This window comes from Paenibacillus sp. S150, from assembly GCF_019352175.1.
Taxonomy (GTDB): Bacteria; Bacillota; Bacilli; order Paenibacillales; family Paenibacillaceae; genus Paenibacillus_AQ.
Map to the genome: position 1 here is coordinate 57,672 of NZ_JACBYI010000004.1, position 57,671 is coordinate 115,342.

Consider the following 57,671-nt stretch of genomic DNA (forward strand, 5'->3'; position numbering starts at 1 on the left):
TGTGATCGATTATGAGCTGGAGCAGGCTCTGGCTGAGGTCGCGACGGTCAAGCAGCCCGGCATGCATGAAACCGGGGAACCGGCTATCGGCTACAGTGATATTATTCTGCGGTTTCCGCGTGAATCCGTTAACCGGGTCCATGTTGAGAAGCTGCGCTTTGACCATACCCAGATGGGGATGATCAATTATGTGGCCCACAAATATGAGCTGGGCCCACAGGATCTGTCCCGCCTGCTGGATGAGGACGGGGTATTCACGCCGGATGGCGAAGTGATTATGGACGCGCTCCAGTACAAGGCGAGCCAGCATTTCCGCCAGGACATGAAACGCCAGGAGAAGCGGGAGATTGCCGCAGCCAAAGTGGTGGCCCTGCGTTCAGCGTCCGCTGCGGAAGGCGATGATGCGAGCCCTCCGCTGGAGCAGCCGGTTGAAATGGAATATTATGTGGAGGTGCCTCCGCAATTTTTATCCAAATGCGATATTCACCAATATAATATGATGCTGCGCAACGAGCCTTATACACGGCTGCTGCAGACTTTTTTTCCGGGCGCGGTGCCTACGCAGCTGATGGATACCTTTGAGAAGATTGATCTCAATTATAAGCTGGGCGGCGAAGTCATCAATGTGCTGATTCATTATCTGATGACGATGGTGGCTTCCGGAGGCGACCAGCGGATGAACCGCAACTTTGTGGAGGCGATTGCCTCGAACATGCTGGTGAAGCAGGTGAACACGTACGAGAAGGCGGTGCGCTATATCCGTGACCAGACCAAGGTCAAAGGCAAGGGTGCGGCAGCGGGAACTTCAGGCCCGGCCGGTACCCGCCAGCGGAGTTACAGCAAACCCGGCGGGCGTTCCGGGAAGCCGGAGATCCCGATTGTGCTGGATGACGGCAGCGCCGGAACCGTGTCAGAAGAAGAGTTCGCAGCGCTCATGAAGAAAGCGGCTGAAATCAAGGCCAGCAAGAAAAAAGGCGTATCCAAGACGCCGTAAAGAAAGCGAGGTGCGGCTATGGAGTCTATGGGCGAAGTGCTGCGTTCAATGAACAATTCCGCGCTGCGCCAGCGCTCCCGCGATCTTGAGCAGAACCTGCTGAACCATCCCTTGGTGAAGCAGCTTCAGGATGAGCATCCCGAGCTGGACGAATCGCGGCTGAGGCTTCACCTGAGCCGCCTGTATCAATATGTGGAGGAAAGCCGCCACTGCGCAAATTGCCCGGGCCTGGAGAACTGTCCGAACGACTTCCAGGGGCACTACAGCAAGCTTACCGTAGAGACAGTCGGCGGCACGGCAGATCTGTATGAGCGCAAGACGGCCTGTGAGCTTAAGGTTGCCCAGGATAATCAGGACAGCATCCGCAAGCGTATCCGCAGCTTTTATGTGGATGAGCGTGTGCTGAACGGCGGTTACGACGAGATCGATATCTCAGGCAAGGACCCCCGCCGGGTATCGGCAGTGAACAAATTATTCGATTATATTGCCAGTGCCAGGGACAATGGCCTGACATCGCGGGGGATTTATTTGCATGGAGGCTTTGGAACAGGGAAAACCTTCTTGATGTGTTATCTGCTTCATGAGCTTGCAGTTACCGGATACAGCGGAGTTATTGTGTACATGCCCGATTTTATTGAGGAGCTGAAGTCGATTATGCTGGACGGTCAGCAGCTCAAGGAAACTGTCGATACAATGAAAAATTGTGATCTGCTGATCTTTGATGATATCGGGGCGGAGAATCTGAATCCATGGGCCCGCGATCATGTGCTTGGTGCGATTTTGAATTACCGCATGGACCGCAAGCCGACCTTCTACACCTCCAACTATCCGCTGGAGGGTCTGGAGAAGCATCTGAGCTTCACCAGCAAGGACGGCGAAGAAATTTACAAAGGCCAGCGGCTGATGGACCGGATTGCCCCGTTCGTAGATGTGATTCCGCTGCACGGGGAGAATCAGCGGGGAACGAACAGATAGAATATTGCGGCCGGGGGTTATTCATTCGGACAAAAACTTGATAATCACCATGCCAAAGAAAACAACGGTCATAAATCCCGTCATTCCAAAAAAACCGGCCATCAAATCGCCGAGGTCATTGCGGGGCTCCTCGTTGACATGCTCCCGCGGGTCGCGTGCTTGCACGTTGACATCCATCTTTTTTCCTCCTTGCAGTTGCATGACTGCAATTAGTGGGTTACAGTTAGACATGTGAGAGAAGTCATTGACAATTAATGCGCTTTCCTCAAGTATACGAAGTCCCTGGAACGTTGTAAAGAAGATTGCGCGGCGGAATATTATATTTTATACAATTAAATTTTATGAAATCTTACACAAACTCATTGTAAATATGTTATACTGGGGATGTGTCGGTAAATGGTAATCTGGTTATCATATTACATGAAACAATCCATCCCGTTATAAATTCGGAGTAAACCCGCCACACTAGGCTTAAGGTTATAGAAGCGGATATTGCTTCGTACAACTTAAAGGAGGAACAATATCATGGCTATCGTTAACGTGTCTGACCAATCCTTTGTAGGTGAAGTTGAAGGTCAAGGTACTGTAGTAGTAGATTTTTGGGCACCTTGGTGCGGCCCCTGCAAAATGCTTGCCCCTATTCTGGAAGAACTGTCCACCGAACTGGGAGACGATGTCAAAATTGCGAAGCTGAACGTCGATGAAAATCCGGAAACGGCTTCCCGTTTTGGAGTCATGAGCATTCCAACCCTGATCTTCTTCAAAGACGGTCAGCCTGTTGATAAAGTAGTAGGACTGAACTCCAAGGATTCCCTTAAAAATATCGTTGCCAAACATCAATAAGCATTGCTGATGCTGTTGTGCGGGGCGTTCACGCCCCACCGCCAAAGCGCCTCCGGTTCATCCGGAGGCGCTTTGTGTGTCGAATTGAAGGAGCTGCGCCGTATGGGGTTGAACCCATCCAGACTTTTATTTTAAACTTAACTTATTACGGTGCAGTATAGGTGGGGGAGAAATCATGGATTATATGGATAATATCCGCAACAAGCTGGCGCTGCTGCCCGATCTGCCCGGGTGCTATCTGATGAAGAATGATGAGGGCACCATTATTTATGTGGGCAAGGCCAAGGTCTTGAAGAATCGGGTCCGCTCGTATTTTACGGGCAGCCACAACGGCAAAACCCAGCGGCTTGTCGCCAATATTGCCGATTTTGAGTATATCGTTACGTCCAGCAATATGGAAGCGCTCATTCTGGAGTGCAACCTGATCAAGAAGCATATGCCGCGTTATAATGTGCTTTTGAAGGATGATAAGACCTTTCCTTATTTGAAAATCACGAATGAAGCTCATCCGCGCCTGGAGGTTACGCGCCGGGTGATTAAAGATAAAGCCAAATATTTCGGTCCGTATCCGAATGCATACGCGGCCCATCAGACCAAGAAGCTGCTCGACCGGATGTATCCGCTGCGCAAATGCGGCGTGATGCCCAAGGAGGTCTGCCTGTATTATCACATGGGCCAGTGTCTGGCGCCCTGCGAGAAGGAGGTGCAGAGGTCCGCTTACGAGGAAATTACGCAGAGCATCGCCGGTTTTCTCGGAGGCGGCCATGAGGCGGTCAAGAAGGATCTGCAGAAGAAAATGCAGGAGGCCGCAGAGGAGCTGTATTTCGAGCGGGCGAAGGAGCTGCGGGACCAGATCATCCACATCGATGCGGTGATGGAGAAGCAGAAGATCAACACGGCCGATACGAAAGACCGCGATGTATTCGGCTATGCCGTGGACAAAGGCTGGATGTGCGTGCAGATTCTGTATATGCGCCAGGGGAAAATGATTCAGCGGCACTCCTCCGTGTTCCCGTTCTACGGGGAGGCATACAGCGATTTCATCTCCTATGTGACGCAATATTACAGCGACAATCCGGCGCTTCCGCAGGAAATCCTGCTGCCGGATACGGTGCTTGAGGGCACGGACAAATCCGGCAGGCCGCAACTGGCCGCTTACGGCGAAGCTGAGGGGGCCGGTGCGGAAGGGGCGCCGGATGCTGCTCCGGAGAACGCCGGGGCAGCGGATGGGGCGAATGCACCGTTATTGGCCCCTGTAGAGCAGGCGGATGCAACATTGAATGCTGCAGCGCGTGAAGCTGCGGAGGCTGAGGCTGCCGCAGAAGGGACCGTGGACGCGGCCGGCGGCGCGGCTGCCCTGCAGGAATGGCTGGGCGTCAAGGTGCTGGTGCCGCAGCGCGGGCTGAAGAAGCAGATGGTCGGGATGGCCTGCCAGAACGGCCGGGTTGCACTGGACGAGAAGTTCCGCCTCATTGAGCGGGACGAGGAACGCACCTCCGGCGCAGCCGCCAGCCTGGGCCAGAGCCTGGGCCTGGAGTCGGTTAGCCGGATTGAGGCTTTTGACAACTCGAATATCCAGGGGACGAATCCGGTATCCGCGATGGTTGTCTTCATAGACGGCAAACCGGCGCGGAAGGAATACCGCAAATACAAGGTCCGCTCCGTACAGGGGCCGGATGATTACGAAACGATGCGCGAGGTGATCCGCCGCCGTTATGAGCGCGTGCTGAAGGAGAACCTGCCGCAGCCGGATCTGATTGTGGTCGATGGAGGGAAGGGGCAGATCTCTTCCGCCATTGATATTCTGCAGAATGAGCTGGGGCTGTACATCCCGGTCTGCGGTCTGGTGAAGGACGATAAGCACAGGACGGCGCAGCTGCTGGTGGGCGATTCCGCCGAGCCGGTGCGCCTGGAGCGGGACAGCCAGGAATTCTACCTGCTGCAGCGCATCCAGGATGAGGTTCACCGGTTTGCGGTTACATTCCACCGCGAGCAGCGCGGCAAATCGATGGTGGCCTCGAAGCTCGACTCCATTCCGGGCATCGGCGAGAAACGCCGGAAGCTGCTCTTGAAGCATTTTGGCTCGCTCAAAAAAATTAAGGAAGCCGCCATCGAGGATTTCCGTCCGCTGTCCATCGGCGACAAGCTGGCTGCACAGATTCTGGAAGCCTTGAAGGACGAGGAGCCGTCATTATAAAGAATAATATGCTGATCCCGGCTGTTTTTGTCAGGCGAAAAAAGAGTTGAAAATTGCGTGTTGACCGTGCCTGCACCGGATAAGTACGATAAGGACACTTCAGAGAAGCCGGAATCCGATTCCGTCAGTGGACGCTCTGGGGATTATCCGGATGCATAAGGAGAGGCGCAATGAACATTTCCGATTGGAGTTTGGAAAAAAAGGTTGGACAGCTTGTGGTGGGCGGCTTCAGCGGCCGGGAGATTACTGAAGAGGTTCGCTCTCTGGTACAGGAGCATCACGCCGGAGGTGTTATTTTATTCAGCCGCAGCATCGGTTCTCTGGAGCAATTATCCGGGCTGACGACGGAGCTTCAGGAGCTGGCCGGTGCCGGCGGCGGCGCCCCCCTCTTGATCGCCATTGACCAGGAGGGCGGCCAAAATATCCATGTGCGTGAAGGGGTGACATTGACGCCGGGAAACATGGCGCTTGGTGCTGCCGGAGACGAAGAAGGCGTCTATCAAGCGGCCCGGATCAGCGGGCAGGAGCTGCGCGCCTTGGGCATCAATGTAAACTATGCACCGGATGTGGATGTGAATAATAATCCGCTTAATCCTGTTATTGGTATCCGTTCTTACGGTGAAGACCCGCAGCTGGTCGGGCGGTTTGGCGCCGCGGCTGTCCGCGGCTTTCAGGATGAGGGAATTACGGCGACCGCCAAGCATTTTCCGGGGCACGGGGATACAAGCATGGATTCCCATATCGACCTGCCTACAATCCGCCACTCCATGGAGCGCCTGGAATCGCTTGAGCTGGTGCCGTTTCAACGGGCGATTGAAGCCGGAGTCGATATGATTATGACGGCGCATATTGTATTCTCCGAGCTTGAACCTGAAGGGGTTCCCGCGACGCTGTCCCATCGGGTGGTGACCGGGCTGTTGAGGGAACGCCTGCAATTTGCCGGGGTGATTACAACCGACTGTCTGGAAATGAAGGCGATAGCCGACAGGTACGGTCCGGCGGAAGGGGCGGTCAGGGCGCTGGAGGCCGGTGTGGACCTCGTGCTGGTCAGCCATACCTATGCCGAGCAGGTCAATGTGATCACCGCCATTCTGGAAGCTCTGAAGACCGGACGTCTTACTGAAGAGCGCATCGAGCTTTCGGTCCGCCGGATACTGGCAATGAAGGAGCGGCGGCGGATGGGAGAACCGCAGGGGGGCTGGCCGCAGATTGCCGGCTCTATAGGCCTTCCCGCCTCCCGGGCCGTGGTCCGTGAGCTTGCAGAGCGCAGTGTGACGCTGGTCAAGGATGAAGGGGTTCTGCCGCTTGATCCGGGTTTGCCGACGCTGGTCGTCCGTGTGCGGCACAGGCTGCATATGGGGAGCGATGACACGGCTGAGCCGGCGGTGACGCTGGCCTCTGAGCTTGCAGCGAGCTTCCCTGATGTTCAAGAGGTGGTTGTCGGAGCAGCGTCGGATGCCGAAGAGCGCAGCGCTGTGACGGCGAGGGCCGGAGCAGCCGGACAAGTCGTGGTTCTGACCTCGAATGCATTGTACTTTCCGGAGCAGGCTGAGCTGGTTGCACAGCTCGGATCACTTCCTGCTGTACTAGTGGCAGCTTCAATGCGCAGCCCGTACGATCTGGCCGCTTTTCCCGATGTGCCCGCGTATCTGGCCTGCTATGAGGATCTCCCGAATACACTGCGGGCCTTGGCGGGTATCCTGGCCGGGCGGACGACAGCAAGGGGCAGGCTGCCGGTTACTCTGTGAGCAGGCCGGGAATAGATGGAAAGAAGGCAAAAAGCAGCAGGCCGGGAATTTTCCCTGGCCTGCTGCTTTTTTAAAAGCGTGGTGAAAAAGTGGCCGGAGAGCCGGTAGGGAGCTGGAACAGCGATAGCGGTCGCCTTTGTAGCGGGATTTCCCCCTATGGGGGGGCAAAATCCAAATAATCTGGCTACAACAGCGACACCCCGTCCTTATAAGGACGGCGTAGCCGTTTCCACTTGTTGTTTAGGAAATTATGAATTACTTTTTTTGCTGGGGATAAGGTGTACATAAAGTTGGGGATATGTTGGAGTATATGGGCATCGTGCTGAATCTGCGGGTTGCGCTTTGCAGGAGGAACAGCGGAATTTGAGGGGCTAACCGGAGTTGCGGGGTGGGGAAGTGAAGTCCAATGAAGTGAAGTGGAATTAGTGAACTTAAATGGACAGAAAAGCTGGCGGCAGAGGGAATAGCGGGAAAAAGTAAAATTAATTTCAGTGTATTTCCTTGAAAAGGGGAGAATCGGATGAATCAGGTATCCTTTTTCCCACTAATGCATGCGAAAAAGGGGATGTGTGGAGAATTAAGTTCACTTTTTCCACTTGGGCTAGCCGCCGGCCGCTCCCGGCAGCCAGCCTTAAATTTGAAATCTCAAACGGCTACGCTGTCCGGTGAAGGACGGCATAGCCGTTTTGTTCAGAAATAGCTGTGCAGGAGCCGGGCTAAGCCATTGCCCGCTTAATCTTGAAGGAAGGGGCGAAGACCGCTTCTTCCCCGCGGGGCAGCTCAATTACCGCGCCTTCATTGGAACGGCTCCATGTGAGAGGCTGCCCGGACCCGAGCAGTTCCACGGACTCGATCTGATGCGGAAACAGGTTGTTGTCTTCCGCAAGGGCGGTGAGAACGGCTCTCCCGTTCTCTGCGCGGCCGAGAAGCGTAGCATAGAGGATGTCTCCGCGTGTGGTATAGCGGATATCCCGGCCGGTAAAGGGAGGGCGCTTCGTATCGTTGAAGGTTCCGGTGACGATCCGGGTGGGACCTTCCCCATACAGCGTCCAGGGCCGTGTGCCATAAACGGCTTCTCCGTTACGCTTGAGCCAGGCGCCTATCTCCAGCAGGAGGCGCTGCTCCTCGTCCGGAATGGTTCCATCCGGCTTCGGTCCGATATTCAGCAGCATAATTCCGTTCTTGCTGACAATATCGACCAGGTCGCCGATCAGAGTCTCGGAGGTCTTATAGGTGTGGTCCTTAATATAGCACCAGGCGGTTTCGGCTACGGAGGTGCAGGTCTGCCACAGCTGGGGGTGAATATGATCCAGTTGGCCGCGTTCCATATCATAGACGGCGCTTCCCTCTGCAAAAGCGTCGAATTTATAATTGATGGCCACGCCCTGATCCCACTCTGCGGCTTTATTGTAATAATAAGCCGCGAGCCGCTGCAGGTAAGGCTTGAAGGCGGGCTGCTCGATCCACCAGTCAAAGTACAGCAGCTGCGGCCCGTAACGGTCGATCAGGTCACAGGTCCGCACCAGCCAGTCATCCAGAAATTCTTGATTGGGCTGGAGATAAGGCAGGGGGTAGGCCAGATCGCCGTAACAGGGCTGGGCTGCCCCATACAGCCCGGCATAGGCCGGATCGGACACATCGGAATCAATTTCACGCCCGCCATTATAGAACCACCAATTCTCCGCACGGTGGCTGGATACGCCAAAGGTCAAATATTGCCTTCTCACCGCATCGGCGAGTTCTCCGATAATATCGCGTTTGGGTCCCATCTTGAGGGAGTTCCACCCGGTATAGGGACAATCGTACATCGGGAAGCCGTCATGATGCTCGGCCACCGGCACAACGAAGCCTGCTCCCGATTTGCGGAACAGTGCGGCCCACTCCTCCGCGTCAAAATGCTCCGCCGTGAACATCGGAATGAAATCCTTATATCCGAAGCTGCCTTGCGGCCCATAGGTTTCGAGATGATGCTGATAAGCTTTGGAGCCTTTGATATACATATTGCGGGCGTACCATTCGCTGTCATAACCGGGAACGGAATAGACGCCCCAATGAATGAAAATTCCGAGCTTGGCATCCTGATACCAGGCGGGTGCCTTATAGCGCTGCAATGAGCTCCAGTCAGCCGAGAACGGTCCGGCGGCGACCGCCTCCCTGATCTCCCTTTTTTTTGCAGCGCGTCCTTGCAATATTGTTGACATTCCAGCACCCCATTCAATTAGTTTTAAGACCGCAGCATGGCCATCCGGGCGGCTCCGGTCACACCGGCATTATTGCCGAGCGCGGCCGGCAGAAGCGGAGGAGAAGCGGGCATGGCCTGTGAGAGGAAATTCAGCATTTCCTCCCACCACTGCCCGCGGGAGTCGGCCAGACCTCCCCCGATCAGCACAGCCTCGGGATCGAACATCTGGACCACGTTGATAATTGCGGTTGCCAGATCATTTGCGAATTGAGTAATGACGGGAGCTGCCCGCTTATCCCGCGCTGCGTGCGCGTTCATAAGAAGGCGGCTGTCCCATTCCGGTGTGACGGCCCGGGCACTGCGGGTAAGCGCCGTTCCCGATACATATTGCTCCAGACAGCCCTGCCGCCCGCAGTTGCAGGGGCGTCCGCCCGGATGAAGGATCATATGTCCGAACTCCGCGGCACCGCCTGAAGCTCCGCCGAGAATCTGGTGATTATGCACAAGGGCCCCTCCGACGCCTGTACCCAGTGCCAGCAGTGCGAATGAAGGGATGTCCGCAGCGGCTCCGACCCAGCCTTCACCGACAGCGGCGGCGTTCACGTCGTTGTCCGCACAGACCGGGAGCTGGAGCGCTTCCTCAAAAGCCCCGGCAAGCTTAACGCCTGTCCAGCCCGGCAAGTTCTCCGTCGCATACCGTACGGTGCCGTTTATGGAATCAATCCGTCCGGCAGAACCGATTCCGACCCCGGCAACGAGCGGCTCGGCTGCAAGCAGCTCCCTGGCCAGTGCGAGTGCCGCGTCCAGAATGGCCTGGCGGCCCAGAGCCGCAGGAGTCGGCTGTGAAGCGTGTCTCAGCAGGGAGCCGCCTTCATCGACAATACCGGCCTTGATCGCAGTGCCGCCAATATCGATGCCAAGCCAGCGCTTCATTTCCCTGCCCCGTTGATGGCCCGGACATAGTCTGCAGCGATCTGCTGCGGGCGGGTGATCGCCCCGCCTACGACTACAAAGCTTGCGCCGCGCCGCAGCGCCTCGGCCGCCTGCTCCGGATGCTTAATGCCTCCTTCGGCGACCACAGGCAGCTCCAGGTCAACAGACAAGCGGCCCAGCAGCTCCAGATCCGGCAGCATTCTGGAGGAGGTTGCTTCGGTATATCCGCACAGAGTGGTTGAAATATAATCCGCGCCAAGCGCCGCGGCCCGGACACCCTCCTCATAGGTGGAGATATCGGCCATCACCGGGATGCCCTCCTTGTTGAGGGCGGAAATGACCTCGCCCAGGGTTCGGCCATCCGGCCTTTTGCGGTCCGTAGCATCTATCGCTACGATATCCGCGCCTGCCCGGCGGATGGCCAGCGCATCCTCAAGGGTCGGTGTGATGTATACGTCATATCCGGGATGCGTTATTTTGACCAGCCCGATAACCGGCAGGGGCACCGCCCGTTTGATGGCGGCGATATCCGCTGCTCCGCCCGCGCGTATTCCGCCCGCGCCCGCCATATAAGCTGCGCGGGCCATGGCCGCCATGATGGCACTGCCGTACAACGGCTCGTCCTCCAGTGCCTGGCAGGATACAACAAGGCTGTGCAATGGAATCAACATGAGTACCTACAGCTCCTTTTTGCGACAGATTTTTGAAAAGATAAGAATTATATGCCCCGCGCAATAAATGAACCTTTTCTTTCTCGCTGAAACGGATACCTGAAAGCGATGCGCAGTATCGCTGCTTCGGAAGCCTCTGCTCCCTTAGGACGGCGTAGCCGTTTCTGCCTGCCTTCATAATCGTATAGTCAGGAAAGCCGCAGCGACAACAGGCCTTTTTCGACGCTATCCAATTTTCGTATCCGCATTATTATCGCGGTAAAAGATGCTATTCTAACAAGAACAACAGATGTGAGGATAGCTGCTCAGGAAATGCTGATTATATGGTAATCAAATGAAAATGTTTCAAATTTGTTTATCATAAACCGCATCAATGTTATTATTAATGACATGAATAAAAGCTTGCGGGTGATATAGGGGGGATTCTATGGGCTACAACTGGTTTCGCAGAATGCTGTTGGCCTATACGCCGGTGTTCTTTGTTGTAGTGTCTTTTTTGGTGTTTGCATTCTATCAGACCATGAGCGAGCAGAGCCGCCGGGAGGCGTTGAAAAGCAACCAATCCCTGGCGGGACAGGCATTAAGATATACTGAACAAACGCTCCGGGATATCGACCGCCGGGTGCTGCGGGAATCCATGGTGAATGAAAACCTGCAGGTATTTCTTAATGAAGGGGATTCCTCCAATGTTTATGTGAATGTGGAGGCAATCAAAGTGCTGCAGGATTTGAAGATCAATTTTCCGGTGATAGATTCCATTTATCTCGTAAGGGCGAGTGACAGCTTTGTGCTCAGCCTAAGAACATCGGGAAGCCTGGAGAATTATAATGACAAGGAATTTATTGATAATTATATCGAGAACGGCCGGTCTGCCTCGTGGTCGGACACCCGGCCATTCGGTGAATTTGCCTCGCAGGCGGTCAAAAACGTGGTTACACTTGCCAGGCCTATGCCGTTTTATTACGGGAGCAAGGGGATTATCGTAGTCAACGTCGATACGGGCAAGCTCGCGCAGGCGGTGCAGGAGATGTATGATCCCGAAGTAAGCTTCATCCGTCTTTTGGACAACAGCGGGGCGTCTCTATTGCAGTCCGGCGGAGAACGGAGCGGGGAGGCTGCCGGGAGCGATGTCCTGTCCCGTTACACTTCCGGTTATACCGGCTGGACCATAGAAAGCGGTCTGCTGCTGAGCGGCGCTTCCTTGCTGCTTCAGTCGATAAACAGTGTCTGGCTTGCACTCGGCATCGTCTCCATTGCAGGAGGGGTGCTGTGGATTGTGCTGGTAACCCGGAGAGCTTATAAGCCGCTTGAACAGCTGGTAAGCCAGATTCAGGTCTATGCCAGCAAGCAGGAGCCGGAGGATTCGCCAAGACCCTACAAGAATGAGTTCAGCTTCATCGGCCAAACCTTTGAGCATATGATCGAGCAGAGCGATCTGCACCGCCAGGAGCGGAAAAAGTATCTCGCTGTCCAGAAAAAATATGTGTTTGAGAAGCTGCTTAAAGGAACTGGCGCACTTCCCGTATGGGAGCAGGAAATGCTGCGGACGGGGATGCCGGCCGCTTTCAAGCCTGCGCTTGTCCTGCTGCTGGAGATTGACGGCTACAGCGATGCTGTCCGTGAAGCGGAGCAGGGGGAGGTTGTTGCAATCAAGGCGTCGCTGGAGGCGGCTGTGCAGGAAATGGCCTCGCGGGAGGGCTGCCAGCTGTGGTGCGGATGGCTGCAGGACAGGCAGCTTGGCGGGATTCTGCACGTTCCCGAGGGGCTGCTGACCTCCAGCCAGGCATATTTTGTCTTTTTTGACCGCTGGCGGGAGGAGATTTCCGAACGCTTCACATTAACGGTCACCATAGCCCTGAGTGAGCCGGTGGCTATTCCGGAGGAGCTCCGGCGGGCTTTTCGGGAAGCGGAGGATGCCCTGCAGTATAAAGCATCCACAGGCGCCAACCGCGTGATCCGCTACGGGGAGACCGCCGGGAGCGAATCGGAGGTGTACGGCCATCTCAAAAATATCCGCCAAATTGTCGGGGCCTTCCGCCTGGCCGACGCCTCCTGGCAAGAGCATTACCGGGGGTTGTTCGAGCAGATCCGGATGACAATGCTGCGCAAGGATGAACTGACGAGTCTGGTGTATTTTCTGATCTATCAGCTTGACAAGGAGACGGAGATGCTGCCGCAGGATATCCGGAAATGGTGGCAGGAGCATACGCTGCCTTTAATGCATGAGGCGCTGGCCGACTATGATACGATCGACACGATTGAACGGGACTTTCTTATACTGCTGGGCAGTCTCTCCGAACGGATGTCGGCGGTCCGCGATTCCCGCAACTATCACAGCCTGATGCTGGAGGTCCGTGCTTATATCGAAGCGCATTATGCCAACCCGAACCTTTCGCTGGATCATTTGAGTGATCTGTTTGAGCTTAACGGCAAGTATCTGAGCAAGCTTTTTAAAGAGGAGTTCGGCGAGAAATTTGTCGATTTTCTGATCGGTTTAAGAATGGCTGCGGCCAAATCGGCATTGGAGAATTCGGACTGGCCCATCATTGAAATCAGCGAACGCGTCGGGTATACAAGCGCCAATTCTTTTACACGCGTATTCCGCAAGGTCTACGGAATCTCTCCGGGCGAATACCGTAAAGAGGAGCGAAAAAAGGCGTAACGCGAAAATTGAATAGTCTGGGGCGGGGCATGGCATGAATATTTTGGATTTCTCAAAATATTTCATGTTGTGTCCTTTTATTTTACTTCAAGTGTCAGATGCATACCGGGAACGTCCCGGGCGAAAAGGGGTAAGGAGTGGAATTGTGGCGATTGAAGAAGGGATGTGAGTAAAAGTATCATGTGAATATCGTTAGCAGCGGTTTTGTACCGCAAGCGGAAAGACGCTGGACATACAAGTATACAGAAAGGTGGCAATATCATGGCATCAGGCAAGGCGACTTTGGGGTCCGGCATCCATGCACCCGGTGGAAGGAGAGCGGAAGGGGTGAAGAAAAGAAGCAGGCTTGGTGTAAGTCTCAGGAAGCATTGGCAGCTGTATCTGCTGGTCATTCCGCCTCTCCTCTATTTAATTATATTTAAATACATTCCCATGGCCGGAGCACAGATCGCCTTCAAAAATTATAACGTCGTCAAGGGCATCTGGGGCAGCGAATGGATCGGAATGACCCACTTTATCCGCTTTTTCGAACTGCCGAATTTCTGGATGTATATTCAGAATACGCTGGGCATCAGCCTCTTCAATCTGTTGATTAATTTCCCGGCTCCCATTATATTGGCGCTTGCGCTGAATGAAGTCCGCAACGGCTGGTTCAGAAAAACCGTGCAGATGGTAACCTATGCCCCTTATTTTATTTCAACGGTGGTTATGGTCTCCATTCTTATTGTATCCCTTAACCCGAACTTTGGGGTTGTCAACCATCTGCTTAACCTGCTTGGTTTTCAATCGGTTAATTTTATGGGTATACCGAAGCTTTTCAAAAGCCTGTATGTCTTCTCGGACACCTGGCAGCTTACGGGGTACTCGGCTATTATCTATATCGCCGCGCTTGCCGGAATCAATCCTGATCTCTATGAGGCGGCAAAGGTGGACGGCGCGACCCGGTGGCGGAAGATTTGGCATATCGATCTGCCGGGCATTATGCCGATAACGGTGGTTCTTCTTATCCTTAATGTGGGCAATATGATGAAGATCGGGTTTGAAAAAATATTCCTGATGCAAAATCCGCTTAACGTCATGACCTCTGAAGTCATTTCCACCTATGTATACAAAGTGGGGCTGATCGGTGCCAATTTCAGCTTTTCCGCAGCGGTTGGCCTGTTTAATTCCATTATTAATCTGATTCTTTTGCTCCTGGTGAATTATATGGCCCGGAGGCTGGCCAAGACCAGCTTGTGGTAGAAAGGAGGGGGGAACCCAATGGCAACCCGAGTGCTGAAAGCCAATAAATTAAAAGAAACGCCCGGTGAACGGATGTTTATGGGCCTGATCTACACCTTTTTGAGTATTGTACTGATTATCGTGCTGTTTCCTTTGCTTAATATCCTGAGTTCTTCCTTCAGCTCCCCGCAGGCGGTGATCTCCGGGCAGGTCGGATTGCTGCCGGTGGATTTCTCGCTGGAGGGCTACAAGGCGGTCTTCCGGAACCAAAATATTGTCAGCGGGTTTATGAATTCCATGTATTACACAGTAGCCGGAACCTTCATCAATGTGCTTCTGACCATCATGCTGGCCTATCCGCTATCCCGCAAAAGCTTTGCCGGCCGCGGCTTCATTATGGGAATGCTGCTGGTGACCATGCTGTTTGACGGAGGACTGATTCCTTACTACCTGGTGGTAAAGGATCTGAATCTGCTGGATACGAGATGGGCGATGATTCTGCCTACGGCCGTTGCCGTCTTCCAGGTTATTGTCGCCCGGACGTTCTTCCAGTCCACCATTCCGGATGAGATCTGTGAAGCGGCAGAGCTGGACGGAAGCAGTGATTTCCGTTTTATCTGGAGTGTGGTGCTGCCGCTGTCCAAGCCGATTATTGCGGTGATGACGCTGATGTATGCGGTGGGGCATTGGAATGCCTACTTCGATGCCATGATCTTCCTGAAGAATCAAGACCTGGTTCCCCTTCAGATTGTTCTAAGGAACATTCTGATTACGAATACAATCGACCCTTCCATGCTCTCCAATGTGGATATGATGACGGCACAGTCGGGCCTCAAGGATCAATTGAAATATGCCCTGATTGTCGTGGCTATCGTGCCGATTCTTATTCTGTACCCGTTTGTCCAGAAGCATTTTGTGAAGGGGGTCATGATCGGTTCTCTGAAAGGCTGATGCCCGGGAAGCAGAGCCGTTCCAAGTCGAAAGGAGGATAATCCGAACCTGCCGTTACGGAACAAGCGTGAGGGGCGCGGCGCTCCGGTGACAGTGCAGTCGGCATCACGGGTTCGTCCCAGAGGTCAGGACAACATTACTTTATAGGAGGAGTTATCTTGAAAAAAAGATTTTTGGAAAGTACGCTGCTGCTCATGATATTGTCGCTTGTCTTGTCCGCCTGCTCCGGGGCCAACAATGCCTCGAACCCGAATTCGGAGGATAGCGGGGATGGCGCTGTGATCAGCGCGGTCGGCAAGCTGCCGATTGCCGATCAGACGATTACGCTGAAGATGTTCGCTCCGCAGAAGCCGACCATTGAAAATATGGAGACAAACACCTATACCAAATGGCTGGAGGAGCAGACCAACATTCATATTGATTGGGATTTGGCGGCCGAAGATGCACTCAATGAGCGCAAGCAGCTGATGCTGGCGAGCGGAGATTATCCTGAAGTGATCCTGCACGGCAATCTGACGAAGGACGAGCAAATGAGATACGGCTCGCAAGGGGTGCTGCTGCCGCTGAACGGGCTGATTGACCAATATGCTCCCAATGTAAAGGCGGCTATGGCGGATATTGATTATCTCAGCAGTTCAATGACTGCCCCGGATGGAAATATTTATTCAATCCCGATGGTCAATGAATGCTTCCACTGCACCTATCCGCAGAAATACTGGATCAACCAGGCTTGGCTGGACAAGCTGGGACTTGAGGTTCCCACGACTACCGATGAGCTGTACACGGTATTGAAGGCCTTCAAGGAACAGGATCCCAACGGCAATGGCAAGGCGGATGAAATTCCGCTGACCGGGACTGTGAAATCAGATATCGACAAAGGGAATTTCGACGGCTATTTAATGAATGCCTTCATCTATAATGATTCTGACACCTATCTGACCGTGGACAACGGCACAGTGGATTTCGCAGCCAACAAGGAAGAGTGGAAGCAAGGTCTGCAGTTCATGAACAAGCTCTACTCCGAAGGCTTGATCGATCAGGGGGCTTTTACCCAAAATGAAGATGCTGTCAATCAGCTGGCCAACCGCGAGCCGGATAACATCATGGGCTCCATCACGACCATGCTGATCAGCTTTGCACTGTCCCCGGATGATGCGCATCCCCGCCATAAGGATTATGTAGCGGTACCGCCGCTAATTGGCCCAAGCGGGGTACAGCAGGCCGGAATTGTGAACGGCATTGCCAACGGACAATTCGCCTTGACCAATAAGGCAACCGAACAGCAGCAGATCGCCGCCATTCGTCTGGTGGACTTCCTGTTCACGGAAGAATCCGTTTTGCTGCAGGAAAAAGGGCCGGAAGGCGAACGCTGGCGGCTTGCAGAGACAGGTGAACTGGACTTTAATGGCGAGCAGGCCAAATATACGGATGTTCCCTTCACGTATACCCAGACCCATAATATTGCCTGGGAGCAGATTGGCCCTTCGCTGAGAACCAAGGAATATCTGGCCTCCTTCACCGCTCCGCAGGACCCGCTCGCAGAGGGCGGCTATGGTACACGCTTATATAAAGAAACACAAGAAAAATATGAGCCTTATGCGACTGAGTCGGCCTACCCTCAGGGGATATTCCTTGCTTCCGAGGATTCTGACGAGGCCGCCCAGCTGAAGACGACCATTTCGGACTATGTGAATGCCAACATGGCCCAGTTCATTACAGGCAGCAAAGATATCGAGAAGGAATGGGACGCTTATGTGAGCGGATTTGAAGGCTTGCAGCTTAGCCGTTATCTGGAGATTTATCAAAACGCTTTGAACCGTTAATGTAGACCCGTCCGGTTGAACCTTTCCTTTATGTTCTGGCCCCTTCGCTGTTTTCAGCCGGCGCAAGGGGTCTTTGCTATGAGACAAGACAGGATAGAGGGGATTGGCCGGAGGGCCGGCACCGGCCGGTGCCGGTGGCAGTGAAGTGCAATGAAGTATCGTGAAGTGGGATTAGTGGGAATTAGTACACTTAAATGGACTGAAAAGCTTGCGGTAAAAGAGATAGTGGGAAAAAGTAAACTTATTTCGAGTGTATTTCCCAGAGAAGGGGCCAAAGGGGTTAAATAGGTATCCTTTTTCCTACTAACGCTGGCGGAAACGGCTATGGGGCAGATTTAAGTTTACTTTTTCCACTTGGGGTTCCCGTCTGTCTGGTTTCAGCAGGAAGCCCAGATTGGACTGGAGGAATTGTACAAAGTACCTTCGAGCATGATGAAGCCGAAATGAGAAATGAGTTAAAGCGCTTTCGATTTCGCCGCAAGCGGGGGATGTGAATGAACTGAGCAGTGGTATAAGTGCTTCTGATTTCGGAGGCGGGCCGGATGGCCGAATAAGTATCAATAGCACTGGACCAACATCATGGGAGCAAGCCGAACCGCCCCGTTGGGGCGGATTTGTTCAAAGATAAGAATTCATCCTGAATTTCGAAAGTGAATTGAACCCATCCAGATCGGACAAGGGATAAACCCTCTTTTTCCTTCACCCCTTTGGTGCAAGCTGTTTTTAGCAAGAAACCCCTTCGTGTAGAGCTTTTTAGATGATTTGTGGATACTTACTTTCGAAATTCAGGTTTATATGTTTCACGCTATAAATTAGCCTTCTCTTTTTCGCTGAAGGGGCTGATCCAAGCAGCTATTTCATGGATTTTGAGACAGCCGTTTCCACTTCTGTGCAGCAAGCAGCGTATCCTCCAGGCACCTGCATCGGGGGAGAAGCTGAGATCCGGCGGGTTCTGCACTGCAAAAATAAGGAAGTCCGTTTATTCTGCATAAAATCGTTGATTTGTGTAATTGTATCTCCTTTAACAAAAAGGTAGTCTGAAATTGTCATCTTGTAAGCGCTTATATTCACAATTTTTCGCTTATTTTTACAACAAATGTAAAGGGGATGGTGGATGCCGGGGAGATTTTGGAGAGCTGAAAACATCAGAGACGGCAGATGAAGGTGTTTGGACTGTTAATATTCAGGGCGAGATATCCAAGTTTTAGTTTTTTAGAGGGAGGACTTCAAGGTTTGGTTTTATGGTGAAGGGTTTTATGGTGAAGGTTTTTATGGTTTAGAGCTGAAACGCCGCATTTCATATTTTAAGGAGGATACATGCCGATGGGCTATTCAAAAAGGAGTAAAGGCAATAAAGGCACAAGGGGGGTTGCCGCAGTCTTAAGTGTAATTATGCTGCTGAGCGTCGTACTGACCGCCCCGCCGGGCCGCGCGCATGCCGCAGGCTCTTATCTGCTCTCCGCCGACCGTCCGGCCTATGCGTCGGGTACGGAGGGCAACAATAGTCCGGATCTGGCGGTGGACAGCAATACAGCTACCCGCTGGAGCAGTGCCTGGGGAGCGGACCCGAACTGGATCTATATCGATCTTGGGGCAACAGCCGCTGTGGACCGGGTGGTGCTGCGGTGGGAGAACGCGTATGCCAAGTCCTACAAGATCCAGATGTCCTCCGACGAACTGACCTGGAATGATGTCTATACGGCTGCAGCAGGAGACGGAGGCGTGGATGATTTCACGCTCAGCGGTTCGGGACGTTATATCCGGCTGTATGCCACTGAACGGAGCCTGCCGGCTTACGGCATCTCGCTGTTCGAGTTTGAAGTATACGGAACCGGCGGAGTAAATCCGCCTCCAGCAGTACTGGGCGCAAATGTTGCGCTTAACAAGCAGGTAACGGCTTCCTCCTACGAGCAATCCGATTATTTGCCGGTTGGCTCCACGCTGCCGCAGCTTGCCGTTGACGGCAGCCTGACGACGCGATGGTCCTCCAATCCCACGGACAATGAGTGGATCAGCGTCGACCTGGGGAGCGTGCATACGCTGGGCCGGGTTATCCTGAACTGGGAGGCGGCAGCCGGACGGATCTATGATATTCAGGTTTCCAGCAACGGTACGAACTGGACGACCGTCTACCGTGAGCTTCACGGCTCCGGAGGGACGCTGAATCTGCCGATATATGCTACGGGACGCTACCTGCGGATGAACGGAATCAGCAGAGCGACAACTTTTGGCTACTCGCTGTTTGAGATTCAGGCCTATGACTATGTGACGGGCGATCCCCAGCCGACCTATACCATCCCGGCGATTCCGGCAGTCTCCACAGTGGCTGTTGGCCAGGGCAGCCACGCCAAGAATGACCTGTCCATTGCCCAGCCGAAGTATCCGGAGTACAAAGCGGATTCCCTTACGGCGCCGCTGCCTTCCAATGACTGGTGGCAGTCGATCATGATCAACCAGCTGGGCAATGGCATTATCACGCTGCCGCTGAAATCGAAATACACCAAGCAGGGACTGGGTGTGTTCAATCCCGGAGCAGGGTATTTAAGTGCTGACGGCAAGGCGCAGGAGGGCGGAGGCAACCCCGACCTGTTCCTGATGGCCAGCAATATCAACACCTCAGGCATGTCCAACCGCATTACCGGCTACGGTGACTGGTCGGCTACTGCGGTGTTAAGCGACGGAACAACCGAGAAGATGAAGACGACCTTCGTCAAAGGCTCGCCGTATCTCTATTCGCAATTCAGCGATCCGGCCAGTCCCGAAATCTACCTTCCGGCCAGCACCAGATTCTTCGATGACAGCAACGCTACCATCCTTGCCGCCGATGGAGCCAGCGTCACTGCCGACCATATCGGCATTGAGGTTACCAATTCCAACGGCGCGCCGGCACCTGCGATGGTGACCAGAACCTATGGCATCTATGCTCCGGCCGGCACGACCTTCAGGAAGGTGGGGGCCAAGCTCAAAATCCAGCTCGGAGGCGGGGCCGATTACCTCTCGCTGTCCGCTCTGCCTGCGGCCTCTGACCTGAACTATTTCTACCAGCATGGCTACGCTTATATTACTGGAACGAATGTAGCCTATACCTTCAATGAAACTACAGCGGATATTACCACCACGTTCAATGTGACGACCGAGCTTAAGCGCCCGGGCTTCCCGAATACGGCGCTGATTACCCAGCTGCCGCATCAATGGAAGGTAACCACGGCGCAGCTCACGGCGCGTTCCTTTGCTTCCGTGCGCGGCACTCTGAAGGTAATGGAGGGCAATTCTTTTGCCACAGTGGATAAATTCTACGGCATCGTGCCCCAGTTTACGGAGCCTGGAGATTCCTCCTATTCCCGCCAGGACCTGACCGGCTATCTGGCGAAGCTCGATACCGATACCGCCACAGACCTGATGAAGGCCGATGCCTACTGGCAGGGCAAGAAGCTGCATCCGCTGGCCATGGGCGTACTGATTGCCGACCAGATCGGCAATGAGAATTACAAGAATCTGTTCCTGGCGAGAATGAAGACCATTCTCTCGGACTGGTATACGTACACCTCAGGGGAACCGGATTATTATTTTGACTACAACACCGATTGGGGAACCCTGATCTACAAGGCCAGCGAATTCGGGGCCAATTCGGGAATCACCGACCACCATTTCACCTACGGCTATTATGTATTTGCTTCGGCGGTGCTCGCCACCTACGACGCCGACTTCAAGAACAAGTACAGCGGCATGGTGGAGCAGCTGATCCGCGATTATGCCAACCCGTCCAAGACGGACCCGCTGTATCCGTTCCTGCGCAACTATGACCCGTATGAAGGCCATTCCTGGGCCGGAGGCTATGCCGACAATGACAGCGGCAACAACCAGGAGGCTGCAGGCGAGTCGCTCTTCGGCTGGGTCGGGCAATATATGTGGGCCACACTCACCGGAAACCAGTCCTACCGCGATACAGCGATAATGGGCTTCACCACCGAGCTTCGGGCGGTTAAGCAGTACTGGTTCAATTTTGACCAGGACAACTGGCTGCCGGGCTATACGCATAAAACGGTCGGACAGATTTACGGCAGCTCGAATTTCTTCGGAACCTTCTTCAACGGGGACCCGGTGTATGTCTATGGCATTCATTGGCTGCCGACAGCGGAATATCTGACGAGCTACGGTTTTGACCCAGCCAAGGCGGCCGGCCTGTACAATGGCTTCGTGGCCGACAATGGCGGACCGGAAACCGACTGGTACCATATCGTCTGGCCGATTCAGTCGCTGAGTGATCCGCAGGCCGTCCTGAATAAATGGAATGCGGCGCTGCCGCAGCAGAACGAGCTGTTCAACACCTATTGGTTCGTGCACAGCATGGCTACACTCGGCCAGCGCAGCACGGATATCTGGGCGACGAACGGCAGCAGCGCGACAGTGTATAAAAAAGGCGCTGTTTACAGCGCGCTCGTCTGGAATCCAACGGATGCGCAGATTACTGTGACCTTCCGGGGCGCTTCCGGAGTTACCGGCTCGGCGGTGGTCGGCGCCAAAAAGCTGATCAAGGTTGATCCGACGAAGGTGACGGCCGGTACGCTGGCTCCGCCGGCTCTGACGGCCGATTCCACGCTGAATACCGTAGGCCAGCCCATTGAGCTGACGTTCACGGACAATGCAGCCTGGAGAGGGGCAATCAGTGCAGTGAAGGTGGACGGCGCAGCCGCTGCGGCCGCTGATTACACGGTGGCCGCCGGGAAAATCACGCTGAACGCAGCCCTGTTCCCTACAGCCAAAACCTACACTGTAACGGTGTCCGCAGCAGGGTACAGCGATGCCAGCCTGCAGCAGACAATCACCGGAGGGACCTCTTCCGCCAATCTGGCGCTGAACAAAACAGTTACTGCTTCGGCGAATCCTGCACAGCCGGCGGCGGGAGCAGTCGATGGCGATCCGGGGACCCGCTGGGAGTCCGCCTTCAGTGATCCGCAGTGGATACAGGTGGATCTGGGTTCCAGCCAGACGGTCAGCCGCGTCCTGCTGAACTGGGAGGGGGCATATGCCAAGTCGTACAGCATTGAGGTTTCCACGAACGGGACGCAATGGACAACCGTGTATTCGACGACCACCGGAGACGGGGGAGTGGATGACCTGGGCTTCACGCCTGTCAGCGCCCGTTATGTGAAGCTGAACGGCACAGAGCGCGGCACACAGTATGGCTACTCGTTATGGGAGTTTGAAGTGTACGGCAATGGAACAGCGGCTCCGCTGTCCCCTCCTGCGCTTGCCGCAGACTCCACGCAAAATACCGTAGGCCAGCCCATTGAGCTGACGTTCACGGACAATGCCGCCTGGAGAGGCGCAATCAGTGCGGTGAAGGTGGACGGCATCACGGCGGCCGCGGCCGATTATACGGTGGCCGCCGGAAAAATCACGCTGAACACCGCCCTGTTCCCGACGGCAAAAGCCTACACGGTTACGGTTACGGCCGCAGGCTATAATGATGCTTCCGTGCAGCAGACGATCACCGGAGGGACCTCTTCCGTCAATCTGGCACTGAACAAGGCCGTAACCGCTTCGGCGAATCCGGTACAGCCCGCTGCAGGCGCTGTGGACGGCGACCCCGGCACCCGCTGGGAGTCGGCCTTCAGCGATCCGCAGTGGATACAGGTGGATCTGGGCGCAAACCAGACGGTCAGCCGCATCCTGCTGGACTGGGAAGGGGCATATGCCAAGTCGTACAGCATTGAGGTATCCACGAACGGCACGCAATGGACAGCCGTGTATTCGACAACCGCCGGAGACGGGGGAGTGGATGATCTGAGCATTACCCCGGTCAGCACGCGTTATGTGAAGCTGACCGGAACGGAGCGCGGCACGCAGTACGGCTATTCGTTATGGGAATTATCCGTGTATTAAGCGGAGCATAAAGCCCGTTGATTTTGTAAATGAATCGTTAATCACTCTCGTAGAGCGGGCCATCTCTTTGAAGATAAGATAGATTTATCAAATCAAAGAAATGGTGATGCTATGAAAAAAGAAACAGTGCCCGGGGTTCTGCCGCCCAAAGCTTATCGTCCGCTCGGCGGCAGGATTCAGGGAAACGGGGTGTGGAGCCGCTTCGCCAGGCAATGGGACTATCAGCTGATGATTCTCCCCTCTATTATTTTTCTGCTGATATTCAGCTACATACCGATGTGGGGCGTCATGATGGCCTTCAAGGAATACAATCTGTTCGAAGGCTTCAGCGCGAGCCCTTGGGTGGGGACCCTGCATTTCCGCATGTTTTTTGAATCGCCGGAGTTCTGGAGCATTGTCAGGAACACGCTGTGCATCAGCCTGCTGAAGCTGGCCGCCGGTTTCCCGGCTCCCATCATTCTGGCGCTGCTGCTCAATGAAGTGAAGAATATGATGTTCAAGCGCGTCGTGCAGACGATCACATACATCCCGCATTTCATCTCCTGGGTTGTTGTCTCGGGTCTGGTCTTCTCGATGCTGGCTGTGGACAATGGCGCAGTGAATGATGTCCTGATGAAAACCTCGCTGATCGACGAGCCGATCAACTGGCTGTCCGTTCCGCACTACTTCTGGGGCATTCTGGTCTCTGTAGGCGTCTGGAAGGAAATCGGCTTTGGTTCCATCGTGTACCTGGCAGCCATAGCCGGCATTGATCCGGCGCTGTATGAGGCTGCTTCCATCGACGGGGCGAGCCGGTTCAAGCAAATCTTCAAGATTACGCTGCCGAGCATGTCTGCGGTCATTACGATTTTCCTGCTGCTTGGGGTAGGGAATATTCTCAACGCAGGCTTCGAGGATATTCTGCTGCTGACGAAGAATCTGAATAACGGCATTCTGATGCCCTATGCGCAGACGGTGGACACATACGTCTACCAGATGGGGATTCTGAACCAGCGTTACTCTTACGCCACCGCGGCCGGACTGCTCAAGTCGGTGCTCAGCGTACTCCTGCTGTATATTGCCAACACCATCTCCCGCCGGCTCGGCAAAGCCAGCCTATGGTAAGCCCGGCGGCCACAACCCTGAGAGGAGGCCTGTGCCTTGCAAGCCAGCCGTTCTGACAAATTCATGCAGGCCGTGATCTACGCGGTGCTTGCGCTGCTTGCCTTCATTACTTTTTATCCCTTCTGGAATTCGCTTGTTATTTCTTTTAACACAGGCAGTGATACGGCACTTGGAGGGATCACCTTCTGGATGCGCGACTTCACACTGGAGAATTACAGGATTGTGTTCAAGGAGGACGATATATTTCACGCGTATTTGATCACCATTCTGCGGACGGTGTTCGGTACGGCGCTTTCGATGTTTTTTACGGCGCTGTTCGCTTATGGCCTGTCCAAAAAGGGCATTGTGTTCAAGAAATTTTATATGATAATGTGCATTGTTACAATGTATTTCAGCGGCGGGCTGATTCCGTATTTTATTCTGATCTATCAGATGCATCTGTATAATACGTTTACTTTTCTGCTTATCAACGGCATGGTCAGCGTGTATAACATGATCATCTTCCGGACTTTTTTCGCCGAGCTTCCAGACGGTCTGGAGGAATCCGCAAGAATTGACGGCTGCTCGAACTTCGGGGTGTTTTTCCGGATCGTCCTTCCGGTTTCCGGCCCTGTGCTGGCGACGCTTGGATTATTCACGGCGGTGGGGCTGTGGAACGACTGGTTCACACCGGCGATCTTCATCAGCGACCAGGGGCTTATCCCCTTGCAGACACTGCTGGTGCAAATTATCAACGCCGGGGCAACAGCCAGCCTGATGACCAATCTGAATACCTATGCGCAGAGCATGGTCCAGAACACGGTTACGGTAAAAGCGCTGCAAATGGCGACGATGATGATTGCCACGCTGCCGATCCTGATGATTTATCCCTTCCTGCAAAAGTATTTTGTCAAGGGTGCACTTGTGGGCTCGCTCAAGGAATAGCTTCAAGGTTATCGGCGGCGGCGGCTGGAGGCTGCCGTCCGCTTATAGCATATTAAGTGAAAGTGAGAGGGGTTAGGATATGAACAGAAATAGAGCACTGCAGCTGCTGCTTGCCGGTATGCTGGCTTCAAGTCTTCTGGCGGCTTGCTCAAATAACAAGAGCGAACCGGCCAATGCGCCGGCGGATGCGGCGGAAGCCCCGGCGGATGCGGCTGCCGCGACCGCACCGGGCAGCAGCCCGGCTGTGGCCGGCAGCAGCGACCTTGCGGCCAAAGTCAAGCCGGTCAATTTCACCACATTTGTCAACTATGACTGGTATACTGCACCGACCTGGGAAGAACGTCCGCAGAGCAAGTGGATCACCGACAATCTGCAGGTAACCCTGACTCCGGTCCAGTCCAACGGCGCAGCCGCCCAGAAGCTGAACGCGATGATTGTCTCGGGCCAGCTGCCGGATGTGCTGGTAATGGACCGGGGGAAGGACGTGGAACGGCTGCAGAAAGCGGGCAAGCTGGCAGCGATTGATCCTTATCTGGAGAAATATCCCGAATTCGTGGAGGCTGTAGGCGAAGACACGCTGAACATGCTGCGCAGCGAGGACGGCAAGCTCTATCAGATCCCGAACTGGTATATAAACGGCGACAACGGCAACGGAAATGCCGGCTTCCTCGTAGAGAAGAAGATTTACAAAGCGCTCGGTTCTCCGGCGCTGGAAACCTGGGAGGATCTCGAAGCTTATCTGAAGCAGGTTAAGGAGAAATACCCGGATATCGTGCCGATTGATTTCGGCGAGACCCGTGACGGTGCAGATGTGCAAATGATCGGGATGCTCTACAGCGGTGCGGCGGATGACCGCACACCGGGCTTCATCTCTCCCGGATCGGGCCAGATCTTCGGTGTGCCTGCCGGCAACGGGCTGACCTCGGTCTATCAGGACCAGGCGTTCAAGGATACGGCCCTGCTGGCCAGCCGTCTGTTCCGTGAAGGCCTGACCTCCCAGGATCTGCTGACCCAGACCCGCGATCAGGTGCTGGAGAAGCTGAAGACCGGCAAGATTGCCGTATTCGGCGCGTATGACGCCGTCGTTGAAGGCATCGGACGCGAAGCGAACAATCTGCTGTCGGCCAAGGACCCGGAGGACGGCTATGATGTCGTCTGGCCGTTCCGCAAGACCGGCGTTGACAAAAACAGGGTGTACCCTTCCGGCTTCAACACGCTGGGCTGGAATGTAAATGTAATCTCAACGAATGCCAAGGACCCTGAAGCCATCTTTTCCTATATGAACTGGGCGACAAGTCCGGAAGGGCAGCGGATTATTTTCTTCGGACCGGAGGGATTGTTTTATGATAAAGTGGAGGATGGGGTACCGATTCCAAACGATGCTTATATCAACCGTGACTTGAAGAAATACGACGAGCTGAAGATCGGCGAATTCAACTGGTACGGCAATACTTCCTATATTGATTCCACCAAGGCCAAACGCGAGAAGCTGCTGCCGGCGGAAGCCCAGGACTGGACGACACTTGGCCAGGCGAACGTAACCTTCAAGACCTCGAAGAACGTCACCGAATTCTCCAATCTCGATCCGGCGCCGAACTCCGAAGAGGGCATTATCCTGCAAAGACTGAAGGACCAGTATGCGCAAGTAGTGCCGAAGATCATCTTCGCGAAGAGTGATGATGAGGTGATCAAGCTGATTGAGGACGCGGATAAGGAAGCCGCCAAGCTGGGCTATGACAAGGTGCTGAAATGGAAGACCGAGGCCTGGCAGAAGAATTTGGAGAAGATTAAAGGCCGGTAAGTCTAATCCGTAAAAACCAAATAGGCGAGCAGGAACAAGAGGGATACGCCATGTACCCTCTTTTCCTAATGAAGGAGTGCTGATTCCGATGTATAGAGCTGTTCTGGTGGATGATGAAAATTACGATCTGGAAGGCCTTCGCTGCCTGATTCCCTGGAATGAGCTGGGGATTGAGGTCGTCTGCAGCGAGAACAAGCCACTGGCCGCACTTCAGTATATTGAGAATCATGAGATTGATCTGCTGATCACCGACATCAAGATGCCGGTGATTTCCGGCATTGAGCTGTCGCGCAAGGCGATAGAGCTGAACCCGGAGCTGAAGACGGTATTCATCAGCGGCTACCAGGACTTTCAATATGCCAAGCAGGCATTGGATCTGAAAGCCCACGGCTATATTCTCAAGCCGGTTGACGATGAGGAGATTGTCGGTGTGCTCCGCAGCGCCGTTGCCGAGCTGGATAATGAGCGGATGAGGAAAGCGGAGGACAGCAGCCTGATCACTTCCTTCGATTTCATTCAAAATGATGTGCTGCAGCATTTGCTGGAAGGCAGCATCGACCGGGAGACATTGGACGCTTTTCTGGCCTGTTACCCTATGGATATTGTGTTCTCCAGCGCCTATGCGGTATTGATTGAAGCGGATGATGTGCTGCTGCGGCTGCGGGAAAATCCGGAGACGGTAAATGCGGAACTGGACGGGCTGTTTCACTATATCGGCGGAGAAATCGAGGCGGCGGGCACGGGCAAATGGTGCAGGGTGAACCGGTCGCAGATCGGTATGGTCTACACTGCGGAGCCTGAGCTTCTGGAGCAGTGGCTGGAGAAGCTGGTAGAGACAGTACGTGAACAGACCTCCTACACAATCACTGTCAGCTACGGAGCCGAGGTGCCAGATTTGGAAGCGTTGTCTGTATCTTTTTCCCAGGCCAAAACCTATATGAACGGCAAAATGTTCATCGGCAAGAACAGGGTTATTCCCCCCTCTCTCAGCAAGCCGGGGATGAACAAGGACATCAAGGATATGAGTGTGGTGCTGGATGTCATGTTCGGGGCAATGGCCAATTACAGGCTGATTCAGATCTGTGACGGCATTGACGAGCTGTTCGAGGTGGCGGCGCTTTTTGAGCATCCCGTCAAGGTCTACCATTTCTCGGTTCATATTGCGTCCCGGCTGGAGGCTTATCTCGGCACCCTGAATGAAAACTATGAAAGTCTGCTCGGCTGGGGGATTCAGCAGATGGATGTGATTCATCATCTGGATACGGTGGAGGATATCAAGCGCTGGCTGCGCAACACCCTGTTCCAGATTTCGGAGATCCTGTTCATGAAAAAGCAGCACAAGAACCGCCGTCTGATGGAGCATATCGAGGCCTATATTCAGGAGAGGCTGGCGGAGAATCTTACCCTGCGGCTGGTTGCCGACCATTTTGCCTACTCTCCCAATCATCTGGGGGTCTTGTTCAAGGAGCATACCGGTGAGAGCTTCAACGAGTATCTGGTAAGAATCCGCATGGAAAAAGCCATTCTGCTGCTCGGGCAGCATCAATACAAGATCTATGAAGTGGCGGACCGGGTGGGCTACAGGAATATCGCCTATTTCAGCAGACAGTTCCGGGAATATTTCAATATTACCGCCGCCGATTACAGAAAGCAGAGCTGATCACGTGCGCATACCTACAACCTCCGGCTATTTGCCGCTGGGCTACAAGCTGCTCATTTCCTATCTGCTGCTGGTGCTGACACCGGTCATCGGCATCGGCAGCTACACGTATGTGTCTTCCGTACGTTCCACCGAGGAGCATACCCGGAGCAACCTGGAGGTGACCGTCAAGCAGATTGCCAGCAACGTGGACTACCGGCTGAAGGATATTGTCCGCAGCTCCGACGAGATTTACACCGACCAGACGCTGTCGCGCTATCTGACGGGCTATCATTCCGGCTGGGAAAAATACAACATTATGACGCAGTACATCCTGCCGAGGCTGGAGAGTGCCGCCAATCAGCCCAACCAGGAGGTTAAGCTTGCAGTATACGTGGATAATTCCAGTGTGAGCGAATTCTATTATAATGAAGGCGAGAATGGGAGCGGCACCCGCAGCCGCCAGTATTCACTCTTCCATTCAAGCCGCCTCCAGAACCAGAGCTGGTATAAATCGCTTAACCTCCATTATGGCTCCTACGAATGGCGGCAGGTGGACAACGACAAGGAAGCCGGCAATATCTCATACCTGCGGCCGCTGATCAATTACGATACGCTGCAGCTGAACGGCCTGATCAAAATGACGGTCAGCATGAAGTTTATTTTCTCCGATGTCGACTCCGGGCAGCTTGGCGAGGACAGTGTGCTGTTCATCGTGGACAACAACAACCGCCTGCTGTTCTCCAGCTCCCTGAATGCGGAGCATCCGGACTTTCTGTCGGATGCCGCCTCGGACTATATCCGGCAGCCTGCCTCCTATATGCAGATCAAGCAGCCGGTTACCCACATGCCCGCGAGTGTGGTGGCGTGGGTGCCGTATTCCTCGCTGCAGAAGAATTCCGAGCAGGTGCGCAATGTAACGATTGGCGTCTGTCTCGCCATACTGGTCGTATTGTTTCTGATCAGCCTCGTGATGTCGCAGTATTTCCTGCGGCGCTTCCAGAAGCTGATTGCTTCGCTTAAATCCTTCAAGGAAGGCAACTTTCATAAACGGATGCCCGTCCAGGGCAATGATGAATTCTCGGAGATCGGCAGCGCGTTCAATGATATGGCGTCCACCATCCAGCGGCTGATCGACGAGGTCTACGTCAGCAATCTGGAGAAGAAAGAGACCGAGCTGCAGGTGCTGCATTCCCAGATGAACCCGCATTTCCTGTACAACACCTTCTCTTCCATCAGCCGGATGGCGAAGCTGGGGGAGATCGACAAGCTGCACGAGGTGATCCGCTCACTCGCCCGGTTCTACCGCCTGACCCTGCACCGGGGGGAAATGATCATTCCGGTGGAGCAGGAGCTGCAGATCGTGGAATCCTATCTCGATATCCAGCGGATCAAGAACGCGGACCGCATCCATGTAAGCTATGAAATCCAGCCTGCGGTGCTGGACAGCGACACGGTGAAATTCATCCTGCAGCCTTTTGTGGAGAATGCCCTGGAGCATGCCTGGTACGACGATGAAATATCACTGACCATCCGGGCATATCCGGAGGGGGAGAATGTCACTTTCGAGGTGGAGGACAACGGGCTGGGCATGAAGGATGAGGTGACCGCCCAGGTGCTCGATCCGTCGGACAAGGGCATCGGCTACGGCATCCGCAATGTGGACCAGCGCATCAAGCTGCAATACGGCAAGGAATACGGTGTGACCATCCGCAGCTCGCTGGGGGAAGGCACGCTGATCCGGATTGACTTCCCTTACCGCAAGCATCCTCTGATGCAGGGAGAGGACTGAAGGAGCGGGAGCTGACCAAATAAAAAACGGCTGGGCATCCTTATATACAAGGAGCTCAGCCGTTTCTGCGTCTTGCTGCGGTTGAAGTTAAATTACAGGACTTACCGGCTCCGCCTGCTCTGTTTTGCGCGGGGGGTTGAACCGGTACACGATATAGCCTACGATGAACGGCAGCACGATGGTGACAATCCCTGCACCGGCATTCACGGATTCTTTCATGAAAATCAGGGTGGCGCCCATCAGAATGCTGTCAAACACCACATGGCTGAACATGGCGGCGATAAAGCCGTAGCGCAGGAAAATGTAGCTGAACAGCAGTCCGATTACCGTCAGCTCAATCGGACGCGAGCTGACGGGATAGATCGGATACAGGGTATGCCCGAACGCCCAGACCAGCGTGGTGATCAGCGCGGCAAGAAAGGTGCTCCGCACGATTTTTTTGACCATCCGGATGCCGAACAGCCGGTAGACGGCTTCCTCGGACAATCCGGCAAGCCAGGCCACAATGGGCAGCAGCCAGGCATATCTCATGTTATACGGAGACTGGCTGGCATCGGTGGTGGACCAGTTGTGCAGCGTGTACGACAGGATGATGAACATAACGGTCTGCACACCGAGCAGGATAAAGGCCCAGATATATCCGGCGCGCATGCTGTCCAGCACATATCTGCCATAGCCCGGCTCCTTGGCGCGCGGCCAGGGGTTCAGACCCTCCTCCTTGCGCCACAGGCCGTTGCCTCCGACCAGCGAGAAGTAGAGCATCGAAGACATCAGCAGACTGTAGAAGATATAGAAGATGAACATTACAATGCCCGTAATGCGGCTCTCCAGGCTGTCTCCGCCGGCTTCGGGCAGCATGTTGTAGGTGCTGGCCATCATGATTGCAAAATGGACGGTGCTGAGAAAGATGCCCCGCTTGAACGAGGTGTGGCCTCTGCGCAGAATGCTGTAAATCAGCGCCAGAATGCCCAGCGCCAGCGTAGGCAGGCCGTAGCCGAGCAGCGTCAGGCTTTTGGCGAGAGAGGTCTGGTCCTCGACATAGCTGACATGCCAGGCGGGAGCGGAGAAGCCGGCCCGGAAATACGAGACCTCCGCCTGCCGGAATTTGAAGCTGTATTGCAGTGGCGACTCCCCGACCTTGACGGAGCTGTCAGTATAGACAAGATCGTAATCATCCGTGTTCGCCTGAATTTGCAGCCTGGAGGGATTGGCTCCCCATGACTGAAGCCAGGGGCGGGCAAGCTTCTCCTTCTGCTCCAGCGAAAGCTCCGGCTCGCTGGCTGCCGGGTCCACATTGGCCAGGGCCGCTGTACCGGTGGAATCTGTCCCAGAGCCTGCATCTTCTCCGCGTCCGAAGCCTACCACCCTGCCGGTGTACATGTTCAGGTCAACCGACAGGACAGGGACAGCCTCGCCGGAAGCATACAGCACGGCATGAAAGACATCGAACGGATAACGCTGATCCAGCTTGTCTTTGGAATATTGGTCCAGGAGCTTCTCCCTGGACATATAGCCGTAGAAGGAGGAGTCTGTCCGGTAGCTTACGGTCCACTCCTCCCCTGCGGCTTCCGGATGGCCAAGCTGCTGTGCTGCGAATACGGCGGCTTGCTCCCGGGCCTCGCTCTTGCTGATGGTTGCAGTAGCGGCCTCACCCGAGCCCGTAAGGAGCTGGGGAGCGATCTGGAACATAATGAACACAATGAGACCGATAATACCCGCAAGAATGAGCCTGGCAGAAAGGGGCCGCTGCTGTAAGGGCTGGCCGACGGAATTCATGAAACGCCTCCTTGTAATGAAATAATCCTGTTATTTTCCATTATAATATTACTGGCAGGCCAGTTACAAAAAAATGCCGTATTATCTTTTTACGTGAAGACGGCCGGGCTTATGCTTATTTTGTCTTCCTGATCAACGGCGGCAGAGGGGAAATGTGCTTTTTTGAAAATGCCCCTTTGTGAAGTCAGGGAATAACGATTATAATTTGTATGTTTCTAACGCAACCTGCGAGAGGATGAGAAAGTTGGCTTCGCCGTTCCCCAAGATTAATAATTTCAGATTTCTGAAGCTGTCTCCGCCGCAGATTCTGGTGCTCGGCTTTGCCGCCGTCATCCTGGCCGGAACCCTGCTTCTCATGCTTCCCGTATCAAGCAGGACAGGTGAACCGCTCGAATTTATTGATGCTTTGTTTACTGCAACCTCGGCAACCTGTGTAACGGGGCTTGCGGTGGTTGATACAGGAACATATTTTACCCTGTTCGGACAGATAGTAATTATGGTTCTTATTCAAATCGGCGGACTGGGGTTCATGACGATGGCGACCCTGTTCGCGCTTGTGCTCAAGCGCAGAATCTCCCTGCGCGACCGGCTGATTCTTCAGGAAGCCATGAATCAGAGCTCGATGGAAGGCATCGTGCGGCTGATCCGCAAGGTGCTGATTTATTCGCTTGTCATCGAGGCTGCGGCTGCAGCTGTGCTCGCGCTGCGCTGGGCGTTCGATATGCCCGCGGGACGCGCGCTTTACTTTGGCATTTTTCATGCGGTATCGATGTTCAACAACGCGGGATTTGATATCTTCGGAGATTACCGCAGCCTGACCGGATATGCCAGCGATCCTGTTGTCAACCTTGTGGTCATATTCCTGATCGTTTCCGGGGGCATCGGCTTTATCGTGATGTCGGACCTCGCGGAATACCGCCGCAAGCGGCGGCTGTCGCTGCACAGCAAGGTCGTCCTGTGGACGACTGCAGCGCTGATTCTAACCGGAACAGCCGTCTTTTTGGTGTTTGAATTCACCAATTCACATACGCTCGGCCCGCTGGGCTTCGGAGGCAAGCTCTGGGCTGCTTTCTTTCAGTCCGTCACTCCCCGCACAGCCGGAGCGAACACTCTGGATATTGCCGGAATGCGCCAGGCCTCACAGTTTTTCATGGTCATTCTGATGTTCATCGGAGCTTCTCCGGGATCAACGGGCGGCGGGATCAAAACCACCACCTTCACCCTGATGGTCGGTGCGGTAATCTCGATGCTCCGGGGGCGCGAGGATATCGTTCTTTTCCGTTACCGGCTTGCACAGGAGCGTGTGTTCAAGGCGCTGACCATTACCCTGCTGGCGCTGCTGCTGATTGTGTCCGTGTCCATGGTGCTGTCCACCACGGAGGAACGGCCATTTCTGATGATCCTGTTCGAGACCACCTCGGCCTTCTCCACCGTAGGCCTCAGCATGGGGCTGACGCCCGAGCTGACGCAGGCGGGTAAAATCCTCATCTGCCTGACCATGTTCGCCGGACGGCTTGGTGTGCTGACGCTGGCGTATGCGCTGGGCCCGAAACAGGGTAAACCATTATATAAATATCCCGAAGGCAAAATGATAATTGGATAAGGAGTTACTGACATTATGAAAGCACAGCAGTTTGTTGTAATCGGCCTCGGCCGCTTCGGTTCAAGCCTTGCGCTTGAGCTGATGGCCATGGGCTATGAAGTGCTCGGCATTGACCATTTTGAGGAACGGGTAGATGAAATGAGCGGCCAGCTGACGCATGCGGTGATGGCGGATGCCACGGATGAGGGGATTATGCGCTCGCTGGGTGTACGCAACTTCGACTGCGGCATTGTAGCGATCGGCGACAACATGGAGCGCAGCATCCTGGCGGCCATTCTTCTGAAGGAGCTGGGTGTGAAGCAGGTCGTGGCCAAGGCGATTTCCATCCTTCACGGACGGGCGCTTTCCAGGCTGGGCGTGGACCGGGTAATTTTTCCTGAACGGGATATGGGCATCCGGGTGGCTCATCAGCTGACGACGCCAAATCTGCTGGATTATATTGAGCTGTCGAAGAATTACAAGGTAGTGGAGCTGACCGTGCCCGCCTGTATGGACGGCAAAAGCCTCTCGGAGCTTAACACGCGGGCCAAATACGGGTGCAGCATTATTGCCCTGAACCGCGAAGACGGAGTGATTGTCGCTCCCACGGCGCATGACCATGTGCATCAGGGCGATATTATGGTGGTCATCGGCTCGAATGAGAGCATTGTGGAGTTTGAGGATGAAGCGGTGAACGCGGAGTAGCCTTTATGCGATTTGTTAAAATATCAAGTGGAACGGCTTCGCCGTCCTTATAAGGACGGTATCCGTTTCGGCGAGAAAGATAAGGCTAATCTATAGCGTGAAACATGGGGAAGGAGGCGATGGCGGTGAATCTGCGGGAGCAGGCACTTTTGATATTATATAGATTGAACTTGAAATATTGCTAATTTGGTTTTTGGCGTAGCTGCGGTGAATATGCCGACTTCCGGTTGCTGTGAGGTTTGGTAATCTGATGCAACCACACGAATAGCGGCAGAAATCCAAACGTTAAGGTGAATGTGCCGCTCCTATATCGTGGAAATTCGTAAGGGAAGCTAAGTGGAAAAAGCTGAACATAGGAGTGAAACTCCGCCGACAGTTTGTGCTTTCGGTGCGGGCTTTCCTTCGGTAAACTTTCAGGCGGTCTCTATCGCTCCGTAAGTATTCAAACCTCATCCCCTCCGCATACCTACCTTTGAAATGACAGAAAGTTATCTCCTTCTTTTAATACATTCAGGATTATTCCTTGTCATTACAGCAGCGCTGGTCCTGTCCATTACCACGCGCCTTCAGCCGGTAGCGGGTCGGAGCTTCTCCAAGCCGTTTCTTAAACGCCTTGGAGAAGGAAAACAGATCGGGATAACCCACAGATTGAGCGATTTCGGACAGCGTATATGCCGTTTGCTCCAGCAGCAGCATGGCTTCTTTCATTTTGAGCTCCTGAATAAACTGGATGGGGGTGATTCCGTAGGTCTTGCGGAACTGTTTGGTGAAATAGCTGCGGTCCATGCCGACATAGGCGCATACTTTTTCGACGGTAATGCCTTCGGCGTAGTGAATCTCCATATATTCATGCCCTTTCTGGAGCCAGGAGACATTCCTGCGGCGGTCGCTGGCAGCAGGATCTTGCACAGCAGCGGATAATTGGTCAAAGATGCGGTGGAACAGGATCAGCCGTCCAAGGTCTGTATCTTTGTCTGATCTCACCATACTGAAGAAGTCCCACATGAGCTGGATTGCTTCAGGAGTCAATATTCCTGGGGCGTAAGGGTGATACAAGCTTAACCCGAGCCTCTCCAGCAGGCGCAGAGCCTGCTTCCCGTCGAAAGCCAGGAACACTTTGTGCAGCAGGGCATCTGGCTGTGTGAAGTATTCATGGATGACCTGGGGGAACAGGCAGAACACATCATTTTTAGAGAGCCGGTAGGTCTGCTGATTCTGTTGAAACCAACCTTCTCCCTCAAGGACAAAGATCAAATAGTAGTAGGGCGTCGTCCGGGGGCCGATATGATAGCTCGGCTTGGCAATATTATGCCCCAGGCGGATGGGCCAGGCAGCCCCGCACTTCTCGTACACAGAGGGTGTGAAAAGGCAAAGCTCCAAAAATTCCTGATTGTCCTCAATCATTCTATTGTCCATGTAAAGACCTCTTTTTACCATCTGATTGGATGTAAGGAATATGAAAAAGCCAACGTTTTATACATCATATAAGACTTCAACCCGCATCACCTAACGTTTAGATCACACCCTCTTTCATCCCCCTTCCGGAACCTTCCCTGAAATAGACGCAAATTGATAAATGAAGTTTACCGCGAATTGACATTCCCCAATATGTAATGACTTGTTACAATCTCAATATTAACTTATCCTATAAGTTTTATTGGAAATCAACCGGTTCACCGGAGATATATATTCAAATTTGCAGCACAAATGCTCAAATCGATAATTCAAGGAGGCCGTTTCATTGAACAACAATCTGTTCCGCTTCATGCTTTGGACTGCTGCTCTAGCTGTGCTGATTCTTGGGTCAGCCTGCAGCAACAATCCCTCATCCGCCTCTGACAATCAGCAAAACGATTCCGTGCAGGCGGCGAATTCCGCACCGGAGGAGAGCGCACAGCCTGAAGTTACACTTAGCTTCCTGCATTGGCGCGGGGAAGATGCAGAATCCTTCAATGGCATTATCAGTAAATTTCAGGAGGTGTACCCAAACATTACAGTGGAGATGCAGACCCTCCCTTCCGATCAATACCAGACCTCAGCGCTGGTGAAGATTGCCGACGGGTCTGCAGGCGATCTCTTTGCTTCCTTCCCAGGGGCACAGTTCGAGGCTGTAGCTAAAGCCGGGTTGTATGCGGATCTGTCGGCAGAGCCATTCCTGGCCAGTTTCAACGAAGCCTTAATCGGGGCAGGTGTGAAAGATAACAAGCAATTGGCTGTTCCATATCAGCTTGTCTATAACGATCCTATCTACAATGTGAAGCTGTTCCAGCAGCTCGGACTCACACCTCCGGCGGATTGGGACGGGTTCCTGGAAATGTGTGCCGAGCTGAAGGAGAACGGTCTGATTCCGATTGCTTTTGCCGGAGCGGATATAGGACCGGGACAATTCATGAATACGATGGTCATGAACAATCTGCCCAGTGACGATGCCTTCACCAAGGTGGAAGCGGGGGAGGCTAAACTGACGGATGACTGGTGGATAAAGACGCTGAGCCAGATCAGGGAACTGAATGACAAGGGGTATTTCCAGCCTAATGCCCTGGGCACGAAGGATGCGGCGGCAGGCGCTTTGTTTATCCAGGAGAAGGCAGCCATCCTCGCCAGCGGCTCCTATCAACTGGCCCAGAACAAAGCGCAGAATCCGAATCTGGAGCAAGCCTTGCTGGCACCCATCACGGTTGCTGCTGATCAGGCCAAATACGAGGGCATCCACACCAGCACATTCCTGCTGGGTGTGAATAGCAAATCGAAACATCCAGAGGAAGCCAAGAAATTTCTTGAATTCTTGAGCCGCCGGGAGATTGCTGGCCAATATGCAAATGAAACCGGGCAGAATGTCACCGTGAAGGATGTGGAGTATAACACGCAGGAGCTTAAGCTTGTCAGTGAATGGGCTAAGAAGAAAACTTTATTCCAGCCCCGCTTCACGATTACGAACGGTGAGAATCAAAAAGCGGTGACCAATTCCATTCAAGCCGTGCTGGGCGGTTCATCACCTGAGGCTGCCGCCAAGGAAGCCCAGGCAATCATTGATCAGCAGCTATCCAGATAGCGATGAGGAGCCGGGGTATATTATGGATTTTTGTCCTGCCGGGCCTGCTGCTGTATGCAGGATTTTTTCTTTATCCGACGTTATCCGGCCTGTTCTATTCCTTTACAAACTGGGACGGAATCTCTTCCTCCTTCCGGATGGTGGGCTGGAAGAATTACAACAGTATTCTGGACAGTATCGTCTTCCGGAAAGCCTTCTGGAATAATGTGAAGTTCATGGCGGCAGTAGTCACGGCCCAGACTGTAATTTCCCTGATTTTGGCGCTGCTGCTGGTCCGGAACCGGAAAAGTCATGTGTTTCTGCGGGCGCTGTTCTTTTTCCCGGCTATTCTGTCCTCCGTTTCCGTCGGGCTGATCTGGTCATTTGTCTACGATCCGGCCATTGGAATGATCAATGCACTGGCGCAGCATACGGGATTAGGCTCCTTGGCGCTGAACTGGACCGGTGACCGGCGGATTGCCATCTATTCGATAGCGGCGGTACAGGTGTGGGCGCATGCCGGGCAAATGATGATTGTCTTCATTGCCGGGCTGCACAGCATCCCGCCTGAATTGAACGAGGCAGCGGCTATCGATGGCGGAGGAAGATGGCGTGTGTTCAGAAGCATCACCTGGCCGCTGCTGGCCCCTTCCGCGACGATTGTGCTGGCGTATACAACGATACAGTCTTTCAAAGCATTCGATCTTATCTTTACGATGACGGACGGGGGGCCGAATTTCTCCACAGAAATCTTGACCACCTATATTTATCATCTGGCTTTCTCCAGCTATGCTTTCGGTGAAGCTTCGGCTGGCTCAGCCCTGCTTCTGGTGCTGTTGTCAGTGCTGACGTTTTTGCAATACAAGGCGCTTCGCGCTGGCCGCATTTCATACTGAGGAAGAGGGGAATTCTGCAAATGGTGTATGTGCGCCGAACGGTTATACTGCTGTATTCACTGATCATCGTGGCTCCCCTCTATTTTGTGATTGTTACGGTGTTCAAATCTACGCAGGAATTCTATGCCAGTCCGCTCGGCTGGCCGGCAGCACCATCGTTTCGTAATGTGCAGGCCTTATTCGCCGGTCAACCGATCTGGAGGTATTTCTGGAACAGTGCGCAGGTAACTGCAGGCACAGTGCTGCTGGTGCTGCTGCTGGGCAGCCTGATTTCTTTTGCCATTGTCCGTTTTGCCAGCCGGGCCGGGGCAGTTCTGTTTGCTTTGTTTGCGGCCGGACTGATTGTGCCATCGCAAGTGAACATGTTGACGATCTACACTCTCGTACAGAAGCTGTACCTGTCGGACCGCCTGCTGGGCCTGATTCTGATCTCCACGGCCCTGCTGCTGCCGCTGACAGTGTTCATGCTCACGGGCTTTATGAAACTTCTGAGCCGGGAAATGATCGAAGCGGGCAGTCTGGAGGGTTGCGGGGAGTGGGGTCTGTATTGGCGGATTGCCATACCGCTGGCCGCTCCGTCACTGGCGACTGCCGCCACATTTCTGCTGGTGATGGTGTGGAACGATTTGCTGATTCCGATGCTGCTGCTGAACGGCAAGTCGAACCTGACGCTGCCACTGGCTATGCTCCAGTTCAGAGGCGAATATGTTACTAATTATCCGCTGCTGCTTACGGGCGTTGCCGTCACGGCGCTTCCATTGGTGCTGTTGTTCCTGTTCCTTCAGCGCTATTTTGTGGCGGGACTGACCGAAGGCGCATTGAAAGGGTAGCGAATTGTTGTTAGTGGCTGTTCTAAAAATAGAAATTGAAAGCTGAGGTGGACGCGGATGTGTGCAGTTACGGCTCACGCTTCTGGGAAAACAAAAGAATTGACGCTGCGGGAGGTTATCGCGAAATACAAGGATGTATCGCCTTTTGTCATTATTAAATCGGATGTTACGCGCAGGTCTTTTACTTACACGGACCGGGCGTTGAAGGCGCTGGATAGAAGCAAACACCAATATCAGCAGCGGGTGCTGATCGGCTCCAACGGGGATATGAACGCAGCCGTACCGGTTTCGCTCCTGCTTAGGGACGGCACCTCCATTATTGCCATGCCATCACAGACGGCCAAAAATCCCTATGTCGTGGATCAGATCGATGGAAGGCTGTACATTACGGACCATGGAGAAATTGTGGAAGAGGTCGAATATTGGTATAAGCCGGATTACTATGACCAGTTCACCAGCTCCGGCACCCCGATGTGGCAGGTTGCCTCCTCCAGGCCGCAAAGACTGGACATCGATCCCAACAGCCACTGCCACTTCTGGAACAAGGGGAACGGTTGCAAATTTTGCAATATTAACGCCAATTCCACCCGCAGCTACCAGGACAGAAATATGGCGAAGCATTTGCAGGCGCAGGATGTATATGAAACGGTCAGAGAGGCATTGAAGCAGCCGGGGGCCTTTACCAATCTGAAAATGAGCTCCGGCTCTATCCTCAGCGGCGCAGAAATCTTCGACGATGAGGTTGAGATGTACATCGAAATGCTGCAGGCGGCCGGTGATAATTTTAAGGAAAAGAAATTCCCCAGCACAATCGTTGCTTCAGCCTTTAACGAACGCCAGTTAGCAAAAATCTACGAAAATACCGGCCTGATGACCTACACCTCCGATATTGAAATTCCAAATGAGGCATTGTTCGCCTGGATCTGCAAGGGCAAGCATAAAGAGGTCGGCTATCAGGAGTGGAAACGGAGAATTATCGCTGCGGTAGACATCTTTGGAGCGGGCAACGTCAGCAGCGGGATTGTCGGCGGCTGTGAAATGGCTGCGCCCCATGGCTTCACGGATGAGACAGAGGCGCTGAAGGCGGTGCTGGAGGAGGCGGAGGATTTTGCAAGTCAAGGCGTGAGTGTTGTTCACTGTGTCTGGGTACCGCTCCATGGATCGGCATTCCATAATCAGCGTACGCCGTCACTGGAATATTATGTTCAGCTCGCCAAGGGGCTGAGTGATATCAGAGCGGAATACCGGCTTAACATTGATATGGACAATTACCGGAAATGCGGCAATCATCCGGATACGGACCTGGATAGAGGCAGAGGAGGTGCAGCGGTCCAGTGACTGTTATAACGGGAAAAGTACAGGCGCTGCTTCAGGATTCAGAGGCGGTGAAGGCTCTGGCAACAGTGGATCAGCAGGGGTGGCCGCATGTTATTATGGATCATAGCCTGACAGCTAACGACAAGGGGCAGCTAATCTATCTTGAACTGATTGAAACTTCGCAGACAAATCTTAATCTGGTCAACAGTATCTGGTTCAAGCGCAAGGTGGCCGTTCGGCTCTCCAGGGGGGAAGAAGCTTATCTGATCAAAGGCTATCCTGTTTATTCGATCATCTGCGGCCCTGTGTTCGAGCACTACTACACCCTGGCCAGGAAGATCCACCCGGATTTTGATTTGTCCACCGTATGGGTTATTGAGCCGGATGAGATCATTGAGGATACCTATGTCGCCCGCAAAAGCAAAGAACGTGCCGAGCATCCGCTTGTCATGCATCTGGACCGTCTGGCAAAATAATCACCGCACCTGTAAACAACCTCCGGGAGGATACGAAACGCATGAAAGCAAAAGGCACAGGATGAAAAGTTCATTCATTAATCGGCAAGGTGTATCACCGAACAAACTTGGAATTGGCATGGGAATATGTGAGAGCAAACGAGGCAGCGGAGGAATCGACAACGTTACCATTCCGGCGTTTCAAGCCGTCACTCGGCACCCGGCTATCCGGGACAGGGTATGTCAGCAGGCGCTGAAAAACAGGCTGGAACCGATCTTCGAACCCCTGAGGGCTAAGTTTCCTGTGTCTTCTCCTGGCCTCCTACTAGTTAGACAGGGGATTCTTCCATTCCCGGTTCAATCGAACGGATTTACAGGATGGATGCCTTTAAATTTTGATCTGCCAAGTATTTTATCCATGGCTGCCTCGATTACATAAACATTGCCAGAGTAGCCGTTAATAAGAACGGCGCTGCGTGGAACCTCGGCATGATGATAAGGGTTGGCCACTGAGAGAAACACGGTGGGCAGCTCTTGCGCAAACCAGGGAAGGTCGGTTCCCATAGGAGGGCTCCAGTGAATCCGGAGCGACGGCATCGTACAGTCGGTCTCCAAATTTACGAAATACAATGCCCAGTCAAAGCGCTCCTGCAGCTCGGCAATGGATAGCTTCTGTTTATTAGGCCAGCTCTCCTGTTCCTTCAGCAGCGTCACCAGAAAATGCTCGCGCTCCAGCTTGTCGACCAGCAGCTTGTAACGGTCCGGCAGTGTCTGACGGCGGCCTTCATCCCCGATCACTACAAGAAGTACCCGTTTTTGACGGACAGGATCAATGGGCAAAAGCTTGTTTGTGTCTCTGACCAAGGTGACCGACAGGTCGGCGCATTCTCGCGCCCATTCTGTATGCTGTTTCAAGCCGATAACGGCCAGCGCGGCCGGTTCGGGAACAAGTGTGCCGGTCTGATGACGCCTGTGCAGTCCAAGTGAAGCCTTCAGGGCAAGGATACGGGTGACAGCCTCCTCCACTCGCTCCAGCGAGAGTCTGCCATCTCTGACAGCCTCCCGCAGATAGCTGAAATCTTCCTCAATGTTGTGGCTGAACAGCAGAATATCACATCCTGCGGCGATGGTGCCCGGAACTGCGACCGAGCGCTTCTCGGCGATCATGAAGCCGGCCATCGTTGAGGCATCGGTCAGCACCAGACCGTTAAAGCCGAGGCGTTCGCGCAACAAGGGACCCAGCAGTTCCGGAGCCAGTGTAGCCGGCATAATATGCTCATCGGCTAGGCCGGGGCGAAGATGACGAGAATAGGCAGGCAGCTTGATATGACCAACCATAATGGTCTCCGCTCCGGCTTCTATAAGCTTCCGGTAGACCTGTCCATAGGAGCCTTCCCATTCCTCCACGGGAAGAGAATTAATGCTCTCTCCCAAATGCTGATCACGGTCATCCACGCCGTCTCCTGGAAAGTGCTTGACGGAGACCGCCAATCCCGATTCCCAGATGCCTCTGGCATAGCCAAGAGCCATTCGCGCTACCCGCTCTGGATCTGAACCGAAAGTACGCGTATTGGTAATCGGATTTCGCGGATTGTAGTCAATATCGACAATCGGGGCGAAGGTCCAGTTCACTCCAACACCCGCCCCTTCACGGCCAGCAGTCAGACCGAGCCGGTAGGCCTGTTGGCCGTCATCGGTTGCTGCGACCTGCATGGGTTTGGCGAAAAAGGTGCCTTCTTTGGCTATGCCATTGCCGCCAAATTCAAGGTTGGCAGCCAGCAACAGCGGGAGCTCCGAACGTTCCTGAAGAAAGCGGTGTAATTCCTGCCGCTCTGCGGCGGGTCCTGCAGGAAACATGAAGCCTGAAGGCTTGATTCCGTTCAGCAGGCCGACCAGCTCAGTCCGATCTGTGGTGCTGCCAACCGGAAAGAGCAGTTGGCCAAGCTTGCTGTCCAGATCCATGGAGGCGAGCGTAGAATGGACCCAGCGGATATCTTCAGGGGACAGATGAAAAGGCTTGGACTGCAAATCAACCATATATTTTAATCCTCCTAATTCTATAGCCATAATCGGCTTCCCGCTTGGTTCAAATGAGGCGGAAATTCTCAGCCTTTAACAGAACCGGCAAGACCATCTACGAAATATTTCTGGAAAAAGAGGAAAACAATCAGCACGGGCAGCAGAGCAATGGTTGCTCCGGCCAGCAGACCGGTAAAATCGACTGAATACTCGCCTGTGAAGGCATACATGCCCACAGATAAAGTTCGCAGCTCCGGCTTGTTTAGTGTAAAGATAAGCGGGACAAAAAATGAATTCCAGGTGAAGATAAACTGCATGATTGCCGTCGTGGCGATAATGGGCCTTGACAGAGGCAGCATGACCTGAATGAAGGTGCGGATAAATCCGGCGCCGTCAATTTGTGCAGCATCCTCCAGGTCTTTGGGAAGGCCTTGAAAGAAAGACATAAACAATAGAATAAAAAGCACATGCGCATTTGACGATTCTGCCAAAATGACTCCCGGCAGCGTATTAAGCAGATTCAGCTTCTTGATAATCTGATAGATAGGAATGATGGTATAGCCCTTCGGAATGAACAAACTTGATGTAAGTATAAGAAGCAGCCATCGATGTCCAGGAAAACGGACCCGTCCTAGCGCATATCCAGCCAGGGTAGTCAGGAATAGAACAATCAGTACAGTGGACAGTGTAACAATTACGGAATTCCTGAAATATACCGAGAATTTCGCCGTAATCCAGGCGCGGATATAATTATCCCAATGAAAGGTTTTCGGCAGCAAATTTGCGCTGGAGGAGATAAATTCCGTATTTGTCTTGAAAGAAGAGAACAGCATCCAGAGAAACGGGTATATCCACAGGATTGCACAAGCAACGAGCAGAATGTAAACGGCGGCTTGGGCATAACGGTTGATCTTCACGAACGTTCACACTCCTTTGCTGCTTGCATGGGTTTCGGCCAGCCTGACGAGTCCAGCCAGCAAGAGGGTGATTATAAATACCGTTAACCCAAAGACAATACCTGCTGCGGAGGCAAAACCCATTTGCGGAATTCCGTTGTTTCCATAAGAGAAACGGTAGATATACAAATCCACTAAATCTGTAGCGAAATAAGGGCCGCTGTCGGTCAACGTTTTGGCCAAATCGAATACATGCATGCCGTTGATTACGGCGAGCAGAATAATTACTGCACTTGCAGGTTTCAGCAGCGGAAGGGTCAGATAGCGCAGGGAGGTCCAGAATCCGCTTCCGTCCAGCTTGGCTGCTTCATACATATCGGCCGGCAGCGATTGCAGGCTGGCCAGCCAGTAAATCATAATCATGCCGAATATCTTCCAGATGCCTGTTCCGATCAGCACGACCATAGCTGTCGCAGCTCCTCCCAGCCAGGATACGGAGCGGTCAATAATGCCGAGCCCCAGCAATAAGTTGTTAAAGGGGGCGTTCTGATTTCCGAAGATCAGGCGCATCATCAGGCCGACGACCGAAGCAGTGGCGACTACAGGGAGGAAGTAGGCAGTGCGAAACACGATGGTCCCCTTTAACCAAACGGCGTTAAGAGCAATTGCAGCGAACAGGCCAAGCGGAACCACAATAATCGTTTGGGAGACGAGGTAGACCAAATTATTCTTATAGGCGTTCCAGAAGGCTTCATCGGCGATAACTGTTCTGTAATTGTCCCAGCCGACAAAATCATCCAAAGGGCCGATTCCGCTCCATTCGTATAGCGAGTAGACATAACTCATGATAATGGGATAGACAGTAAATATGAAGAAAAGAATTAGCTGGGGCAGAAGGAACAAATAAGCCCATAGATAAAGCTTGCGTTTATTAGCTTTCATACCGGACCCTTTCTCGTTAAACTGGCTGGGGAACCCCGTTCGGAGACTCCCCAGGGCGGCCTGCAGGCAAGCTGAAGGCCTGACACAGAGTTATTGTCCTGTATAGGGCTGGAGCGGTACCCAGTCTGAAAATTGATAATCCTCCAGGCTGACTGCAACACCTTCAGCCGCAAGCTTCTTGATTGCGCTATCACGCACCTTGTTTGCCTCTTCGTTAATCGCGGTCAGCTCGGCGCTTATATCTTGAATCTGCCCGCTTAAATATCCTTCTATAACGTTAAGCAGCGTGGTTTTCGGCAGCTTTCCGCTTGTCTCCTTGGCAACATCAATCGTTGCGCTGTTCTTGACATAAGGACGGGGCACGAGAATCACGGTTTCGTTCTGAAGAGCGAGTCCTTTTTTGGCAATCAGATGCGTAACTTCGGTTTCTTCGTTCTGCGCGGTAACGGGCGAATATTCAACGCCGTCACGTACCAGCTTCGGATACAAATGATCCATTAAATACTGCAGGAAAAGCTTTGTTTCCTCATAATGTTTGGTTGTCTTGGCCACAAACAGCGCGGCAGTTGCAGCTCCTCCGTTATAGGCGAAGTATTGCTTCTTGCCATCTTTGGTCGGCAATGGGGCTACCCCGAAATTATCGAGCTGGTCTGCAGGCAGCTTGGTTGCTTCGTATGCGCCGTCGAAGAGAAGAGCCGCCTGACCGGAAATCATAAGTGCCGCACCTTCGGTCATATTCATCACAAGGCTGTTCGGATGCAGCAATTCCTGGTCATATAACAACTTGAAGTATTCGAGCGTCTCTACGATGCTCGGCGAGTTAATTTCATACAGACCCGTTTTATAATTAATTGGAATTGATGTGGAGGGAACAACCTCGGGTTTGATGGCGGTAGCCATCTGCTGAACAATGGAAGCCGCCAAGCTTGAGGCTTTAATGCCCATGACCACACCGTAGGCTTCCCCGTTTGTTCCTTCTTTGACCTTCCGGCTGAATGTGACCAGCTCATCCCATGTTTTTGGGATATCTGCTTCTGTCAACCCGGCTTTCGTGAGAACTGATTTATTATAGAAGAGCTCCATGGCGGCGCGTTTCGGATTGAAGAGCGGTATGGAGTAGACATTGCCATCCAGAGTGGTTTCGCCTTCGGACCAGGTGCCCTCAAAAAATTCAGACTGCACTTCATCCGTAATCAGATCGTCGATAGGATGGATAATGTCCAATTGCGACAGCTGGTAAGTGGGCAGGCTGGGATGGCTGCCGAATATATCGGGCAAATCGCCGCCGCTGATTGCAGTCTGCAATTGTGCAACATATTGGGCGAAAGGAATGGTGGAGTAATTGACCTTGATTCCCGGATGTTCGGCCTGGAATTCAGCAATGGTTTCGGCAATTTGCGGATTGGCCTCCTCCCATCTTCCCCAAAATTCAAGAGTCACAGGCTCTGAGACTGCTGCGGAGGTAGGTGCCGTTGCTTCAGAGAATTCTTCATTGGCCGCGCCGGAGCAACCGGAGAGAGCCGGTGCCGCAGTAAGCAGCAGCGCGGTGAGGAACGACAACGCTTTTCGATTCATTTTGCCACACACGTCCCTTCATAGGTTAAGCTTGTCTTTAATACATTAATCCTATAGAATAAGGTGGTTTAATGTAAGCAAGATATGGCTTTCACCCAGTATAGAGAATTCGTGCAGGGCAAACAACGGGAATAATTTAGTAGAAGGTGTGAAAAATTTAGCCTTGGCGAATCTGTCTGGCCTCCCGGTAAGCTCCAGGTGTCAAGCCGAATTCTTTTTTGAACAAACGGCTGAAATGCCGGGTATCAGCATAACCGACAAGAAGGGCGATCTCACTGATGTTTCTTCCTCCGCTCAGCAGCATGTCCCTGGCGATACGCATTCTGTAGGAAATCAGCTGTTGAACAAAAGGCCTGCCGGTATGCTGCTTGAACATGCGGCTTAAGGTGACCGGATGGACTCCGGCATAGGCGGCAGCGGACTCAAGCGTGAGACCCGGCTCCTCCGACTGCTCCAGCAGCCGGAGGAGCCGCTCCAGCCAACCGACATTGTCCAGGCAACGCTCCTTCTGATTCCGCCGTTCGGCCAGCTCTTCCTGAATTTTTCCGCTGAGGCCCAGCCTCAATTCGAACCAGGTTCCGTATGCCTCCACCCGGAATCTGAGAGCTTCCTCCGTGCCTGCGTGGAATTCAGACTGCCCTCCGAAGGCCTGTTCCGCGAACCGGGCGCATTCACTCCGCAGAAGGGGGAGAGTCAGGTGCTCAAGCTGTCCGAACCAGTGCTTCAGCAAGGAATCTGCGGCTTCGGCATCCCCAACTGAGAGCGCTGCGAGCAGAAGTTCAAGCTGATCCTGGGTCTCCTGCGGAATGCGGTCCAGCTTCCTGGAGACCATGCCGGTAACACCGAAGAATTGTTCCTCTTCGTGCAGTACACGGGCAGCGGCATAAGCCTTCAGAAACTCTCCAGAAGCCCAGAAGACCGGAAGCGCCCCATGACCTGAAGCCTTGACAACCTGCAGGCTGTTTCCGTCGGCCAGCTCATAATTTGCAATGGCTTCCATGCCTTCTTCGAAGATAGAAGAGTCCGTGTTCTTTCCGCTCCTCATGAACTGCACTTGCTTGGCCTGCCGGTCATCGAACCAGATACTCGCATTGTCATGGACCCTGACCTTTAAAACAGCGTCTCCGGATCTTTCCAACAGTGAACAAAGATCATGGTGCAGCCTGGCTTTTATATCGCTGTGCACATTCCTGACAATATTCTGCAGCTGGGTCCGGTTTACGGGCTTAAGCAGATAATCCATAGCTCCCAGACGCAGAGCCCGTTGGGTATACTCGAAATCGCTGAATCCGGTAACAATGACCACCCGAAATAAATGACCGGTCTGCTTGAGCTGCTGCAGAATTTCCAGACCGTCCAGCTCTGGCATCCGAATATCGATAAAGACCAGATCGGGGCGCACCAGAACGATATTTTGCAGCGCCTCCCGGCCGAATCCGGCATCAAATACATGGGCATAAGGAATGTCCGCCTTGATCTTGCTGATTATGCTCTCACGGATCTTCTGTTCATCATCTGCTACACAAATTTTCATTGTTTGGCCCACTCCTCTCATGCTCGATGATCCTTTAATAAGGAAGGGAAGAATATGAAGCACCTGCTTACAAAAATGAATTCGTCACTAAAATATAAACTGCTCGGTGTGCTGCTGCTTATGTCCTTCATACCCATTACGCTGGCCAGCTTCAGCTGGTATCACAGCATGACCCGTTCCGCGATAAGCCAATCCTCCGAAATTGCTGACCAGTACACCCGGTTTATGGCCGAAGAGCTTTCGAGTTATCTCACGGAGCTGAACCAGGCGCTTAACCCGCTGTTGCTGCAGCCGGAATTTCAAAGCTATCTCACGCTCTCCCGGGATAACATTCGCAGCCAGGCCGTACTGGCTGCGGCATTCCGTCCGCAGCTGCAAACGATACTGCAATCGTACCAGGAAGTGGCGGGTATTCTATATTTGGATCGCCAGGGAAAGATCATGTATGATTCCTATCAGAATAACATGAATTACGGCTATGATTTCAACCGGGATTCTTTTTTTTCTGAGGTCCAGGAAGTTCAGAGCGTTGTGCTGGGCCTTTCCCATCCTGCTTCCTACCTGCTGGAAGCAGACCAGATAAGCGTTCCCCTGATCAGGCCTGTTGTCAATCTGCGAACCGGAAAGGTTGATTCCTGGCTGGTGGTGGAAATTCGTGAATCTTTCTTCACCCGGTTGGCTGGCGCGGAAGAACATACGGACAAGGGAGAGATTTTGCTCTATCATCCCGAGAGCGGCCGCTTTCTGGCCGGCACCCATATCGAGCCGGAATTTCAAGAGTATATTATTGAAGCCTTCAGGAAGGAGGGACTGCGTGGCGGCATTCGTTGGTCTTGGAACAATGGGGAATACGAGGCGATTTCCCGGGATATTATTTTTGGCGGCTGGAAGCTGGTATGGATTTATTCGCTCGATCCGATGCTGCAGGGTGTGAGATATTCCCTCCTTTTGACTATTGTGATTGCGGTGGGAACGCTGCTGCTGGCCTTGATCCTCGCCTTTCCGGCGATGGATGTGGTGCTGCAGCCTCTGTATAGACTGATAAACGGAATCAATGAGCTCTCCCGAGGGATTTATCAGCCGATCAGACATGAAACGCCGGGCGAAATCGGTTTTGTTATTGATCATTTCAACCGATTGCTGATTGATCTGAAAGATGCCGATAAGCAGGCCTACGACGCAATAATGCGCGAGAAGGAGCGTGAACTGCTGCAGCTCCAGGCCCAGACCAATCCGCATTTGTTCTTTAACACGCTGGAGGCCATTTCTTCTTATGCACGCATTAACCAACCGGCTGTGGTCGAGGATATGATTGACAAAATATCCAGCATGATGCGTTACAGCATCCGCAACGACGGAGGCTGGGTCCCACTGTCCGAAGAGATTTCTTACATCCACGATTTCATACGTATCCATGATTACAGAAACGGAGCGAGCATTGACGTGATTCTGAATATTCCTTCCTGCGGGAAAGAGCTGGAGATTATGAAACTCAGCATTCAGCCATTCGTAGAAAATGCCTTGAAATACGGCTGGAGCTCAAGATTTAAGGAAAATGAGTTCCAGCTGTGCATCAGCGTTCACAAGCAGGACGGCAGGCTTGTCGTCACTGTTGAGAACACTGGAGTTCCCATAGACGGAGAGGTAATGGAGCAGTTGCAGGAACTGCTTGTAAGCGAAAGAGGCGGAAAATCATCCTTCTTCGCCAGGCATACCGGCATTGCGAATGTTTACCGGCGCCTTAGGCTGTGGTATGGAAAGGATTTGGAATTTACAATAGAGAGCACGAATACGTTCACGCGCTTCCGCTATTCGGCACCTCTTGCTGACATGTCGGAAGAACCGCCATCAGCATAGCCGCGGACGAATTGTTACCCGTATCTATCACCGTACGGGCTTGCACAGAACCACCATTGCTTTTATTCCACAAGCAATGGTGGACTATGCCGGTATGCCGTAAAGGTATATTGTTTCTGCAGGTATTTCTGGCTGAGTTCAGGAATCTGAAGGCATCACTTGCCCGGTCTTCCGCGGTGGATTGAACAGGTACACGAGGTAGCCCACGATAAACGGCAGCACGTACGCCCTGGTCTCCGCGGAAAACCTTGCTGACACGGCTTAGCAGAGATCCGCCTCAGGCAGAACTGCCGCCGCTTCAAGTTTCTTCCCCGTGCTCATCACTGCTTCTCATTCCCCTTGCGGATCATTTCGGACAGCTGCTCCGTTGTTATGCCCAGCTTCCCGGCTTCGCAGATCCTCGCAACCACATATTGCTCGTAGAACTGCTGTCTGCGCTTATTCGTCAATTCCGTGCGTGCACCCGCCTTGGCAAACATCCGATCCCCCGCTTCTTGTATAAGATTTCCTGCTCCACAAGCAGATTCATACCTTTGGCCGCCGTTGCCGGATTAATGCCGTAGAACAAGGCGAACTGGTTCGTGTATGGCATCTGTGATTCTTCAGGCAGAGTTCCGCTGAGAATGTCGTTTGCAATCAGCTCAGATGTCAAGGGGCATACGCTTGGTTGGGCTGTCTGCAAATTACTAAGATTAGTTTGAATAAATTTCCTATGCATATATATAAAATGTATTCTGTAATGTTAAAATAAAAATAATTGAGTTGAACTCGTTCGATTGTCCTGCAGCCCCTTGTTAAATTTAAATGTAAACGGAATCAGTAAGTGCTGCCACAGCGGTTATGAATACCGGACAGCATTGTTCCATGTATGTAACTATAGAGATCATAGGGGGAGCTATAATGAAAAGAACACCGATGATGCTGCAGCTGGCGCTAATTCTATTCTGTATCATGGCAATTCCTACAGCCGTCCTGACGTGGTACAGCGGGGCACAGATTATAGAGAACTCAGAGGCAGCCATCGGGGAATCTACGCTTGCCGGGCTGAATGCCAACCGCCAGTTAAATGAGAACGCTCTCGCCAATCTGGCACAGGATACATCACGTCTGGCTGCAACCAATGTTTTTGACCGCATCCGCAGCTTCGGGACGTACGACGAAATTAACGCAGGCTATAATAATGTGAGCCGGGCGCTGGCAGTGACCAAAGAACTGCTGAACTTGAACCGCCGTGTAGACGGTGTGTACTCCTCATACTTTTATCTGAATGATTCCGATTATGTGATTTCTACAGACAAAGGTGTCTCGAAGCTGGAGCGTTATGAGCCGGTCGGCTGGACAACAGACGCTCTTGCCGGGCAGAGGGGGATCAGCGGCGTGTGGGTACCCCGCAAGCTGAATTCGGGCGTCAATGTCGTTTCCTATGTATACCCCCTCAACCGCCTGTCTTCCACTACCCGGGGATTAATCGTAGTGAATATGAGGGAGAGCCAGATCGGCAAATATCTGCATGCCACAGAGATCGGCGACAGCAATTACCTGCTCCTGGACCCGGGCGGCAAGGTGATTTCCTTCAATGACAAGTCGCTGCTGCTCTCCGACGGCTTCGCCCTGCCCTTTCTCTCAGAGTTGCTGAATCAGGATTCGAGTGAAGGGTATGCATTCCGTGAGCTGAACGGCAAACGTATGGTTTACGCATGGAGCCGCTCGGCATTGTCCGGATGGTGGAATGTCAGCTGGAGCTCCATGGATGAGCTCATGGCCAAATCGCGCGATATGCAGGGGAACATCATTTTGCTAACCGGCGCCATTATTTTGCTGGGGACTGTGATGGCTGTCTTTCTCGCGACATGGCTGTCCAGACCGCTCAGGCAGCTGGTCCGGACGATTCGCTTAAAAAGCGATCTGGGTGTAGTAAATAAGAATGAGCTTGCCTTCCTGGATATGGCGTTCAGGCGGATGCAGGAGGAAGAGGAAAGTCTGTTCCGGCTGCTGCAGGAGCGCGAAAAGGATACCCGCAGCCTCGCCGTTCACCGTCTTCTGCGCGGAGAAATTCCGCCCCGGATCACGGAGGTTTTTCCGGAAGCGTGTTACAGAATCGCCGTAGTCTCCATCGACCAGTATAGACGGTATGCGGGCAATACCAATGTGGAGACACGCAGCTACCACCGGTATCTGCTGGGTACGAAGTATGAAGGCCTCTTTCCGGAGGGAATACTGGCCCGGTCTGTCTATCATAACGACGGCTGTATTGTGATTGTGCTGAACTTTGCTCCGGATGAGCATGAGCGAAGCGGCGTTCTGATTCATCAGGCACTGGAAACGATCCGGGATCAGTCGCTAACGCTGCTGGGGCATTCGGTCACAATCGGAGTAAGTGATTTGGCAGATGCACCGGAAATGATAGCCCAGAGGCTGTTCGAAGCGATGGAATTGATTAAGCAGCGGATGATTAATGGTGCCGGAAGCATCACTTACTGGCAGGAGAAAGAGGCGAAGAGCCGCAAATATATCGATTCCGAAAGCAGTGAGCGGCGCATTCTGAATTTCCTGGATGCCGGCAATCTGGACGGGATATTTAAAGAGCTTCAGAGCATCCGCAGCCAGATCAGCCGGGAAGAAAATATTTCCTATGACAATATCATGTTCATTTATCACCAGCTGATGGGTGCGACCATCAAGCATCTCCGCGAGAATCATATCGGTACCGGAAGAATGATTATGGGTAAAGGCAACATCTATACTGTTCTGGCTGCGATGGATACGCTTGATGAGCTTGAGGAGTACTTGCATGAACTTTTCCGTGAAATCGTGCAGAGCCTGGACCGCAGTACCAGGGATACCAATCATGGAGAACGGATTATTCAATATTTGAGGGACAATTACCGTAAGGAAATTGTATTTGAGGATATGGCCAAGGAAATCAGCATCAGCTACTCTTATATGCGCAAGATCGTATATGAGCAGACCGGGAAAAGCATGATAGATCTTCTTAATCAGCTGCGAATAGAGCAGGCTAAGGAGCTGCTGCTGGATACCGACCTGACGATCAAGCAGATAGCAGCAGAGGTAGGCTATTATAATGTCCAAAGCTTCAACCGCTTTTTCCGTAAGTATGAAGGGATGCCGCCGAGCAGCTACAAGTTGGCCAAGAGCAAGAGCTCCTAGGAGCTTCTCCCGGCCGGCGGCGGCTTTTTTTAAAAGTTAAGAATTTATAGGTTTCAGGCTATAAATTAGCCTTATCTTTCCCGCTGAAACGATACCGTCCTTATAAGGACGGCGAAGCCGTTTCCACTTGAAAATTCAGAATTTATATGTTTGGGGGGAAGCTTATCCGTTAATTCACGGCTGCGCTGTAAATGAAAGAATGGATCGGGACTTTGGCCAATCAAACTGCGCGATTGCGTTGTCCGCAGCGGGCAGGCAGAGCGAATCAGAGGCAGAAGTGCCTTTGATTTCGCCCGAAGCCGGCTGGACGGTGGAATCAGAGGCAGAAGTACCTTTGAATTCACCCGAAGCCGGCTGGACGGTGAAATCAAAGGCAGAAGTACCTTTGAATTCACCCGAAGCCGGCTGGACGAGGGAATCAAAGGCAGAAGTACCTTTGAATTCGCCCGAAGCCGGCTGGACGAGGGAATCAGCGCGAAATGATTCTTCTCCTCCCCAATGAATTGGCAGCATTCTTATTATAGACGCCGATAGGCGTCTTTCTTGAAATATATAGAATTTATATGTTTCACGCTATCCATTATCCTTCTATTTTTGGAGAAACGGATACCGCCTCTTTCAGAGGGCGGCGAAGCCGTTTATTCTTATTGAAAGCGCTTTAATTTTGGGAATGCCTATCACATTTGATAATAACGGGGCTGCCGGGGCTTTAAAACCGCGCTCCTATCAAATTTGATGGGGAGCATCAATACTCATGATTTTCAAAAACGGGCAATGAAGATAGCATGGAACTTGAGCCGGAGGAAGCAACCGGCGGGGAGATAATTGGGCGCGGGAGGTGAAAATTTGAAAATTGAAAGCGCTTCACAGGTAAATCAAGTCGCTCGATTAGGTAAGAATCAGGGATTCGGGCATTTTTTTAAGCGTGACTGGCAGCTTTACCTGCTAGTAATGATTCCGCTGGCTTTTGTAATCGTGTTTAAATATTTACCGATGACAGGACTTGTAATCGCTTTTAAAGACTACAAGATAGCAAGGGGCTTCTGGGGCAGTGAATGGGCCGGGTTTGAAGTATTCCGGGATATTTTCTCCAAGCCTGACTTTGTCCGTGCCGTCCGCAATACGCTGATGCTCAATATTCTTGATCTCGTATTCAGCTTCACAATGCCGATCGTACTGGCTCTGATGCTGAATGAAGTCAAAAGCGTAAGATTCAAACGTGTAAACCAAACCATGCTGTACTTACCGCACTTCCTGTCCTGGGTTATTATCGGAGCAATCGCGTACCAGCTCCTTAGCCAAGGAAGCGGGGTCATCAATAATTTAATTGAACTTATGGGCGGGAACCGTGTTCCGTTCCTCCAGGAAGATACGCATTGGCTGGTCAGCTATCTGGCCATCGGTGTGTGGCAGAGCATGGGATGGGGAACCATTATCTACCTGGCGGCCATTAGCGGCATCAATCCGGAGATGTATGAAGCGGCTACCGTGGATGGGGCGGGACGCTGGAGAAAGGTATGGAATATTACCGTTCCTTCAATCCGTGCGACCATCGTAACTTTGCTGATTATGAATCTGGGAAAGGTAATGGAGGGTTCGTTCGAGCGTATCTTCGCTCTGCAAAACAAGGCCACCACAGAGTACACAACGACCATACCGGTTCTGGTGTACCGTTGGGGGATTGAAAGCGGTAATTTCAGCCGGGCGACAGCGCTTGGATTATTCCAATCCGTCATCGGTATTATTCTTGTAATAACGGCAGACCGCGTCGCCAAGAAGCTTGGCGAGGATGGAATATTATAGAAAGGAGAGAAACCATGACAGCATCAACCGGCAACCCTGCCGCATCGCGCAAAGGGCGTATGGACATCTGGGAACTGCTGATCCGCCTCGTTCTGATTATTGCTTCACTGGTGTGTTTGCTGCCGTTTCTTCATGTTGTGTCGAAATCCCTGAGCTCGGACTCTTTTGTCATAGCCAATAAGGTCTTTCTGTGGCCGCAGGGCTTCACCATTGAAGCGTACAAAAAAATCTTCGCGGATGCCAGTATACTCCGTTCCCTGTACATCTCGGTTATAGTGACCGTGCTGTTCACTGTTCTGGGGATGATCCTGACCATCTGCGCAGCCTACCCGCTGTCGAGACCGCAGATGAAGGGCCGCAGGGTAATCACCTTCATTTTCCTGTTCACGATGTACTTTAGTGGAGGAATCATCCCGGACTATATGAACATTAACAATCTGGGGCTGATGGATACGATATGGTCACTGATTCTGCCGTTATCATTCAGCGTCTTCAATCTGCTGATTATGAAGACCTCGCTAACGAGCAGCATTCCCGTAAGCCTGGAAGAATCTGCGCGGATCGACGGTGCCGGACATTTCCGAATCCTGCTCAGCATTGTCATTCCGTTGTCCAAACCGATTATCGCGACCCTCTCTCTCTTCTACGCGGTTGGCCGCTGGAATGCTTACCAGGATGCATTGTTCTATATTAAGCATGAGACCTCGCTGCGGCCTCTGCAGCTCAAGCTGTATTATCTGGTTATTCAAGCCAGCGAAAGCTTTCAGCTGGAAGCAACCCAGGTATCGCTCAGTAATCCGGAAGTGCTAAAAGCATCAGTTGTTGTGTTTGCAACGCTGCCTATACTTTGCATCTATCCCTTTGTGCAGAAGTACTTCGTTCAGGGCGTTATGCTCGGAGCGGTCAAAGAATAAGCTTATGTTCCGCAACAGTAATTCTACAGTCCGAAAATTAAAAAATTGGGGGAATTGCGATGAACAAAAAAGGTTTTGTTTCGTTAATGACGGCAACTGTCCTGACGGCCGGCATGCTGGCCGGATGCTCCGGGGGAAATAACAACAACCGCAGTGCCGAACCCAGCAGCCCTGCCGAGACGGCAGGAGCCAATAACCAGAGCGAAGGCTTTACGGATTATTCCAAAGGCTTCGAAAAGAAGGTTGCGATCGATATACCGGTCTATGAGCGCGCGTTCGAGGGCTGGAATGTAACCGACAACTATTACACCCGCTGGGTTCAGGCGGAATTCGGCGACAAATACAATATCGAAGTCAACTATGTGCCGATTACGCGCAGCAGCGAGGTGACCGATTATGAGCAGCTGCTGGCGTCGCATAAGGCTCCGGATATCATTTTTCACTACGATATGCCGCAAGCGCTTACGTATTATGGCGAGGATGTTATGCAGCCGCTGAACTATGCTGAAATCGAAAATTATGCACCGACTTACTGGAAGAATATGAGCGAGACTATCCAGCAGTATGGTACCGTGGATGACCAGAATATTTTCTTCTTTGCCGCCCGTCCTGAAGCCGACAACTTCGTTAACATCATCCGTAAGGACTGGGTTGAGCAGGTTGGAATGAAGGTTGAAGATTTGACTTCGCTGGAACGGTACAATGAGATGCTGAAGAAATGGAAGGAGAACGGACTCGGTGTGACCGGCGGCGCCCTGGTTCAAAACAGCTTCAACTACAACTACGCTTTCCGCGATTGGCCGGTCGATGCCGCATACCGCGCGCTGTATTCCGATCTCAGCGTAGCCGATCTGCCTTCCGTTGATACGGAGCGCTACCTGCGTAACTTGAACTATCAGTATAATAACGGTCTTATCGATAAAGAGTTCTATCTGCGCAATGACGACAACAAAATCAAGTCTGAATTCGTTGCCGGCAAGACAGGTACCTACGGGTTCTATCTTACCAACAATACTGACGTCTTTGCCGCTACTCTGGCGAACAATCCGGATGCTGAATTTACGGTAGTGCCTCCTTATGCAGGTGTTCCGGAAGGCTATAAGCCTCAAGGACGCGCATACTGGCCGTTTGGCTTCATCATGGGGATCAACTATGAAACTACGGATGAAGAACGCGCTGCTGTCTGGATGTATCTCGAATGGCTCAGCCAGCCGGATAACCTGTTCAAGTTCCAGAACGGTGTTGAAGGCGAGAACTATACGCTTGACGCAGAAGGCATCGCTGTGAAGAATCCTGACTACAAAGGCGAAGCTGTTCTGGCACAGAACAATAATAAAGACTACTGGGGCCTCGTAACTGAAATCGCGCAGTATGAGGATGCTGACAAGACGCTTACATCGAACCTCCGCAACTGGTCACCTGCCGGCTACGAAGATCTCGCTAACGACATGGTGAAGTACTATAACGAGGTTGCAGAATTCCGCACACCGGATGCAATGTTCACCGTCGTGCTTGAGAAGGTTAACGAGTACAAAGCGGATCTGAACTCCCTGTTCCAGGATCTGTATGTGAAGACCGCGCTGGCTCCGGAAGCTGAATTCGACGCCACCTATGAAGCAGCCAAGAAAACTTATCTGGAGGCGGGCTACCAGGAAATCCTTGATGAGAAGCAAGAAGCGATCGCTGCGGGCAAGTTCCGTTAATTCCATGGCGCTCAGCATAACTGATAAGCCGCACGAATGAAATAATCCCCGGCGGGCCGGTCCATAGCGATATGGAAGCCCGCCGGGGATTTTGCGCAAATATAAGATTTATCCTGAATTTCGAAAGTGAATTGAACCAATCCAAGATAGGACAAGGGATAAACCCTCTTTTTGCTTCACCCATTGGGTGCAGGCTGTTTGTAGCAAGACATCCCTTCGTGTAGAGCTTTTTAGATGATTTGTGGATACTTACTTTCGAAATTCAGGTTTATGGGGAAGCGAAGCTTATCCGTTATTTCTGCGGTGTATATGAACGAATGGA

39 protein-coding genes and 1 pseudogene (1 of these 40 only partly in view) are annotated in these 57,671 nt (G+C 52.8%); 27 read left to right on the forward strand and 13 right to left on the reverse strand.

The annotated features are described in order from the left end of the window. Together HYD27_RS06175 and dnaI are read left to right on the forward strand one after the other, a co-directional pair. Positions 1-994, forward strand: the 3' portion of a protein-coding gene (locus HYD27_RS06175; RefSeq protein ID WP_219212641.1) for a replication initiation and membrane attachment family protein. It extends 551 nt beyond the left edge of the window; the window shows 994 of its 1,545 coding nt (coding positions 552-1,545); its start codon lies off the left edge, out of view; the stop codon is at positions 992-994. 18 nt (positions 995-1,012) lie between these two features. Then, positions 1,013-1,969, forward strand: coding sequence for a primosomal protein DnaI (gene dnaI, locus HYD27_RS06180; RefSeq protein WP_219212643.1), 957 nt, complete (start codon positions 1,013-1,015; stop codon positions 1,967-1,969). Between the two features lie 21 nt (positions 1,970-1,990). Here dnaI and HYD27_RS06185 read toward each other — a convergent pair whose 3' ends face one another. Continuing rightward, positions 1,991-2,146 (reverse strand): YqzM family protein, encoded by a 156-nt coding sequence (locus tag HYD27_RS06185; RefSeq protein WP_219212646.1) that lies wholly within the window; start codon positions 2,144-2,146, stop codon positions 1,991-1,993. A 348-nt stretch (positions 2,147-2,494) separates the two neighbouring features. Between HYD27_RS06185 and trxA the strand changes: the two genes are divergently transcribed. The 3 genes from trxA to nagZ all read left to right on the forward strand — a co-directional run bounded on the left by trxA (position 2,495) and on the right by nagZ (position 6,757). Then, positions 2,495-2,812, forward strand: a complete 318-nt coding sequence (gene trxA / locus HYD27_RS06190; protein WP_020430371.1) for a thioredoxin — start codon at positions 2,495-2,497, stop codon at positions 2,810-2,812. Positions 2,813-2,987: 175 nt separating this feature from the next. After that, positions 2,988-5,009, forward strand: a complete 2,022-nt coding sequence (gene uvrC, locus HYD27_RS06195) for an excinuclease ABC subunit UvrC (RefSeq protein WP_219212648.1) — start codon at positions 2,988-2,990, stop codon at positions 5,007-5,009. Positions 5,010-5,179: 170 nt separating this feature from the next. Next, complete coding sequence (gene nagZ, locus HYD27_RS06200; RefSeq protein WP_219212650.1) at positions 5,180-6,757, forward strand: beta-N-acetylhexosaminidase; 1,578 nt, start codon at positions 5,180-5,182, stop codon at positions 6,755-6,757. 716 nt (positions 6,758-7,473) lie between these two features. On the opposite strand, the gene HYD27_RS06205 is transcribed toward nagZ, so the two are convergent. From HYD27_RS06205 to HYD27_RS06215, 3 genes are read right to left on the reverse strand one after another with little or no spacing between them, the layout of a single operon-like run. Then, on the reverse strand, positions 7,474-8,958 hold the full coding sequence (locus HYD27_RS06205) for an alpha-L-fucosidase (protein ID WP_219212652.1): 1,485 nt from the start codon (positions 8,956-8,958) through the stop codon (positions 7,474-7,476). A gap of 23 nt (positions 8,959-8,981) precedes the next feature. After that, the gene (locus HYD27_RS06210) at positions 8,982-9,872 is read right to left on the reverse strand and encodes an ROK family protein (protein WP_219212654.1); all 891 of its coding nucleotides are present in this window, start codon (positions 9,870-9,872) and stop codon (positions 8,982-8,984) included. Then, positions 9,869-10,543 carry an N-acetylmannosamine-6-phosphate 2-epimerase gene (locus HYD27_RS06215; RefSeq protein WP_219212656.1) on the reverse strand — a complete coding sequence of 225 codons (675 nt, stop codon included), beginning with the start codon at positions 10,541-10,543 and terminating at the stop codon, positions 9,869-9,871. The genes HYD27_RS06210 and HYD27_RS06215 overlap by 4 nt, the downstream gene beginning before the upstream one ends. 427 nt (positions 10,544-10,970) lie before the next feature. Between HYD27_RS06215 and HYD27_RS06220 the strand changes: the two genes are divergently transcribed. The 10 genes from HYD27_RS06220 to HYD27_RS06265 all read left to right on the forward strand — a co-directional run bounded on the left by HYD27_RS06220 (position 10,971) and on the right by HYD27_RS06265 (position 30,346). Then, the gene (locus tag HYD27_RS06220) at positions 10,971-13,205 is read left to right on the forward strand and encodes a helix-turn-helix domain-containing protein (protein ID WP_219212658.1); all 2,235 of its coding nucleotides are present in this window, start codon (positions 10,971-10,973) and stop codon (positions 13,203-13,205) included. A gap of 261 nt (positions 13,206-13,466) precedes the next feature. Continuing rightward, on the forward strand, positions 13,467-14,447 hold the full coding sequence (locus HYD27_RS06225) for an ABC transporter permease (protein WP_219212659.1): 981 nt from the start codon (positions 13,467-13,469) through the stop codon (positions 14,445-14,447). Positions 14,448-14,465: 18 nt separating this feature from the next. After that, entirely contained in the window at positions 14,466-15,377 is a 912-nt protein-coding gene (locus HYD27_RS06230) for a carbohydrate ABC transporter permease (protein ID WP_219212662.1), read from the forward strand. A gap of 158 nt (positions 15,378-15,535) precedes the next feature. Continuing rightward, the gene (locus HYD27_RS06235) at positions 15,536-17,200 is read left to right on the forward strand and encodes an ABC transporter substrate-binding protein (protein ID WP_228745006.1); all 1,665 of its coding nucleotides are present in this window, start codon (positions 15,536-15,538) and stop codon (positions 17,198-17,200) included. Between the two features lie 1,323 nt (positions 17,201-18,523). Then, entirely contained in the window at positions 18,524-23,086 is a 4,563-nt protein-coding gene (locus tag HYD27_RS06240; protein WP_219212664.1) for a discoidin domain-containing protein, read from the forward strand. 228 nt (positions 23,087-23,314) lie between these two features. Then, the gene (locus tag HYD27_RS06245) at positions 23,315-24,190 is read left to right on the forward strand and encodes an ABC transporter permease (RefSeq protein WP_228745018.1); all 876 of its coding nucleotides are present in this window, start codon (positions 23,315-23,317) and stop codon (positions 24,188-24,190) included. Between the two features lie 63 nt (positions 24,191-24,253). Then, entirely contained in the window at positions 24,254-25,114 is an 861-nt protein-coding gene (locus HYD27_RS06250) for a carbohydrate ABC transporter permease (protein ID WP_375373898.1), read from the forward strand. Positions 25,115-25,193: 79 nt separating this feature from the next. Then, complete coding sequence (locus HYD27_RS06255) at positions 25,194-26,915, forward strand: extracellular solute-binding protein (protein ID WP_219212671.1); 1,722 nt, start codon at positions 25,194-25,196, stop codon at positions 26,913-26,915. An 88-nt stretch (positions 26,916-27,003) separates the two neighbouring features. Continuing rightward, positions 27,004-28,575 (forward strand): response regulator, encoded by a 1,572-nt coding sequence (locus HYD27_RS32540; RefSeq protein WP_219212673.1) that lies wholly within the window; start codon positions 27,004-27,006, stop codon positions 28,573-28,575. A gap of 4 nt (positions 28,576-28,579) precedes the next feature. Then, positions 28,580-30,346 (forward strand): cache domain-containing sensor histidine kinase, encoded by a 1,767-nt coding sequence (locus HYD27_RS06265; RefSeq protein WP_309242023.1) that lies wholly within the window; start codon positions 28,580-28,582, stop codon positions 30,344-30,346. A gap of 87 nt (positions 30,347-30,433) precedes the next feature. On the opposite strand, the gene HYD27_RS06270 is transcribed toward HYD27_RS06265, so the two are convergent. After that, on the reverse strand, positions 30,434-32,122 hold the full coding sequence (locus tag HYD27_RS06270; RefSeq protein ID WP_219212677.1) for a CPBP family intramembrane glutamic endopeptidase: 1,689 nt from the start codon (positions 32,120-32,122) through the stop codon (positions 30,434-30,436). A 235-nt stretch (positions 32,123-32,357) separates the two neighbouring features. On the opposite strand from HYD27_RS06270, the gene HYD27_RS06275 reads away from it, so the two are divergent. Beyond that, entirely contained in the window at positions 32,358-33,725 is a 1,368-nt protein-coding gene (locus HYD27_RS06275; protein ID WP_220101528.1) for a TrkH family potassium uptake protein, read from the forward strand. A 15-nt stretch (positions 33,726-33,740) separates the two neighbouring features. Beyond that, positions 33,741-34,409, forward strand: coding sequence for a potassium channel family protein (locus HYD27_RS06280; protein WP_219212679.1), 669 nt, complete (start codon positions 33,741-33,743; stop codon positions 34,407-34,409). Positions 34,410-34,925: 516 nt separating this feature from the next. Here HYD27_RS06280 and HYD27_RS06285 read toward each other — a convergent pair. Further along, on the reverse strand, positions 34,926-35,825 hold the full coding sequence (locus HYD27_RS06285) for a helix-turn-helix transcriptional regulator (RefSeq protein ID WP_219212681.1): 900 nt from the start codon (positions 35,823-35,825) through the stop codon (positions 34,926-34,928). Between the two features lie 349 nt (positions 35,826-36,174). On the opposite strand from HYD27_RS06285, the gene HYD27_RS06290 reads away from it, so the two are divergent. From HYD27_RS06290 to HYD27_RS06310, 5 genes are read left to right on the forward strand one after another with little or no spacing between them, the layout of a single operon-like run. Next, a complete protein-coding gene (locus tag HYD27_RS06290) occupies positions 36,175-37,461 on the forward strand; it encodes an ABC transporter substrate-binding protein (protein WP_219212997.1) in 1,287 nt (428 codons plus the stop codon). A 2-nt stretch (positions 37,462-37,463) separates the two neighbouring features. Further along, the gene (locus tag HYD27_RS06295; RefSeq protein ID WP_219212683.1) at positions 37,464-38,336 is read left to right on the forward strand and encodes a carbohydrate ABC transporter permease; all 873 of its coding nucleotides are present in this window, start codon (positions 37,464-37,466) and stop codon (positions 38,334-38,336) included. Positions 38,337-38,356: 20 nt separating this feature from the next. Further along, a complete protein-coding gene (locus HYD27_RS06300; protein WP_228745007.1) occupies positions 38,357-39,166 on the forward strand; it encodes a carbohydrate ABC transporter permease in 810 nt (269 codons plus the stop codon). Positions 39,167-39,223: 57 nt separating this feature from the next. Continuing rightward, entirely contained in the window at positions 39,224-40,504 is a 1,281-nt protein-coding gene (locus HYD27_RS06305) for a radical SAM protein (protein ID WP_219212686.1), read from the forward strand. Next, entirely contained in the window at positions 40,501-40,959 is a 459-nt protein-coding gene (locus tag HYD27_RS06310; protein WP_219212688.1) for a hypothetical protein, read from the forward strand. Before HYD27_RS06305 ends, HYD27_RS06310 begins: the two co-directional genes overlap by 4 nt. Positions 40,960-41,295: 336 nt before the next feature. Here the strand turns inward: HYD27_RS06310 and HYD27_RS06315 are convergent, their stop codons facing one another. The 5 genes from HYD27_RS06315 to HYD27_RS06335 all read right to left on the reverse strand — a co-directional run bounded on the left by HYD27_RS06315 (position 41,296) and on the right by HYD27_RS06335 (position 47,904). Beyond that, positions 41,296-42,975 carry a glycoside hydrolase family 3 protein gene (locus HYD27_RS06315; protein WP_219212690.1) on the reverse strand — a complete coding sequence of 560 codons (1,680 nt, stop codon included), beginning with the start codon at positions 42,973-42,975 and terminating at the stop codon, positions 41,296-41,298. Positions 42,976-43,043: 68 nt separating this feature from the next. After that, complete coding sequence (locus HYD27_RS06320; protein WP_309242024.1) at positions 43,044-43,874, reverse strand: carbohydrate ABC transporter permease; 831 nt, start codon at positions 43,872-43,874, stop codon at positions 43,044-43,046. Between the two features lie 6 nt (positions 43,875-43,880). Next, positions 43,881-44,795 (reverse strand): carbohydrate ABC transporter permease, encoded by a 915-nt coding sequence (locus HYD27_RS06325; protein ID WP_219212692.1) that lies wholly within the window; start codon positions 44,793-44,795, stop codon positions 43,881-43,883. A gap of 90 nt (positions 44,796-44,885) precedes the next feature. Further along, on the reverse strand, positions 44,886-46,370 hold the full coding sequence (locus tag HYD27_RS06330) for an ABC transporter substrate-binding protein (RefSeq protein WP_219212694.1): 1,485 nt from the start codon (positions 46,368-46,370) through the stop codon (positions 44,886-44,888). A 157-nt stretch (positions 46,371-46,527) separates the two neighbouring features. Then, entirely contained in the window at positions 46,528-47,904 is a 1,377-nt protein-coding gene (locus HYD27_RS06335; protein ID WP_219212696.1) for a response regulator transcription factor, read from the reverse strand. A gap of 54 nt (positions 47,905-47,958) precedes the next feature. Between HYD27_RS06335 and HYD27_RS06340 the strand changes: the two genes are divergently transcribed. After that, positions 47,959-49,761, forward strand: a complete 1,803-nt coding sequence (locus HYD27_RS06340) for a cache domain-containing sensor histidine kinase (protein ID WP_219212698.1) — start codon at positions 47,959-47,961, stop codon at positions 49,759-49,761. 320 nt (positions 49,762-50,081) lie between these two features. On the opposite strand, the pseudogene HYD27_RS06345 reads toward HYD27_RS06340, so the two are convergent. Beyond that, positions 50,082-50,413 (reverse strand): annotated as a pseudogene (locus tag HYD27_RS06345) (GntR family transcriptional regulator). A gap of 248 nt (positions 50,414-50,661) precedes the next feature. On the opposite strand from HYD27_RS06345, the gene HYD27_RS06350 reads away from it, so the two are divergent. After that, positions 50,662-52,929: a helix-turn-helix domain-containing protein gene (locus HYD27_RS06350; RefSeq protein ID WP_219212700.1), complete on the forward strand. Its 2,268-nt coding sequence runs from the start codon at positions 50,662-50,664 to the stop codon at positions 52,927-52,929. A gap of 174 nt (positions 52,930-53,103) precedes the next feature. Here the strand turns inward: HYD27_RS06350 and HYD27_RS06355 are convergent, their stop codons facing one another. After that, on the reverse strand, positions 53,104-53,442 hold the full coding sequence (locus tag HYD27_RS06355; protein ID WP_219212702.1) for a hypothetical protein: 339 nt from the start codon (positions 53,440-53,442) through the stop codon (positions 53,104-53,106). Positions 53,443-53,775: 333 nt separating this feature from the next. On the opposite strand from HYD27_RS06355, the gene HYD27_RS06360 reads away from it, so the two are divergent. Genes HYD27_RS06360 through HYD27_RS06370 form a run of 3 tightly spaced genes read left to right on the forward strand, consistent with a single transcriptional unit; the run spans position 53,776 to position 57,349 of the window. Beyond that, on the forward strand, positions 53,776-54,732 hold the full coding sequence (locus tag HYD27_RS06360; protein ID WP_219212703.1) for an ABC transporter permease: 957 nt from the start codon (positions 53,776-53,778) through the stop codon (positions 54,730-54,732). A 14-nt stretch (positions 54,733-54,746) separates the two neighbouring features. Beyond that, on the forward strand, positions 54,747-55,646 hold the full coding sequence (locus tag HYD27_RS06365; protein ID WP_219212705.1) for a carbohydrate ABC transporter permease: 900 nt from the start codon (positions 54,747-54,749) through the stop codon (positions 55,644-55,646). 59 nt (positions 55,647-55,705) lie between these two features. Beyond that, on the forward strand, positions 55,706-57,349 hold the full coding sequence (locus tag HYD27_RS06370; RefSeq protein ID WP_219212707.1) for a type 2 periplasmic-binding domain-containing protein: 1,644 nt from the start codon (positions 55,706-55,708) through the stop codon (positions 57,347-57,349). Positions 57,350-57,671: the final 322 nt, after the last annotated feature.

Bases quoted from the DNA above. Each gene is read 5' to 3' on its own strand.
- HYD27_RS32540 (WP_219212673.1), top strand. From the start codon at position 27,004: ATGTATAGAGCTGTTCTGGTGGATGATGAAAATTACGATCTGGAAGGC.
- HYD27_RS06315 (WP_219212690.1), bottom strand. From the start codon at position 42,975: ATGGTTGATTTGCAGTCCAAGCCTTTTCATCTGTCCCCTGAAGATATC.
- HYD27_RS06325 (WP_219212692.1), bottom strand. From the start codon at position 44,795: ATGAAAGCTAATAAACGCAAGCTTTATCTATGGGCTTATTTGTTCCTT.
- HYD27_RS06330 (WP_219212694.1), bottom strand. From the start codon at position 46,370: ATGAATCGAAAAGCGTTGTCGTTCCTCACCGCGCTGCTGCTTACTGCG.
- HYD27_RS06220 (WP_219212658.1), top strand. From the start codon at position 10,971: ATGGGCTACAACTGGTTTCGCAGAATGCTGTTGGCCTATACGCCGGTG.
- HYD27_RS06305 (WP_219212686.1), top strand. From the start codon at position 39,224: ATGTGTGCAGTTACGGCTCACGCTTCTGGGAAAACAAAAGAATTGACG.
- HYD27_RS06185 (WP_219212646.1), bottom strand. From the start codon at position 2,146: ATGGATGTCAACGTGCAAGCACGCGACCCGCGGGAGCATGTCAACGAG.
- nagZ (WP_219212650.1), top strand. From the start codon at position 5,180: ATGAACATTTCCGATTGGAGTTTGGAAAAAAAGGTTGGACAGCTTGTG.
- HYD27_RS06300 (WP_228745007.1), top strand. From the start codon at position 38,357: ATGGTGTATGTGCGCCGAACGGTTATACTGCTGTATTCACTGATCATC.
- HYD27_RS06225 (WP_219212659.1), top strand. From the start codon at position 13,467: ATGGCATCAGGCAAGGCGACTTTGGGGTCCGGCATCCATGCACCCGGT.
- HYD27_RS06255 (WP_219212671.1), top strand. From the start codon at position 25,194: ATGAACAGAAATAGAGCACTGCAGCTGCTGCTTGCCGGTATGCTGGCT.
- trxA (WP_020430371.1), top strand. From the start codon at position 2,495: ATGGCTATCGTTAACGTGTCTGACCAATCCTTTGTAGGTGAAGTTGAA.
- HYD27_RS06280 (WP_219212679.1), top strand. From the start codon at position 33,741: ATGAAAGCACAGCAGTTTGTTGTAATCGGCCTCGGCCGCTTCGGTTCA.
- HYD27_RS06205 (WP_219212652.1), bottom strand. From the start codon at position 8,958: ATGTCAACAATATTGCAAGGACGCGCTGCAAAAAAAAGGGAGATCAGG.
- HYD27_RS06210 (WP_219212654.1), bottom strand. From the start codon at position 9,872: ATGAAGCGCTGGCTTGGCATCGATATTGGCGGCACTGCGATCAAGGCC.
- dnaI (WP_219212643.1), top strand. From the start codon at position 1,013: ATGGAGTCTATGGGCGAAGTGCTGCGTTCAATGAACAATTCCGCGCTG.
- HYD27_RS06270 (WP_219212677.1), bottom strand. From the start codon at position 32,122: ATGAATTCCGTCGGCCAGCCCTTACAGCAGCGGCCCCTTTCTGCCAGG.
- HYD27_RS06245 (WP_228745018.1), top strand. From the start codon at position 23,315: ATGATTCTCCCCTCTATTATTTTTCTGCTGATATTCAGCTACATACCG.
- HYD27_RS06355 (WP_219212702.1), bottom strand. From the start codon at position 53,442: ATGCTGCCAATTCATTGGGGAGGAGAAGAATCATTTCGCGCTGATTCC.
- HYD27_RS06250 (WP_375373898.1), top strand. From the start codon at position 24,254: ATGCAGGCCGTGATCTACGCGGTGCTTGCGCTGCTTGCCTTCATTACT.
- HYD27_RS06365 (WP_219212705.1), top strand. From the start codon at position 54,747: ATGACAGCATCAACCGGCAACCCTGCCGCATCGCGCAAAGGGCGTATG.
- uvrC (WP_219212648.1), top strand. From the start codon at position 2,988: ATGGATTATATGGATAATATCCGCAACAAGCTGGCGCTGCTGCCCGAT.
- HYD27_RS06275 (WP_220101528.1), top strand. From the start codon at position 32,358: ATGAGAAAGTTGGCTTCGCCGTTCCCCAAGATTAATAATTTCAGATTT.
- HYD27_RS06370 (WP_219212707.1), top strand. From the start codon at position 55,706: ATGAACAAAAAAGGTTTTGTTTCGTTAATGACGGCAACTGTCCTGACG.
- HYD27_RS06230 (WP_219212662.1), top strand. From the start codon at position 14,466: ATGGCAACCCGAGTGCTGAAAGCCAATAAATTAAAAGAAACGCCCGGT.
- HYD27_RS06240 (WP_219212664.1), top strand. From the start codon at position 18,524: ATGGGCTATTCAAAAAGGAGTAAAGGCAATAAAGGCACAAGGGGGGTT.
- HYD27_RS06290 (WP_219212997.1), top strand. From the start codon at position 36,175: ATGCTTTGGACTGCTGCTCTAGCTGTGCTGATTCTTGGGTCAGCCTGC.
- HYD27_RS06285 (WP_219212681.1), bottom strand. From the start codon at position 35,825: ATGGACAATAGAATGATTGAGGACAATCAGGAATTTTTGGAGCTTTGC.
- HYD27_RS06295 (WP_219212683.1), top strand. From the start codon at position 37,464: ATGAGGAGCCGGGGTATATTATGGATTTTTGTCCTGCCGGGCCTGCTG.
- HYD27_RS06335 (WP_219212696.1), bottom strand. From the start codon at position 47,904: ATGAAAATTTGTGTAGCAGATGATGAACAGAAGATCCGTGAGAGCATA.
- HYD27_RS06350 (WP_219212700.1), top strand. From the start codon at position 50,662: ATGAAAAGAACACCGATGATGCTGCAGCTGGCGCTAATTCTATTCTGT.
- HYD27_RS06215 (WP_219212656.1), bottom strand. From the start codon at position 10,543: ATGTTGATTCCATTGCACAGCCTTGTTGTATCCTGCCAGGCACTGGAG.
- HYD27_RS06340 (WP_219212698.1), top strand. From the start codon at position 47,959: ATGAAGCACCTGCTTACAAAAATGAATTCGTCACTAAAATATAAACTG.